Origin of the sequence: Acetobacterium malicum subsp. dehalogenans DSM 11527, from assembly GCF_000472665.1 — a bacterium.
GTDB classification, from domain to species: Bacteria; Bacillota; Clostridia; order Eubacteriales; family Eubacteriaceae; genus Acetobacterium; species Acetobacterium malicum.
In genome coordinates, this window is the sequence record NZ_AXAC01000029.1 from 1 (window position 1) to 57671 (window position 57671).

Consider the following 57671-nt stretch of genomic DNA (forward strand, 5'->3'; position numbering starts at 1 on the left):
TGGTTTAAAGAAGCTGATTTTTCCGGTGAAGAAGTCAGTGAGCTGCCAGAAAAATATCCGGTTGATGGGATTACCTATTATGCGAAATGGGAAGCTAAGCCATCGGTAATTAGCTTTGAAGAAAACCAGGGATCAGCAACACCGGATCTAAATGGTGTCACCGATCAGGAGATCACTGATCGAACCATGCCAGTGATCACTCGTGACGGGTACACACAAAAAGGCTGGTTTAAAAATGCTGATTTTTCCGGTGAAGAAGTCAGTGAGCTGCCAGAAAAATACCTGGTTGATGGGATTACCTATTATGCGAAATGGGAAGCTAACCCATCGGTGATTAGTTTTGAAGAAAATCAGGGATCAGCAACACCGGATCTAAATGGTGTCACCGATCAGAAGATCACTAATCGAGCCATGCCAGTGCTTACTCGTGACGGGTACACACAAAAAGGGTGGTTTAAAGAAGCTGATTTTTCCGGTGAAGAAGTCAGTGAGCTGCCAGAAAAATACCCGGTTGATGGGATTACCTATTATGCCAAATGGAGTATTAATCCCACTTCAGAACAAATCATAAATTTATTAGCCCGATCATATCCAACACAAACACATTCTATTACAATAAGTGATTTATATGAATTTAAAAACGTTACTTCCAATCAAGGTGTAGTTACTGTCAATAGTGTTATTGGTAATACCATTAATGTTACTTTATCAGGTGGTATATCTGATACAACGGGTGTAGTAAGCGGTTCATATACACCAGCACAAACGAAAACCGAATCAACAACAAAATCATCGATAGGATCAGATACAACACCATCAAGTGTTTCCTATAATTCTGGTGGTTATAGTGGTACTTTGAATAAGTATAAGACAACAAACGTAACTGTACAAACAGGTGGAGAGTATATACCCGCTGATAGTCGCTATCAGACTTTTGAATCACATTTTCCACAGGCGGAAATCGATGCCGGAACAACACACGTAACTGGCGTAGTCAGATATACTGAGGGCGGCTATACCGGACTTTTATACTCAAAGTCGATAACCTATTTTCCAACATATGTAAGAGTAATTTACGGTGGTACAGTAACTAAGGCGGGGATCGATACAAGAACGTATCGCACAGATTATACAGCATACTATAGTGGAACAGTGACTAAACCAGCGGTTGATACAAGGGTTTATGGCCCTTATTATAGATATCAACTAAATGTATCGTACATTAAAGATTAACTGAGTTATTCCTTATATTCAATTGGGATAATTCTTATATAAAGAATACATTAATGAGTACAATAGGAGGATTTATGAAAAATGTAAAACGTAACAGATTAATAATGGCAGCGGGCGTATTAGTTTTGATTGTATTGTCAACAACTGCTTTTAAAACAAATGACTATACAGAACAATTAGGAGTTGAATATCGAGGTCATGTTCAAAATAAAGGGGACTTTCCAAAACCACAAGGAAGCTACATCCCGGGACCAGAAGCATTAGGAACACGTGGAGAAGGATTGCGGATAGAAGGTCTGTGGATTAATTTAACAGGCGATGTTCCTAAAAATGCGGGAATTACTTATCAAGTCCACGTACAAAATGAAGGATGGATGACACCAGTTACAACAAATGAGTTTGCTGGAACAGAAGGACTTGGGCAACGTATTGAATCAATTAAAATTGATCTCGTTAATTTACCAGATTATGATGTTTATTATCGGGGGCATGTTCAAGATAAAGGAAATATACCAGTTGTAAATGCCAATCAATGGGGATGGGTTAAAAATGGAGATGAACTTGGAACAACCGGTTCATCCCTCAGATTAGAAGAAATTCAAATAAAAATTGTTAAGAAAAATGATGACGGTGTAGTATTTGATCAACCAGGAGTCTATGATCATAAAACAGGACATGAAAAAATTCAAGGCAATGCTATGGTTAAATCAAAAGATGTTATTTTGCAAAATGTTAGTATAGATGGTGATTTGATAATTGATAAAGCCGTTGGCGAAGGAGATGTTACACTTGATAATGTTACAGTTTCAGGCGAAACGCATATACGTGGTGGTGGCCACGATAGTATTCATCTAAACGGTGGTAGTTATAATAAATTCACGATTGAAAAAACAGCAAACAATATTGGTATTGAAGCTAATGCTGTTAATGATTTGGAAATACTAATTTCTGAAGATGCCAACGATAAATCCTTTGCGTTTGAAGGTGCATTTAAACTTATTACGGTCGAAGCAGCGAAAGCCACAGTAAACATTAAAGATAATACAACGGTGGAAACTATCCTAGTTAATAAAAACGCTAGTGATTGTAAAATGTATTTAAGTCATAATGCTGAAATCAATCAAGCAGTTTTAAATGCCAATGCTGTAATTACAGGTGAGGGAAACATTATCAATGCTGAAATTAAAGCGGATGATATCATCCTTGTAAAAGAACCTCAAAATATGAGTGTAGATCCGAATATTAAAGAACCACAAATTGATCCTGACTATGGTTCTTCTGCACCGGAAACAAAAGAAACAATAATAAAATTAACTAGCACCGCAGAAGCTAGTATAGTTTTTACTATATATGACTTAGTGAATGGGAGAGATCAAGTTAGTATTCCGTCTTTAACAATAAATGATTTTGAATTAAAGAAGGATAATATTTTTAACAAAGACACCGTTAATGATCTTGTGCTTGTAAAAGTGGATGCTAATACGTATATGATAAGATACACAAAGTGGATAAACAGTTTTGAACCAGGGCGGTATAACTTAAACTTTAACAAAGAAGGGTATGCTAAAAAATCCGTTGATTTTGAAATTGCGAGATTTGACTTTAAGTACGTACTTAAATCAATGTTAAATCAAATTATGTATGTGCCAGTATCAAAAGATGGATCAGATATATCAATAAATGATAGATGGACCACTCAAGAAGCAAAGACAGCCATGGAAGAAGCAGAACAAACAGCAAAAAATGTTTTAGCAGACGGAAATGTGAGTGAAGATACAGTTATGGAAACAACAACAGCTACTCAAACAGCGATAAATAACTATAATAATGCAAAGCAAAAAGGTTTAAAAGGGCTATCCGATAAAGAAAAAGTCGCTAATGATGTTTTATTTCTTCAAATGAATCACTATTTTATTCCAATAGAATATAAAACAAGCATGGAAACGAGAATATCTTATTTACAGCAACGGATTGATCAATTAATACAAGAAAACATAAATGGTATCGATACTTATAATGGTTCAAATGTATTAGTTGGATTTGATGAAAACTTTGGATATTTCATAAAAGTAACTTATGGAAGTTACACAAGTGAATTAAAAAACATTACCGTAAAGGAAGAATACTAAAAAGTGTAAAAGACTAAGAGGGTTATCAATATCCAATATTTACAGATAATGCTTCACGAATCAAGAAATTGAAGTCAAGTAGTGCTTATTGGCGGTTGAGATCACCTTATTATAATTCAGAGTATGGTGCATATGATGCAGCAGGAACGACAAAATAATAAACCATAAGAAGTGATCGAGATAAAGTTAATACTTGATCACTTCTTTTTTCGGAAGGAGACATTTATGATTAAAAAGCGAACCATCCTTATAGCATTAGTGCTTTTATTGGCTCTGTCGATTATTTCTCCCAGCGTCCAAGCTGAAGGTGCCAAGGCTTTTATCGGTACATCTGGAACATCAGAGGACAATATCACAATTACAATCACCTCCAATAAAGATGTTGATCAGATTCTGATCAACTCAGGAACGGGTGAGTTTCTACTAACCCCGCAAACTGAATACAGTGATGAGCAGCTAAAAGGAAATAACCAGGTGATGGATATGAATGGGGATCTTCAGGTCAACAGTGAAGATTACGATATCTTAAAGGCCCATGTCGATGGTGGCTGTAAAGACTACACCGCAAGAGAGCGGTGTCCCCATTGCGGAGCAGCTGATGTGAATGATGATGGGGTCATCGATAATAAAGATCTGGAAATGCTGCAAAACCATCTGGATGGAAACTGCCAGCTGGCGGACTGTTACTTCCACGGTACCCGGATTAATCGTAAAAATGATCCGGATGATCCGACTCGGTATATTTGGTCATTTAGCTACACCCCGACGATCCGGGGAACGGATCATATGACCTTTAAACCCCAGTCAATTACATCAACCGGATTACGCACCGGGGAAGAAAAAGAATTATCGGTCAAGGCCGAGGAATTTAAAAACCCGGAAATCATTCGTGCCGGCACATGGCCCAATCAGAATAAATACCTGATCAATACAGCGGTTAAGGTCTATGCGGTTACACCCCTTGAAACTGATCAGGTGGTTTTTAAAACCAACAGTGCCACCTTTGTGGTCAATACTCCGGAATCCATTGATTATGTCAAAGCTGAAAAAACCTGGAGTAAAACCTATAACCCGGGGACAGCCGGCAATGAGAATATTAAAATTACCGGTCAGGGACAACAGTCAGGAGGTACCTATCTGGATAGTGCGGTGTCGGTTGACTTTACCGAGCGGATCGTCGATCCCCAGGTATTGAGTACATCCAACAGTGTCCAAACCCACTCCTATTCCTGGACAACCTCCAGTACCGATGCCGATGGGAAGGTGACAACCACCACCCATACCTATTACTGGTATACCATCACAGTCACTGCCACAGCAAACGCCGATACCGAGTATGTGGTATTTAATACCCCGGGGGGAGCGGTGACCGACAACAGTTATTCCGTATCCGGCAGCAACCGGATATTTTCAACCGCCTGGGATAGCACCAACAGCGGAGAGAGTGCATCAGCTTCGGCCTTTTGCTATATCAGCGAAAAACCGGTGATTAAAAACAAGTATCGGGTCACCTTCGATCCGCAAAGTGGGAGTCAGATCGCACCGATTACCACCGAGTATGATACCTTGATCACCAGGCCGGCGGATCCGGTCCGTTACGGCTATACCTTTTCCGGATGGTACAAGGAAGCCAGATATATCAATGCCTTTGATTTCAATAATGACAAGATCCGGGGAACAACCACCTTGTTTGCCAAGTGGACGATTAATGATTATCAGATCAGCTTTGACTCCCAGGGAGGCAGTGCATGCGCTTCGATTACGACGAAATACGACTCGACGATCAACCCGCCGACTCAGCCGGCCAGAAGCAATTACGTGTTTGGAGGATGGTTTAGGGATGCAGGCTACACAAGCCCCTGGAATTTCACCACTGACAAGGTTCAGGGTGATACAACACTCAAAGCAAAATGGATCCCGGTGGTTTATAAAGTCACCTTTAACACCAAAGGCGGAAATGAGATCCCGGCGATCGGGGTGAATTATGACAGCACCTTGCCAGCAATCACTCCGCCAGTTTTAACCGGTTACTCATTTTCAGGGTGGTTTAAAGACAGCGGGTGTACCCAGGAATGGAAAGTGGCCAGTGACCGGGTTACCGGGCCGGTGACGCTTTACGCCAAATGGTCTATCAATCAGTATCAGATCAGTTTTGATGCGATGGGGGGCAGTGCGGTGAACGCAATTAGCACCAACTACAAAACCCTGATCACCCCGCCTGATCCACCAATTCGTGACGGTTTTGCCTTTGTGGGTTGGTACAAGGATTTCGGGTGTAACAATCCCTGGCGGTTTGATGCCTATCCGGTATATGAAGATACGAAGCTGTATGCCAAATGGAAAGCGGATTGATTTCTTTTTCAATCACCAAGGAGGAAAAAATGAATAGAACGAAGCGGTTTAGCAGGGTTTTTACCCTGCTTTATTTATTGGGATGGTTTATATTGCCAACCCCGGTTTTTGCCCACGATACCATTACAACCGATCAGATCACGGCGATCCAGGACTCGGAAAAGACCTTTACCATCACGGTTGGCCATCTGAATGCTGCCAATGGCATTGCCGGTCTGACCTGTAAGGTCTGGAGTGCAGCCGGAAGCCAGGATGATGTGAAGACAGAACCAATGACACAAAATGCTGATGGCAGTTATTCCTATGTGGTTGACATGGAACGGGATCACAGTGTCGAAAATGTGGCCAAGGTCAAACATTATGATAAGGGCATGTATTACATTGAAATTTATGGAGTGGATAACGGTGGAGTGACCGGAATGGTGGATTCCACCTATCTTGTGATCCGATCCGATGCCAATGAATGGAAGCGTCACAGCTATGATGGCACCAACTTTCATGAAGATACCTATCGGGCAATCCTGACAGTGACGCCAGAGATTAAAAACGGAACCCAGGAAGCCAACAGCGGGGCCAGTTTTAAATCCGGTTATGGTTATGCCCTGAATTTAAGCACAACCGTAGCCAGTAACGCCGATGTGGTAGCGGATCGATGGTTAGCCGGGGCACAGAATGCCAGTACGGTTTTCCCGGAGTTTAATTTTAAAACCGGGGTCACGACAAACGGCAGTTTTGATCAGTTTAATCGCCTGTCCGACTGCATGGGGATTACAAATAACAGCAATCTATCAAACTCGATGCTGGAATTAAAAACAAATCCGTTCTCAGCCAGCAGTGCCCGGGTGCATTTTACCCCGCTCTGGTTTCCGGATAATACGGAGTACACGGTTTATTCAGAGGTGTTCGATGCCTGGACGCCTGGGGGGATGCTGGGGACAGCGACCACCAACAGCGTCAACATCAACGGAACCGTTTATGACGATTGGCAGGTTAATAATAAAAAATAAGGGGGTGCCGGTGAGAAGCAAAGATAATGTACTCCTGTCCATCAAACCGGAGTATGCAAATGAGATTATGGACGGAAATAAACACTATGAATACCGAAAACGGATTTTTAGAAAACCGGTCAATACCATTGTCATGTACGTGACCAGGCCGGTGGGACTCATTACTGGGGAGTTTACCATTAAACGAATTATGGTTGATACACCGGAAAATATCTGGTTGAAAACAGAAGCTTATGCAGGGATTAAAAAGAAGGATTTCGATGCCTATTTTAAGGGTCATGACAAAGCTTATGCCATTGAAATGGAGGATGTGATGGCGTATCATACCCCGATTAATCCATTTAGGGTATGGAACCATTTTGTACCACCGCAGTCATTTCGGTACATCTAAAAAAAGGGAATGTGATTAAAAAATAATTTATGGAGGGTGAGGATGAAGATAAGAACAGCAAACGACGGAAGTAAGGGGATATGTCATAGAAACCAGGTTTTTAAAGTAGGGCAAACAGTGAAAACAACCGGAACGGGACTTGACGGTGATAAATTTGATAAAAACAAAAAGGTGTCAAAGCCGGGAATTGTCCTGGACTGTTATGATTTCTTTGTCCTGGTGCAGTTGCAGCATTCTAAAAAATGCTTCTTTTATAATCAGCTGGAGGTCATTTCGACAAAAGAATACCAGGATATGAGCAGGAAGAAATTAAAAAATTCAATCAGGGTGCTGCACCATGGGGCGCATTAATGAAGAATCCCATCGTTTTATCGCATTACCTTTTGTGAATGACTCATTAAAAATGGAAGTGTGGGATAAAGAGCGATGGTTATTCTATCTGGATCGTGATAATCAGAGTGTACCCTATGTAGTGATTGAAAAAGAAAAGAAAGATGAGCGGGTTATTCGAACGACTCGGGATCTGATGGACGTGGAAGCGCATTTATTTTCAAATGAAAAGGATGCGCTTCTTTTTATGAATAATTTTAAAGGAGAATAAAAATGGCAAATGGACAAAATGCAAGTTTGAGTGTTGGTATGGATCAGATTTTACAGCTGGGTGAGGTAACGGCCCGGATACTATATGCCATCGTGGAATCGGAAAAAGCAAAAATGATGAAGCAGGCTGCCGGGGTGGGGCAAGCAGCTGGAAAAACGGCTCTGGATGATAATAAGGCTGAAGTCAGTCCCGCTAAATCTGAAAATCAGGCGGTTTTGGAACGTGTCGACCCCATTGATACAAATCTCCTTGATAAGCTGGATAGTACCTTTAAGGAGTTTCTATTGGTCAGTCGGGAAGTGATTAATCAAACCCGGGAACCGGTGATTGATTTAAAAAATATGGAACAGCTCATTGATCCCAACCCCATTACCCGGGAGGAAAAAGCCCTGGCTAAAGAGATCAATGCGCTGGATCAGGCGGTGGAACGCACCAATAAAAGTCTGGATCAGTTTTCCGAAGCTGCCCAGGACAGTCGGATTCCCCGGCGCACGGTGATTCGTTCCCTGGGTGAGAAGATGATCCAGGTCGATGATAAACGCATTGCGGTGGCTCGGGGAATCGAAAACTATTTTTCCAACGTGACCAACCGGGCCCGGATCGGGTTTGCCACCTGGATGGTCAATCAGTTCGATGCGATCAACAGCCGGTTTGAACAGATCAAAAATGTGGCCAACCAACAGATTGATGAAATCAATCGGGCTGAGAAAAATAACCCGGTACGGGAAGCAGCAAGCGAGACTGTGGCGAATATTCAAACGAATACCCCGTCAAGGGACTCCAATTCGCCAGAAATCGATAAAATCAGAGATTTGTTGCTTACCATGGAAAACACCATGTCGGATCTGATGCGGGCCATTCATGCGGTCAATCAAACGCCCACAGAAACCCGAACGGTCAGCAATGATGCCAATCCCATCATTACCAGCGAAGCGGCCAAAACCCCGGAAAACGATAAAGCAATAAAGGGGGATCAGGTATTGACTGATGCTTTGGTAACGGATCGGATCTATCACGTTGATGAGTATGGACTCATGCTTCTCGATCTTCATGACGGGTTTGATGCCGATCCCCAAAAACTGGCGGATTTCATTCAGTTTTCGACCCGGTTTCAGCAATATACCACCAAAAATCAGCAATTGATCTTTGCCCAAAACGCCAATGCCATCCAGGTAGCCAACATTCAGGATTTATTGGAAAAGGGGATGCAGGTTAAGGAAGGTGAAGATCCGATTCAAATCTTTGTTCCCAATGATGCAAAAGAAGGCCCCCGGTTTGTGATGGGGTCGATTTATGATCTTACTCAAACCGATTTATCCGAAAGTGAATATCCTGATATAAAATCCAGTGAACAAATGGTTGAAAATAAGAATTTAACGGCAGGGATATTGGAATATTGCCAGGCGACGATCAAACCCAATTATGATGGCTTGGAAGGTCAACTCGAAGCCCAGGGGGTGGCTCTGATGCTGTTGGCCCATAATAACCTCAAAGCACCCGCAGAATTAAACGAAAGACTCAAAAAAACCTATCAGGCATATCGTGAAGAACTTCAAGGCTCCCCAAGCGATCACCAGAAACGCCTGGATGCGACCTTTAAATCCATGAATAAAACATTTCAGGATCATGTGGCGGAGTTGGATCAGTATTTAAGTCATCAACCGGTAACACCGGAAGAAAGCAGCCTTAAACGGGAACTGGAGGAACGGCAGGAAGAAGTCTGGGAGCCGGAAATGTGATCCTGTTTCCCGAGGAAACAAAAAAATAGATGGAAGCCTGTTTCCCGAGGAAACAAAAATCGCAAAACGAATCCTGTTTCCCCGGGAAACAAAAATTGAAAGGAAAGCAAAATGGATAAAATCATCCCCCTTATTATTTGTTGTGTGGGCATTATCGCACTGGTTGTAATGAACATCTGGAATAAGAAAAACAAGACGGTTCAATTCAAAGGAAAAAAGAAGGAGCCGGAGCATAACAGCGTCCACGATTTTATTAATGTCAAAGACATCAAAGGAAATTTTCTTTATACCAAAGATAATAAAATCTGTGCCTATTACCGGGTGGATGCCATCTCTCTGGATTTACTGTCACAGAGTGAAAAACGGTCCTTATGTAAGCAGCTGTGTGTGCAGATGGCCCCGGAATCCTCCTGGCGCTTTCTTTCGGTGGAAAGGCCGGTTGATATTTTTCCCTTGGTGGAAGAATACTCCCGGATCTGGACCCAAACCACTGAGCCGGTGGTTAAGGATATTCTGGGTAAGGAAATGCTGGAGATGCATCACTTTGCCGAATCCGGTGAAATTGTTCAGCGTCAGTTTTATTTCATCGTCTGGGAAGAATACGAAGATGGCATTGAACGGGATTTCCTCAAGCGGATCACTGATATTGCAAGCCGGTTGGCTAGTGGAACAATCACCGGTGAGATTCTAAAACAGCAGGAAATTGTCAGACTGTGTAATCTGATTAATAACCCTGCCTATTGTCATCTGGAAGATATGGAATACGGCACCCAGATTACAACGATTATGGATTTATATAAGAACAGTCATGAAAGTCAATTCGTGGCAGCAGATCAAACACAGGAGGTCGCATATGCGTAAGCACGAGAAACCCAAAGAAAGTCGGAAAGAACGGACAGCAGCCGAAAAACCGGTGAAGGACAAAGGGCCTAAAAAGGAACGGCGGTCACTTTTTGGGAATAGTGAGGAAAGTCAACCGGAACAGCCCAAGCGGGGATCCAAATTTGGGCGATCAAAAAAAGCAGCAATTACTGAAAATAAATCCCTGATGAATATTATTTCGCCCATCAACATGGAAATCAAGCCCAATGAATTGTGGATTGGTGAATATCTGGCCCGGGTGTATGGCGTGATCCAATATCCGGCCCACCGGGATTATGGGTGGTTGGGGAAACTGTCCAATATCCCCGGAACAGTCTTCTCCATTGAGTTTGATAAAATTGAGAATGCCGATTTTATTAATAATCTCAATAAATCTGTTAATCAGCACCGTGAAAAAGCCCAGGAAGCCAGTGGAAAAGATGCTCTGGCCGAGATGAATGCAATCAAGCGGGAGGAAGACTCAATCAAAATGCTCAAAAACATTGAGTTTGAACAGGAAGTGGTTGGCAGTGTGGGGATATCGGTTATGCCCATGGCCAACGACCGGGAAGTGTTTAATAAGATGTGCCGAAAGGTGCAAAGTACCTTTTTGATGGAAAAAACGAAGATTCGATCCTTTCCTTATCTGCAAAAGGAAGGCTTTCGCAATCTTTTTCCAGCCTGCACCCAGGAAAAGAATGTTCAGCAGATCATCAAAACGGTCATGCCCATTTCATCTGTTCTGGGGGGCTTTCCTTTTGCCAGTTGTGGTTATAACGATCAGGAAGGGTTTTTGTATGGCAGGGATTCCACTGGTGGAAGGGTTTGTCTGAATCTCTGGAAGCGTGGTAAGGATCGCACCAACTCCAGTGTGGTGGTGCTGGGTGATGTGGGATCCGGAAAATCAACGGTTATCAAAAACATTGCTCTGATGGAGTACGCCCTGGGAACCCGGATCATTTTTATCGATCCCGAACGAGAATATCAGGACTTATGCCGAAACCTGGGTGGTGATTGGATCAATGCCGGCGGGGATGGTAAGCACCTGATCAATCCCCTTCAAATTTTACCATTGGAAGAAGATTTATATCTTGAGAAGGATGATGAACCGGAAAAAGGCACTGAAAAAGAAAAGGATGTCCGAAAATTTGGTGCCATGGCCCTTCATTTAAAGACGCTTGACGTCTTTTTTTCGTTGTACTTTAAAGATCTCACCGACATTCAACGGGCGTTGTTAAAGGATTCTGTCATTACCCTTTATAACCGTTTTAATATCGTTTGGGATACGGATGTGACTACTATGAAAAATACCGATTTTCCGACCTTCAAAGATTTATATGAGCTGTTGATCGAACGGGAAGAAGCCGAACAGGAACGGGGAATCAGTGAAAAAGCATATACGGATTATCGGGATCTGGCCATTATCTTTAAAGATCTGGCCATTGGTGGCGATTCCTTCCTGTGGTCGGGTTACACATCACTAAAATCGGATGCCCGCTGTGTGTGTCTGGATACCTTTGATCTGAACAACTCATCCGACACCATCAAATCGACCCAATATTTTAATCTATTGTCCTGGGCCTGGCAGGAAATGAGTCGGGATCGTCATGAGCGGATCCTTCTGGTTTGTGATGAATCCTATCTGATGATTGATGAACGGGTGCCGCAATCGCTGATATTTCTCAGAAATGCCATGAAGCGCTGCCGAAAATATGAGGCCGGCATTATGATTATTTCTCATGCGGTTGAGGATTTCTTAAACCCCAGTATTAAAATGTATGGCCAGGCGCTGCTGGATCAGCCCTGTTACAAGATTATGCTGGGAACCACCGGACAGAACCTTCAGGACTTGAAAAAGCTCTATTTCTTAACCGAAGCCGAGCAGGAAGTCTTAACTGCCAAGCTCAGAGGAAAGGGACTCTTTATCATCGGTCGGGATCGGATTAGCATGTCCTTTGATGTGGCCGATTACAAGTTTAAGTATTTTGGGGATCGGGGTGGTCGGTAGTCATGGCGATTCCAGTCATTGCCAAAGCAGCGACAGCGGTTGCATCGGACAAGAAATTAAGAAACATCGTTCTGGGAATACTGGCCGGAATGCTGGGGCTGATCTTAGGACTGGTCTTAATGCTTGTTTATATTTTATCTACACCGATAACCATGCTGACCAGTTTAATTACCAATCCGGATATCCTGGCAGTTGTGCTGCAATTAAAAACCGAGTATCAATACTTATTACCCGGAAAAGCCAATGGCAATGGCCAGTTTGCCTGGCCACTGGATGCCGAATACAAACTGGATCGATCCGATGAAACCAATCTGTTTGGTGAACGGATCCATCCGATTTATGGTGATGTGCGGATGCATACCGGGATTGATATTCAAGCCCCCGATGGCTCGAATTGCTATGCCATTGGTGACGGAACCGTTGTTTATGCCGGGATGAATGGCGGTTGGGGGAATACGATTATTATAAATGTCGGAAAGGCCAAGGACGGGAAAGAAATCACGGCGCATTATTGTCATCTGGAATCAGGATCCTGGTCGATTGGTGCTGGCGATATGGTTAAGCGTGGACAATTGATCGCCAGAACCGGCGCAACCGGTAGCACCCAGGGGGGACACATCCATTTTGAAATAAAAGCCGACGGTGAATATGTGGATCCGATGCTTTATATATCCGATAGTGACGCTGCCATTTCCGGGGAGATTGACTTAAGCACCGCCGAAATGGTGAATGCTCAGATCACGGCCTATTGCGATTATGGAACCACGTCTTCCGGGACGACCACTACTGCCAACCGGACTGTGGCAGGTTATCCCAGTCTGGAAGCCGGTACCCGAATTTATATTCCGGTCCGGGCCGATCAGCCAAACGGTGGGGTCTATGTGGTCGAAGATCGTGGGGGTGCTGTGGATGAAGAACGGAAGGTTATTGATATGTGGCTGCCGACCGAAGCGGAGTGTCTATCATGGGGCCGACAACATCTGCCGATTTATGTTATACAGGAGGATAGTGCCACTAAAAAGCAAAGGATTGTTGACTTAGGGGGCTATGATTTCAGGTAGAATTAATCAATTAAAGAAAGAAAGTAGGTAAAAGAATGAAAAAAGTGGAAACCAACAAGACAAAGGAAGCGAAAAGCTTCAGAGATGACATTCTCAAGTTTATGCAAACCCTCAATGGTGTGGATGATGAAAACTTAACCCCGGAAGAAGCCGAAATACTCCGGGAATCCGTCGAGGAATTTGCATCGCAGTTTATTTATTTCCGAGAGTCCTATACCCAGAAAAATTCCCATATCCGGCACATTTCGGTGCTGATGGAAGATATCCGGGAGCTGGTTGGGGAGTCCGGAGAAAAATACGAAGAAGCTGAGGATCTGGAAGAATCCAATACGATTCTCTTTAATGCGGTTAATGAGGTCATCGGTAAGCTCAGTGAGGTGGAAAAAAATCTGGAAGAAGCTGAAAAAGAAGAAAGTGAATTTAAACGGATCGAGAGCATTGAGCGGATGTTCGTGCAGGCAAACCTGAGTGTCCAGGGATCAGAAGAAACCATCAAAAAAATGGCAGAACAGATCAAGGATCAAATGGTGACTTTCCGGGAAGGAGTTGAGAGTAATGACCTTCAGCTGGCCATTATTGAAAAAAACACCATCGACTTTAAACAGCAGTGCGATAACATCATTAAAACCTTTGAGTCGTTCAGTCAGCATTTTGACGAATCCAGAGAAGTCTCCCAAAAGAAACTCGATGAGCTTTTTACAAATCTGGTCGAACAGGTTAATCAGACCAAAACGGATATCGTGGGGGAACGGGAAAAAGAACTGGATGAACTCACCGGTAAATATAGTGAAGCACTGAACAAAATCGAGAGTAAAAGTGACGAAGCCCTGGGAAAAATGGAAGGTCTAATGGAACGGGTCAATACGCTTCTATTTGCTGAAGGTTTTAAACAGCTCTTTATTATCATTGGTGGTGGGTTCTCCATCATCAATTTTATCATGTTAATTGTACTGATATTCACGAAATAGGAGGAAATGAATCATGCTTTTATATGTAACCAGTAACCAGAACAATGGAATTTTTGATTTTCTGAAAAAAGAAAACGGCATGCCGATTAAAAAATTCATCGGAGATTATGAACTGGCAGCCTTTGTGGAGAATGATCTCAGTAAATTTGCATCCTATCGCTATCTGGCGGTGGATCTGGAGTGTTTGCTTGATATTCCAGAGGGTCTATTTAAGGCAATTGACGCAGTTCAGGATTGGTTCGAACAGCGACTGATCATCTTTGCCCGGGAGATCACCCCGGAGCTGAAACAGGAGCTTCTGAATCGGGAAGTCTATAATATCATTACCGGCGATCCCAGGGAATTTGAAGCCCAGATTCTAAGGGCAGTCAGTCGGACCGGAATCACCTACCAGGATCAGCTGCTAAAAGATGAGATTCATGAAGCAGTGGCCATTGAGCAGCCGTCGATTGCAGAAATCATTAAAAGGCCGGTTGTTGTCGATGACCAACCGCTGACTGAAATGCCATTTATTGAGACCGTCATAGCGGATCCAATGGAACCGGAAGCACGAGCTGAACCGGAGGAACAGTTTATTATCGTCGCCGGTTCCCAGCGTCGGACCGGTACCACCACCACGGCCATCCAGCTGGCCAACTATCTGGCCAATCAGGGAAAAATGGTGGCTTACATGGAAGCCAATGATCACAATCATCTCAAACCGATTATTGAAGCTTACCGCATGAAAAAAGAAGAAATCGATGATGGGGAATGGCATCAGACCAAGGGGGTCGATTATTTCTATCAGGATGGTCTGGTCATGAAAACCTATGATTACATTATCTTTGATGTGGGGGTTTTGAATGAAGATGTGATTGAACCCTTTAGTCAGGGGCACATAAAAATTTTGTGCGGGGCCGGCAAGTGCTTTGAACGGGCAGCTTTAAATCAGGCATTGGCACACTATCAGAAGGATGAGCTGGAGGAAATCAACCTGTTATTAAATTTCATTGCCCCGGAAGAAGAAGCGACATTGAAAACTTTCTTCCCAACGGCGCAGTTTAGTCAGTATGCCCCCAATATCATGGGATGGCACGCTAATAAAGAATTGTTCAGACAGTTATTGAAAAGAAATGAGCAGGGGGTTTCGTAATGACAGCAGCAGCCGTTAAAAAAGGCGATGTCATCCGCACCGATGGAGCCGATCAGACAGTAGTCTTGGATGTGCAGGGCAGTGATGCTCTGCTTTTTACCGGGACCCAGTTTATCAAAGCCCAGGGCATCCAGATGTTTGAAGGCAAATTGATCTGGGATTTCGGGAATTATTATCAGTCGATTGATCAGATACCCAAAAACTATGAAAACCTGGGTTTCCAGGATCTCAAACAGGATTTAACCAGCATGAAGCAGACCAATGAAGCGGAAATGATTAAGGCGCTGCTGGTTGTGGAAAATCGTTTTGAGGGAACGGAGCTACTGAATCACATCCATGAGCGGTTTGAAAATGAGGGTTTTAATCTGCTAAATGACGGGTTTGATCGGGTTCATGCGGAGCTGACCCGGGAAGAAGATTATGAGCTTGACGATGACTGGGAGCCGGAAGCATAAAGGTAATCTGTTTCCCGAGGAAACAAGAAAATCAGGAAATAAAGGAGTAATTGACGGGAATGGACACTGTTACAAAGGAATTGTTTAACACTTTCGGGAAATATAATTTTTTTACCGAACCAGAATTGAATACTGAAGCCAGAGAAGCGCTTTGCCTATTTCTTAAAAAACTCAAAAAGACAAAAAGCAGGAAGTCGTATCAAAGCGGTTATAACTACATGTTCTATTTACGATATTTGATGATCATGCGAAGGGGATTAATTGATGAAAATTACCTGATTGTGTGCAATGAACTGGGAAGTTTGATTTATCGCTTTCCACCAACGGAAACCCGAATCAAGTTAGTCATCATTGAACTGCTTGAAGAATTTCTAAAGGAGTGAGCCGATGTTTGGAAAAAAGAAACCAAAACAGCCGAAAATTTACATCGGTGGATTTAAAGAAAATTTTGACGATGCGTTATTTGCCATTCAGAATGGCCTTGCCATGGAAAAGGATATTACCGGGAAAATTGCTTGTCTGGATTTTGCCCTGAAGGTTTTACAGACCGACCTGAAACATTCCATTCTTTCGGAATCGATTTATAAAAAAGATATCACAGACTTAAAAGACAGCTATATCCCGTCAGTCACGCCATTAAAAACAGATGGGCAGAACTGGATCAATCAACGAACCGGTGAAATAATCAAGCCGGTTTTAGATTTTCGTATCGCCGTTATGTTTGAAGTGGAAAAAATGAAATTTGAATTACAACACGAGCTTGAAACCGGTTATATAAAGCCGGGAAGGCGCTGTGCTATTCCAGCTGCATGGCGTTTTTTTATTTGTTCAAAATGGATCGATGTCTATTAATCGTTGAATATGGGAATACATATAATCCTGTTTCCCGAGGAAACAAAATGATGAAAAGACTAATCCTGTTTCCCGAGGAAACAAGATATTCGAAAAGGAGAAAAAATGCAGAAAATTAAAAACGGATCATTTGCAAAGTATTTAGTCACGTTAGAAGCGCATGAAAATGACTTGCTATTATTTAATGGGGATCAATTTATCTGGGCATTCGATGCGGAGATTGATGACGATACCCAAAAGCCCGTGTGGGCAGCTGCCTGTTACTTTGATGATTATCGGATAGTACCGCCATTGGCAGAAATAAAGAAGTATTACAACAATCCATTTTGTATCAGAGAAGGTTTATGTTTTGCCATTGATCAGGAAAATAACCGGGCAGTGTTGCAGGGTTCAAACTTCCACGATGATGAACGGCCGATTAATAGTCCGATTTCACCGGTTGAGCTGGTCGAGTACCAGGGGATTTCATACCCGGTTACAGCGGTAGCGGATTGGGGATTTTACAATAATACCAGTGTAACCGATCTGATTCTGCCGGATTCAATTACCCAAATCGGGAATTATGCCTTTGCCAATTCGATCATCCATGACGTGAAAATGCCGGCGGATTTCATTATGGGAAATAATATTTTTTATGGCTGTAACCATTTAAGTGAAAAAATGAAAAATTATCAGGACGGAATAAAAATTGATCAGCATCCGCAATGCAATGTATTAAGAAAAGGCGATGTTTTTCAAACCAATGCTTCCGATCAGACGGTGGTATTGGATGTAAACGGGAGCGACGCCCTGTTATTTAACGGCCGGCAATTCATTCAAGCCACCAATATTCGCCAGGACGAACAGGGCTTACAGTGGGACGAAAGCCAGATTTATGGGCAGTTTCGTGATATTTCAAAACAGCAACCGGAGCAATCGTGTGAGGATGAATGGGAGCCGGAAATGTAATCCTGTTTCCCGAGGAAACAAAATAAAAAAAACGAACGTCTTGTTTCCCGAGGAAACAGGAAGAAAGGAATAAAAAATGCAAGCTTTAGCAATTGAAAATGAAGTGATCGGTTATATGAATGGTAAAGCGATTGTTAAAAATGAGAATGGTGAATGGTTTTATGTCGAAGTTCCGGAGGAATTTATTATCGCCGGCGAACAGATTGCTGATGAGGATTTAGCACCACTGGAACTATTGCCAAAACAAGTGCGAACGGGTATTTTAAAAGAAATGGGTGATCGGTAAATGGCCAAGTATGAGAAGCGAAGTCCAGAAGAAGTTAAAAAGGAAATGGATCTCTATAACCAGAAAATAATTGATCTGGGTGAGTCGTTCAAGCGTGATCCGGTGGTTATTGCTGAATATTTAGAGTTTTCTTCAAAGTTTTATCGTTACAGCCCCCGAAATCAGCAGCTTATTTTTTCTCAGAATGATCGGGCATCCTTTGTGGGCAGTTATCAGTTTTATAAGGAAAAAGGTTATCAGGTGCAGAAGGGTCAAAAAAGCATGAAGATTCTGGTACCGGTTAAAGCGTCTTATTTTTATCGGGATGGCGAAAATACGTCCACTCCTTTAATTAATGCAACCAAAAGTGAGCGGGAGCGGATCAAGCGGGGAGAGATCGATGTAAAATCGGTCATGCGGTTTAAACTGGGATCGGTTTTTGATATTTCCCAAACCGACTGCCCGGTAGCCGAATACCCCCAGTTAGTGAGTTTTGGGGAAGTATCTCAGGATCATGCCACCTTATATGAGCAACTACGGAGTTATTGTGAAGACCAGGGATTCCCGGTTGAGGAAACGGCCTTACGTTCGATCAAATTACGGGGATCTTATACGCCAGCTACCAATGAAATCAGACTGAATGAAAAACTTCAGGATACTCAAAAGCTCGGGACGTTTCTGCATGAAATGTCTCATGCTTTTTTAGACCATACAGTCGAAGCATTTCGTTCCGAAATAAGTGAACATCAGCATGAATTTGAAGCCGACGGTTTGACCATTATGTTTTTGAGTCGCTTTGGCCTGGAAGTTACTGAAGGTACCAAAGATCATCTGGCATCCCATTACCAGAGTTTTCTGGAACAGATCGAAGCGCTGCCGGAAGAAGAACAAAAAAAACATAGCCTGAACCTGTCCATGGACAAGATCAACAATACCTATAAAGAACATATCGGGGCGATGGAAGAACATTTGAATCAACTTAATGCCGGGGCACAGACTGAAGACTATGAAGAAGAATGGGAGCAGGAAATGTGATTCTGTTTCCCGAGAAAACAGGAAATAGAAAATCATAATCTTGTTTCCCGAGGAAACAAAATCATGAGCATTTTGATGGCAGTGGATATCCTAAGTGTATTAACCGATTATAATTGTTCAATGTATAAAAATCGTCAAGTATTTACCAAGAACATGTTGTTGAAAGAATAAAATAAAAGGGATTGGTATTAAGGAGGAAAAAATGGAAAAAGTGACCAAGGAACTATTTGAAATTATTAAAAAGTATCATCTTCCTTGTTCGATGAAAGGGAATATAAACAATGATGCGAAGGAGGCGTTGTTGGAGTTTAGAGAAAAATTACGCTTAATCAAGCCTGAATCGTGTTATAATCAAAATAAAATGAAAAGAAATTTTGATTATTTGCATTATTTAATACCAATTCGATCGGCTTTAATCAATCAACAGTATATTGCTGCCTGTCATGAATTGGGGAGCTTGATTTATCGTTATACGGTAACAGAGCTTCATATGAAAATGCTGATTCTTCAATTATTGGATGAGTACGTATGAACATTTTTAAAAATTTCAAAAAAAAGGGTGTGTCGAAGATAATTCAAAATGAACAATCCTGTCAATTTAAGGAGGTTATGAGTTTTGCAGATTTTGGCCTTTCAGATTCGAAGAGTATCAAGAAGCTTAACGCAAGGTTGGAATTTTTGAATTATATTATTGCGGTTTTAAGAGAAGATTTGAAATACGCTCTGATTGCACAAGTGATGTACACCTATGATGTTATTGATTTAGACAAGAAATTCATTCCAATCTGTAAAGATATTGAAGGAAATGATGTAGATGTTCAAAAAAATCTTTCACATCAAGACAGGAATATGTGGCTTGCTGATGATTGTGTCATTGGGAATCCCTGGGTTCAACAAAGAATATGGAGTTTGGCAGTTGACCTTTTGAAAGCTCCGTTTATTCAGGATTCTAATCAGCAAGGAGTATATTTTCCTGAGCTGAATTTGTGTTTTGTTTATAGTGGCAATCATTCAATTGCGGTTGGATCTATTTATAAAACGGGGGTAATACGAGTTAAAGAATGCTCAATAGAGCCAGCGTTTGAACATTTGAAATCAGATGGGATCTCGTGGATTAATGTTCATACTAACGAAATTATTGAACCAGTTAAAGACTTTCGAATTGCAGCAATGTTTGAGATTGCCAAGAAAGTCTATTATCTAAAAAATGATATTGAGAGTCGGATTAACAGAACAAATTTCGAATGCAAGAAAAGATTTGAAAATAAATTTGAATTGTCATTAATTGAAAGTGTTTCTCTTGCCAGAAAGCAGCTGGTACCTAGTATTTATCTTGCAACTAAGCTGGAGGAGGCAAACATAACTTTATCTGAAGTGCAAACAATACTTAATGATGAAAATGTTGCGAATGTTACATTGGACGATATAAAACTTATTTTGAATCTAAATGAGGCCTGGGAGTATTTATTGTTTAGCATAAGTGATTTGGTTGATATAAATTATGTATGCAAGATTAACGACTTTGTTGTAAGAAATCAAAATAATAGGTGGGACATTCCAGAGGAATTAAAAGTAAATGTTTTGCGAACCAGATTTGATATCTTGAAGTTGTGTTTTGATGTTGTTGAAATGAAGATTGAAGAAATTTTAGATCCTTCCTTATCAGTCACAGAACAGGCATTGGAGTTCTTTATTTATTGTATCAACCATGAGCCATTTTGGAAATGGAATAAAAGCACCGGATTGTTGATTGCAAATAAAATTTTGATTAGTGACGGAGCTGGAATCTTACAGATTTCTGAGGAAAATATGACTTTATTCAATCAAGAATTGAAAAATTTAAAAAAAACAAAAGATAGTGCTCAATTAAAAACTTTTTTACATGAAAATTGTATAAAAGGACTGGAATAGTGAGATTCTGCTCAATAGTGAAAACACTGAAGATAAGTTCTTAAAAATAGATGATAAGGATGATATGAATTGTGCTATCATTAGCTAAACATTTTTCATTGCCAAAGAAAGTATGATAAGAAAGTGAGGGATGACCGATTGAAGATTGAACAGCTATTAAAAGAAATTGAAAATAAAAATAACGTCCTTCAATCCTGCCGGCCTTTAACTCAAGGTGAAATCGAACGACTTAATGAAACATTTATGGTTCAGTTTACCTATAACTCCAATGCGATTGAAGGCAATACCTTAACGCTTGGAGAAACTGCCATGGTTTTAGAAGGACTTACCATTGATCAAAAGCCCTTAAAAGATCATTTGGAAGCCATCGGTCATCGGGACGCCTTTGAATATATTAAAGACCTGGTAAGTGAAAAAGCCATTTTATCCGAAGCCGTTATTAAAAATATTCACTCCTTGGTTTTAATCAATCGACCCAAAGATAAGGGGATTTATCGACGAATACCGGTTTCAATTGCGGGAGCCTTTATCGAGCCGGTGCAGCCGGTTCAGATACAGCCATCCATGGAAGAATTGATTAAAAAGAATGAACAGTGGAAGTCAACACTTCATCCAATCGAGCGAGTCGCACGGTTTCATTTAGAATTTGAAGGGATTCACCCCTTCATCGACGGAAATGGTCGAACCGGTCGGTTAATCCTTAATCTTGATCTGATGCAGAATAATTATCTGCCCGTTAATGTGAAATTTTCAGATCGAAAAAAATATTATGAAGCATTCGACACGTATTTTAGAAATGATGATGTTTCAGCAATGGCGGAACTGATCGGAAACAACCTTTTAGAACGCATTAATGAATATATCAACATTCTGTCCGATTCGCAAACCCTTGAAAATGATGAAGAATGGGAACCGGAACAATAATCCTGTTTCCCGAGGAAACAAAATACAGGAAACACATCATAAGGAGATCCAAGCGGATCTCTTTTTTCTTTTCAATCTCAAAGACAAAACCATATTGACGAAAGGTGAATAGAATGAATTCAAGAGAAATACAACATTTTCCCCAAATAGCGCAAGAAAATTTTCAGACACCTGAAAACTGGATGACCTTTCTGGAACGGTCGGCCTGGCATTATAAGCATACCTTTTACAATCAGATGCTGATCGTCTTCCAACGGCCGGATGCAACCGCTGTAACCGGAATAGAGGCATGGAATAAAAAGCTCAATCGAACGGTCAACGTTGGTGCGAAGCGAATTCTGGTGCTGGATGATCAGCTGAAATATAAATTTAAAAATGTCTTTGACGTAAGTGATACTCACAAACGTAATCCGGATGGCCCGGATTTTAAATTGTGGAGCCGGGAAAAAGTGGATGAAGTAGAGATTATTAAACGAGCAACTGAACAGTACCAGGAAACACCCTCGAAGCATACGCTGCCATACTACATTATGACGGAAATGAAAGTGCGAAATAAAGATTTGTTTGAGTATTTTAAGGCTGAGATCATGGATTCAAACAGACGTTATCTCAGGAATCTGGATGTGAGTGACTTTGCCACTCTGTATGATAACAGTGTGATTTACCAGATTTTATCCCGATGTGGCTATAATCCCAGGGATTATTTTAATCCGGAAGATTTTGTACAAATAAAAAACATAAAAAACTTTAAATCGCTGATATTTTTGGGTAATAATGTAACGAGTACCACCAAACCCTTTCTCATTGAAATGGGAAAACTGGTGCAAACCATTGAAATGGAACAACTGAAAAATCAAATAGAAGGAGAACTAAAAAATGAGCAAGAACCAGGAAACATTCAAACCTATGGAATTGACCTATCACCAGGAAGGGGAGTTTCTGACCCCGGATATCAAACCCCTGACTCCACCCAGTCAGGAAATCGGGAGATACGGATACTTGAGGAACCAATACCTGAAGGAATTCAAGCCGGATCTGTTGATGGAACTGATCTTCGACGACAAGATCAACGAACATCTGGTGGAAGTGGATCAGGCAGCACAGCGTCGGCTGGAGCTGATCATGGCGGGGATGATGAAAAATCATCCGGCCCCGGACAAGAAAACCCAACCCCTGGAATGGGCGGGTTATATGAACAACCTTCAGAATCAGGCCAACGAGATCGTTCTTTCGGAACTCATTTACAACTAAGCCTGTTTAAGCCTGAACAGGAGCCAATAAAACCAAACCAACAAGCGGAGAGCCTTAAGCCCTCCGCTTTTTCTATGCCCCAGCATGATATTGACGTGATCCTTCGCAGCGCCGGCAATAACAAAAACAGTCAGTTACGCATTGTGGCCCAATACAAGAAGCAGCTGCCGGCAGAAGACAATGTGGTTTTCCTGCAAGCAGAATACCGCACCGGTGGCAAAGGCTTTTACATCGATGAAAAAGAAGTGGCGGTCTGGTTTGATAAAAACGGCATTCAGATCGCCAGGGGGAACACGGTACAAAGTAATTTTATGAAAACCACCCTATCCTGGGAACAGATTGAAAAGCGGATCGGGGAACTCCTGGAAAATGGCCTTTATATGGGCCAGGAACAGCTTGACCAGGTCGATGGCCACGAACGCAAAGAACTGGCTAATAAACTCTGGTATCTGCATCAGGATCGATCCGGGGAATTTTTTATGGATGAGGACATTTTTCGTGGGGGTCATCCGGATAGTTCAGCTCGGATTGCTGAACTTTACACTGATCCGGAAAAATTGGATGAAATTATTAATGGACTGGATGGATTTGCCCAAAAATATAAGGTTGATCGATCTATTTTGCGTTTTCACTTTCACAAGCCGGATGAATTATTAAACCGACTCCATGATCTCAAACGGGAGCGCCGGGAGTATCTGGCGAACGGGTTTGATTACCAGGAACCGGCGATGTTTATCACCCAGGATGAAGTGGATGCGGTTTTATGCAACGGTGGTAGTATGTCCGGAGGAAAACAGCGGATCATCAACTATTTCACAGAAAACCACTCATCCCAGGAGAAAGCGGATTTTCTCAAAAATGAATATGGCCAGGGTGGCCGATCTCATGCCATTTCTGGTGCCGACAACAGTTGGGAAGACCACAGTGCCAAAGGGATTCTGTTACGCCGGGAGGAAGCAGAAAAAAGCATCCTTTTGTCCTGGCCAAAGGTGGCAAAGCGTATCGAAGAATTGATGGCCCAGGGACGTTATGTGATTGATGAAGCAAAACGGATCGAAGCCCCTGAATTAAAACCGGAAAAGCCGGCAATTCCGCTGGCTGACATTCAGGATCTGCTAATCAACGTGACCCCGGACGACTACACCCGGCCGGTGATCTATGATTTATTGTCCGAAACCAAAAATAATATAGAGTTTGGCGAAGTAATTAAAAACACCTATTTATTCAGCGAAGTCCCGGTGCTCGGGAATCTCACGGATACCTACCGGCAACATCTTGATCAGACTGGGATTCGCTTTGAAAAGACTGCCGATCCGTCGATTGATTATTTCTTGTCCTGGTCAGAGATTGCCGGGGAAGTCAGACAACTCATTGAAGCCGGCCAATACGTCGTGCCGGGAGCCTATCAGGAAATGGATCCGGAACCCTATGTGGAAAGCTATGGAGAAACGAGGTCTTTTATAAGCTTTGATCGGGATCCGGGAGATGCTAAAGATCGGGAATTGATCGATGTTTCCGCAGCGGATCAGGATGAAGGGGATCATAGCGACCAGAAAAAAACGGAGATTAATACCCCTAAACCAGAAAACTATAAAATAACTGCTGATGTTTTGGGTGAAGGCTCACCACGACAAAAGTTCAAAGCCAATGTTTTGGCAATTCAAACCCTGCAAGCGATTGAAAAAGAAAAGCGGATGGCCACGCCGGATGAACAGGCGATTTTATCCCGATATGTGGGTTGGGGCGGACTGCCCCAGGCATTCGATCCGGATAACATCCATTGGAAACCGGAAGTTCAGGAGTTAAAAGAATTGTTATCCGAGGAAGAATACAGTTCGGCCAAGGGATCAACACTAAATGCCCATTATACAGCGCCGGTTATTATTAAAGCCATGTATGGCGCACTGGAGCAGATGGGCTACTACAAAGGGAATATCCTGGAACCCGGGATGGGTGTGGGTCATTTCTTTGGCTTATTGCCGGATGCCATGAAGGATTCGAAGCTTTATGGCGTGGAGCTGGATGAGATTACCGGTCGGATCGCCAAAGCCCTTTATCCGGAAACGAACATATCCGTATGCGGGTTTGAAAAAACCCAGTTCTCCAACAGCTTTTTTGATGTGGCCATCGGGAATGTCCCCTTTGGCGATTATCAGGTTTATGATAAAGCTTATGACAAATACAGTTTTATGATCCATGATTATTTCTTTGCCAAATCGCTGGATAAGGTACGGGATGGGGGCGTGTTAGCCTTTATCACCAGTAAGGGCACGATGGATAAGAAGTCGCCCATGGTCAGGCAGTATCTGGCTGAACGGGCGGAATTAATCGGCGCCGTGCGCCTGCCGAATAATGCCTTTAAAGCGAATGCCGGCACCGAAGTCACATCGGATATCATCTTCCTGAAGAAGCGGGATCGGAAGGTTCTAGCAGCGGATGAACCCTGGGTACATCTGGGAATGGATGAAAATGGGATCCCCATGAATCAGTATTTCATTGATCATCCGGAAATGATTTTGGGGGAGATGCAAATGGTATCTGGACGGTTCGGTGAGGAATCGGCCTGTCTGCCGATCCCCGGGAACGATCTGAAGCTTGCACTGGAAAAAGCCCTGGGCAATCTGGATTATCAATTTCCACAAGTGGAAATTGAAGCTGAAAACCTTATGGAAGATGACCGGGCTACCATCCCCGCCGATCCGGATGTGGCCAATTACAGTTATACCATCGTTGATGATGAACTTTTCTACCGGGAAAATTCTGTAATGAACCGGATGGATAAACCCGCAGCCACAACGAGCCGGATTATGGGATTGATCGGTCTCCGGGATTGCACCCGGGAACTGATTGACCTGCAACTGGAAAACGGCAGTAATTGGGAGATTGAAAAGAAACAGGAAGAACTGCATACCCTATACGATGCATTTTCTAAGAAACACGGTCTGATTAACGCCACCGGGAACCGCCGGGCTTTTGATGAGGATGGATCCTATTGGCTCTTATGCGCTCTGGAAGTTCTAAATGAAGACGGTACCTTTAAAGCGAAATCGGATATCTTCTATAAACGGACCATTCGCACCAATGAGGTGGTCACGGCGGTAGATACCTCCAATGAAGCGCTGCTGGTTTCCATCAACGAAAAAGCCAAGGTCGATCTAAACTATATGAGCAGTTTAACCGGAAAATCCCGGGAAGTTATCATTAACGATCTGGAGGGACTGATCTTCCGGGATTTTGGCAATCTGGATCCGGAGCAACTCCCCCAAAACCTATCCGATGCTACGGACATTCCCTTTGTCACCGCCGATGAATACCTGTCTGGAAATGTCCGAAAGAAGCTGGATCATGTCCGTCAGCTGTTTGAAAACCTCGCCAACGATCAGGCTCAAACCCTTTTACCAAACATCACTGCACTGGAAGCTGCCCAGCCCCGGGATCTGGAAGCATCGGAAATCGAAGTACGCTTGGGAGCAACCTGGATCGATCCTTGCTATATCCAGGACTTCATGGTTGACACCTTTAAGCCGGCAACCTATCTGATTAACAGCGGATCCATCAAGATCCATTATTCCCCCTATACCGGGGTCTGGAACGTACAAGGCAAGAATGCCGATACCTATGATAATGTCCTGGCAAATGTCACCTTTGGCACTAAACGGGCCAATGCTTATCGCATCCTGGAGGATTCCCTTAACCTGAAGGATATCCGGATTTATGACACAATCCAGAACGCTGATGGCAATGATGTCCGTGTTCTTAATAAAAACGAAACCATTCTGGCCAATCAGAAGCAGGAGCTGATCAAAGAAGCCTTCCGGGATTGGGTCTTTCAGGAACCGGAACGTCGGGAGGTTTTAACCAGGAAATATAATATCCTGTTTAATAGCATCAGGCCCCGGGAATACGAAGGAAGCCATGTGGTCCTTCACGGCATTTCGCCGGAGATCCGTTTGCGGGATTATCAGCTTAATGCCATTGCCCGGGGGCTGTACGGCGGAAATACCCTGCTTGGTCATTGCGTCGGTGCCGGCAAGACTTTTGAGATGACCGCCATTGCCATGGAAAGCAAGTACCTGGGTTTGTCAAGCAAAGCCCTGTTTGTGGTTCCCAATCATTTAATCGGACAATGGGGAGCCGAGTTTCTGGCACTCTATCCCGGGGCCAATGTCCTGGTGGCCCGGAAGAAGGATTTTGAACCGGATAACCGTAAAAAGTTCTGTTCCCGGATCGCAACCGGCGATTATGATGCCATTATTATTGGCCACTCTCAATTTGAAAAAATCCCCCTATCCAAAGAATTTCAGGAACAGGCCCTGGACAGTCAGATTGATGATGTGCTAATGGCCATCGATGATGCCAAACGCAATAATGAGGAACAGTTCACCATCAAACAGCTGGAAAGAACCCGAAAGTCACTGGAATTACGTCTGAACCGGCTCAATGATGACACCCGAAAAGATGGCGTTATTACCTTTGAGGAATTGGGGATTGACCGCCTGTTTGTGGATGAGGCGCATAGTTACAAAAATTTGTTTCTGTATACCAAAATGCGAAACGTTGCCGGTATTGGACAAAGTGAAGCCCTAAAAGCCACCGACATGTTTAACAAATGTCAGTATTTGGATCAGTTAACGAATAACAAAGGGGTGGTCTTTGCCACCGGCACACCAATTTCAAACAGCATTACCGAATTATATACGATGATGCGCTATCTCCAGTACGACACCTTGATGGACATGGATTTAGGTCACTTTGATGCCTGGGCGTCGACCTATGCCGAAGCCATTACCGCCATTGAATTATCTCCGGAAGGAACCGGATACCGATCAAAAACCCGTCTGGCCCGGTTCTATAATCTGCCGGAGCTGATGGCCGTCTTTAAGGAGGTAGCTGATATTCAAACCCCAGATATGCTAAAACTCCCGGTACCAAAAGCTATCTATGAGGATGTGGTGATTAAACCGTCCGATCATCAGAAGGAGATGCTCATGGAGCTGGTTGAACGAGCCGAGCGGGTCCGAAATAACCTGGTGGAACCTTATGAGGACAACATGCTGAAGATCACCAATGACGGACGCAAGCTGGCCCTGGATCAGCGACTGATTAATCCGCTGCTACCCGATCCGGAAGAATCAAAGGTGAATAAGAGTGTCGAAAATATTGTCAAAGTCTGGCAGGACAGCATGGATCAGCGTTCAGCTCAATTGGTATTTTGTGATTTATCCACGCCCAATAAGGATGGCCGGTTTAACGTCTATCAGGAGATTAAAAATAAAGCCATCGAAAAAGGAATCCCAGAAGATGAGATTGCCTTTATTCACGATGCCGATACCGATGTGAAGAAAACGACACTTTTTTCAAAGGTAAGAAGCGGATCCGTGCGGGTGCTGATTGGTTCAACGCCTAAAATGGGCGCTGGAACTAACGTCCAGGACAAGTTAATTGCCCTTCATCATCTGGATGTCCCGTGGCGACCAAGCGATATTGAGCAACAGGAGGGTCGCATCCTAAGACAGGGAAACGAGAATCCGGAAGTGAAAATCTTTCGTTATGTCACCGAGCAAACTTTTGACAGCTACTCGTGGCAGTTGATCGAGAATAAACAGAAATTTATCGGTCAGATCATGACCAGTAAACTCCCAGGGAGATCCTGTGAGGATGTCGATGAGCAGGCATTATCCTATGCCGAAGTCAAAGCCCTGGCCACCGGCAATCCGCTCATTAAGGAGAAGATGGATCTGGATGTAAAAGTCACCAAGCTGAAGCTGATCAAAGCCAATTTTGTCAGCCAACGGTACCGTTTGGAGGACAATATCTTAAAAGCCTATCCAAGAGATATCAGTATCCAAAACGAGCAGAAAAAAGCCTTAATTGAGGATCAGAAGCTCTTTGAATCGAAACGGCCATCCAAGGATCATTTTGAAATGACCATCGGCAATGTTTTTCATACCGATAAGAAGGAAGCCGGCACCGCCATTCTGGAGGTGATTAAAAAGCTGGAAGATTATAAACCACGATTAATTGGCCAGTATGCCGGTTTTAAAATGGCAGCTAAGTATGCCGGTTTTGATGGGGTCGAACTTTATCTAAAAAATCAGGCCACCCATACCGTCCATTTGGGTACCGATCCCCTTGGAAATATCACCCGCATCGGTCATGTCCTGGAAAGCATCCCGGATCAGATAAAAAAATGCGAAATGAATATCCAGGATACCATGGAACGGCTGGAAAACGCCAGGGATGAGGTTAAAAAGCCTTTTCCCCAGGAGCAGGAACTAAACGACTACTTGCTTCGTTTAAACGAGTTAAATACGATTCTCAGCGTCGAACAATCCGAGCATTCCCAGGGAACCCCAGAAAATGGCGCAAGTATGGCGGATCATCTGGAGTATATGGAAATGTGTGCCATCGACGAAGGAGAATGGGAGCCAGAGCAATAATTTAAATCAACCAATGATCTTAACAGAAAGGAATAAAAGAAAACGGATGGGAAAATCGACTAGTCAAGAAGTAGCAAAACCGTCAACCGGCTCCTGCATGAGCAAGCTGGTTGGATCCGATAGTAGAAGTAGAATCATTGAAATTTTTCGCAAGCTGAATATTTTTTTTCAATAACAAAGGGGTGTGTAGTAGTCGTGTGATTGCTGCAAACCCTTTTTGTTGTGCTTAAAATTTGATTTAAGAAGGATCGGACAGCTAAATAATGAGGGTGGGGACAACGTTAGACCACCGAAAACAGAAGCGTGGTGTGGTAGAGCCTAAATAATAAATCTATTCGGCCTTTTAATGTGCTGCTGCATTAAAATGTCGTCATTGGGGATGAGAACGTAAACCCAAGTAAAATAATCACGGTTCGGGGGAAACTTCGGGAGAGATTTTGGATTCGTTAAGGTGTTAGTCGCCTTTGTAGTTTGGACGAAGGATAATGAGAATCCAGTGGTCATGAAGAAACCACCTATCCAGCAGACTTTTTAATAAAAGACGTAGAAATGACAAGCTTGATGCTTTTTTGCATTCAGGATTTCTACGCCCTTTTTTAGTGATTGAAAAAGAAAAATAGTTTTAAATTTATAAATAATAAAATTGGACTATTATATTATCTTGAGTTGAGTAATGATAATTTAATTCCTTATTCACGTTTCAATAATATATATTAATTTTATAATTGTGCGTCTTAAACACGATGATTTTAGTCCTATTGGGTTTTATAAATTTTAAGTTAAAAAGTAATATTTTCGTAAATTTACGATATTGTGTTATATGCTGTTATGGATATAGATCAAATACTTTTAAAAAATCAATTTACATACTAGAATGCTCTATCTAAGTGCAAAATAATATTTGGATGATTCAAAAAAATGCCTTTAAATCGGGAAAAATAATATTGTTATTATTTTTTTGCATGGAAATTAATTTTGCGGTCTGTTGTGAAATGATCTGATGAAGATAAACAAACATAGCAAGTATTCGTAAAAATAGATGAAAAATATAGTATTGTAGTATTGAATTGTGTATGTTGATAAAATAATTGCCATGATATAGGTTGATAAATTGGCATAATTATTGCTTAGTAAATTATGCATAAGCGAAAAATATAATATCTTTTATATTGTATTTTAATCACTAATTTAGAAAGTGAGAGAGGTTATGTGATGGAAGTAAATATGCAATTAGTGAATTTTGAAGAGTTTTCATTTACTGGAACTCATGTTTTTGGCGAGCTATATGGTGTTTCATATGAAAATCTAGACAGCATTGATCAACTTGAAGAGATTTTGACTCGGGGAATTGAAGAGTCAAAAGCAAAATGTTTAGGAATAATGACAAAAAAATTTAAACCTAACGGTGTTACTTTGTTGGCATTGCTCAGTGAATCACATGTATCAGTACACACTTACCCGGAGCACAATGCACTTTTTATTGATGCTTTTACATGTGGCACACTATGTGACCCTAGAGTGATTATCAATACGTTTATTCAGAAGTTACATCCAGAAAAAAATGTTATTTCAGAAACACAACGAGGTTTACAAAATCATGAGATAGGTTTACCAAACATATTGCCAAATAGTATTTATGATTAATACAATTATCTGTATGTATTGAACTGGAATCGAGAGGAGTACTTATGAAGGTACTTGATATAAATCTAAATCTCCTTGAACAAGGGATACGAAAAAATCTTTTAGATGATGTATCGTTTTTTAAGAAAGAACATATATTAAGCGAAGAATTAAAAGATCGTATTCCTACGACAAATGAAATATTTATTGGGAAAGACATTTGGGAAATGTGTATCACAGCAATTTTAGAAGGTGAAAATATTCTATTGATTGGTCAAAAAGCTTCTGGTAAAAATGTTCTGGCTGATAATATTTGTCAATTATTTGGAAGACCTCAATGGAATACTTCTTTTCATGTAAACACAGACAGCGCTAGTTTAATTGGCGCGGATACCTTTATTGAAAATGAGGTAAAGTTGCGAAGAGGTTCCGTTTATGAATGTGGAACAAATGGAGGGTTTGGAATTTTTGATGAGATTAATATGGCTAAAAATGATGCTATGGTTGTTCTACATTCAGCATTAGACTATCGAAAAGTAATTGATGTTCCTGGATATGACAAAATACATCTTCATACGGCAACACGTTTTATAGGAACTATGAATTATGACTATGCCGGAACGAAAGACTTAAATGAGGCTTTAGTATCACGATTTATGACTATCCAGATTCCGCAAATTCGAAAAGAAACGCTGCAAAAAATTCTCAATATGAATTTTCCGGATGCGAACACTGATTTATTAACACAGTTTGTTGGTGTATTTATGGATTTGCAAGAAAAAGCAATTAATTCTGAAATATCAACGAAATCTGTTGATTTAAGAGGAATAATTGCATGCCTAAAGACGATTAGGCGTGGTCTTAAACCCTTAAATGCAATTAATATGGGAATAGTTGGAAAAACTTTTGATCAGTACGAAAAAGAAATTGTAATGGATGTAGTTCGGACACGAATACCTGTTACATGGGACTCAAGTGATATATTCCCAAAAATCTGAATTGTGAAAAGATAATAAGTGAAAATTGGTGAGTACAAAGAAAGAAGGTCGATTATGGTTTATGAAATACCATTACGTTTTGATAAAAATACTGTTTTTAAGCGAATGCATATTTCGAAAGATTCTAATCACTATGACGAGTTTGAAAGGGTGTATGAGCAGCTAGAACAAGAAATACCGAGTTATTCAATCGCTAAAGGGTCTTTTGTTCTAAAAAAAGCAACTGATAGAGGTCGTATTCATAAAGGGTTGAGTGAAGTCAGCCATCTCGTTTATGTTGTGATTACTCTGGGCGCTGAAATTAGTTGTTTTAGTACAAGTTATTTTGAGCAAAAGAATTTTTTGAAAGGGATGATGATTGACCAAATAGCGGATCAACTTTTATTCAATGCTTCAGATGACTTTTATCATATTATTCGCGAAGAAATATACATTAAAAGGAAATTCTCTTTAACTGAACGGTATTGTCCGGATGATTATGTTATTCCAATACAGAATCAGGCAACCATTCTTAAAGTGATTACTGATAACGAGTTAAATATAGGGATTGGGTTAACCGAAGGTTATGTATACAAACCACTAAAAACGATGGGGTATGTTTACGGAGCAGATAAAAATATTGCTATTGCAGAGAAAGACCACGATTGTGAGTTTTGTAGTAATTTCAAATGTGAGTTTAGAAAGATTATTCTAACATCAAAAGTATGAAAGAGGCAAAGAAATGAAATCTATATCCTTTGTAAAAGAGAATTGCATTGACGAATATCGAACCATTTTAACACCTGAAAGGGTTAAAGATTATCTAAAAGAAGGTTTTACTGTATATGCTGAAAAAGGTATAGGTCAAGGAATCGGACTTGAAGATAAGGCGTATAAGGCAGCAGGTGCAAAAATGGTCAATCATGAACAATCGTGGACAATTTCCGATTTTGTTGTAAAATATAAGGCGCCAGAAAAAGAAGATTATAAATATTTTCGACCAGAATTGCATTTTGCTTCTTTTCTGCACGCCGAAGGTGATTATGCTTTGTCAATGGCACTTGTGAACAGTGGGATGACGGCATATGCATATGAATTTGTAACAACTCCAGATCATATGAGTCCTATTTCAATAGCTCCAGCAGAAGTTGCTGGCAAACTTGCAGTTTTTTTTGGCGCTTATTATTTATTAGCACATAAAGGGGGATGTGGCAAACTTCTAGCAAATATTCCTGGTGCTAGTCAATGTAAAATTGTGATTATTGGATATGGCGACGCTGGCAATGTTGCAGTTCGTACTGCAAGTTCACTAGGTGCAAAAGTCGTTGTTTTTGGACGTAACATGATTAAACTTCGTAAGTTTCAGGCTACTGTGTCACCAGAAGTCGAATGTTACGTAAACACATCAGAAAAATTAGCTAAAGAAATTAAGGATGCAGATTTGGTAATTGGCGCAATTCTTATTTCAACATTCGATACGGAACCTATTATAACAGAAAAAATGGTAAAATCAATGAAAAAGGGATCCGTTATCATAGATGTAACCGCAGGTTATGGTTCGGGCTACATTCAAACATTCGATCAGAATACGAGTCTCGAAGAACCTGTTTTTGAAAAATTTGGTGTTCTTCATTGCAAAATAGATAATATTTGCGCTGCGTCCGCAATAACCTCAAGTGAATCAACTGAAAAGTTGGTTATGCCAATTTTAATTGAACATGCAAAAAAGTTATATGGGGTTATCGAAAACAAAAGTATGCTAGAAACCGGATTAATTTGTAGAAATGGAAAATTTGAGCATCCTGAATTAATCAGACATATGGCGATGTATGAAAGAAAGAGTAGGTGGACACCATGTCGAATAGAACAAGAGAATTAATATATGTTATATGTTTAACTGGATTTATCACCATAACATTTGCTTTTGGACGTTATATTTTTTCGATGATTACTCCGGATATCGTCAGTAGCTTAAACATTGACTATGAATTTATTGGGTTAATAAATGCCTGCCACCAAGGTGCTTACCTTCTATTTTCTTTACTTGGTGGTATTTTGTGTGGTTATTTAAGTATTAGATTCTTGATATCTTCGTCAGTAATTTTATGTGGGCTCAGTGTTTTTGTGCTAGCATTCGTTAATAATCCATGGCTCTTGCTAGTTATTGTAACCCTTCAGGGTATATTTGCGGCAACATCATGGATACCGATGGTAGAGTTTGTGGCTAAGAACATCCAAGAAGATAATCGTGGAAAAAGTCTTGGCATCATTTCAAGTGGGACATCTTTTGGACTAATTCTAAATGGTTTCTTGATTCCTTATATACTGACTAATGATACCTGGCAAACTGTTTGGTTTGTATTTGGAATTATCAGTCTGATTCTCGGGGCGATTGGTGTTTATTGGATCTACAAATTAAAGAGCACACCCGATTTACAGATAGAAAAAGCAAATCAAAAAAATGAATATAAAACGGAAAAATTGGTGTTAAGGAATGATAAGTCGGGGAATTATCTCAAACACTATGTTTTATTAGTTGGATTATTGATCCTATCTGGGCTCTATTTGATTCCATTCCAAAGTTACATCGTACCTTTAATGCAAGAAGACTTGGGCTTAAATGAACAAATATCAGGAATTGCATGGAGTATTTTTGGCTTTATTGGTATTTTTAGTGGTTTTGTTGCAGGGGTTTTAGCCGACAAATACACAGCCAAACGGGCAATGATTATCTCATACAGTATTTCGATTCTATCAATTGCGACCGTAGTGTTTGTCCATAATGCAGCAGCGGCGCTATTTGCTTGTGCTATTTTTGGATTAACTTACAATGGCATCTTTGGATTGCACCCAACATATGTAACTAGAGTCTTACCACCAGAAAAAACTGCAAAATTATTTGGGCTGCTAAACTTGTCATTAGGAGTAGGTTCGATGATAGGTAATTATGCTGGCGGGTACATAAAAAAAATGACTGGAAGTTTTTCATTAGCCTATCAATTAATGCTTGTGATGTCTATACTAACTGTTTTGATTTGTATATTAATAAAATCTGATCAGAACAAAGAGGAGGTGGTTTTATATGGAAAGAATCGTATTGAATCCAGTCAAGATATCATATAATATAGACAAAATGGAAGTTTTTAAAGGATTTAAAACTGATTCAAAAACTTTTGATTTAATTGTTGAAATAATTGAGAATACTGGAGAAATAATAAGACCGCGGGCTATTTTAAAATGGTGTAACGTTGAAAAAGTGGAACAAGGATGCATTACATTGATGGGGCAAGCTTTTGCAAGCAAATTACTATTTGATAAATTATGTCATTTGGAAAAAGTGTTTTTAAGCATTGTTACAGCAGGGGATGAACTAGATGTTTTAATAGGAAAATATCCAGCATCAATTGTTGATATTATAAAATATGCAATTTTAATTGAAACACGAAATGAAATTAAAAAGTACATTTCTGATATCTTTGGTTACAATGATATCGCTGAATTATGTCCAGGTTCCCTTCCGGACTGGCCGGTTGAAAACAATTATTTTCTATTTGAAATGATAAATAATGCATGTGAAATCGGTGTTATATTAAAAAACGACTATTTCATGAAACCATTAAATACCGTCTCAAGCATTCTTTATAATGGAGACAAAGACTATGTTAACTGTAGTCTTTGTAAAAAAAAATGTATTAAAAGAAGATGTAAATTTAACAAAAATGAGTATAAAAGAATTTTTGACTGAGAAAGTATGAGGAAATAGAATGAAAGAAGTAATAGGTTATAAAGATCGAAGTGAATTTTATCAATTTGAATTGGTCGATACAGTAGATGTCCCATTTATAAAATCCATGATTAATGAAAATACTAATAAAATTATGGAGATTCCGTGTGGTACAGGGCGAATTGCATTTGAAATAGCTAATGCGAATCATTTAGTAACGGCTGCTGATATTGAACCGGAGATGGTAGAGCAATTTACAGAGCGACTAAAGAATCATCGAAAAAAGGATTATATTACTGCGATAGTTGCAGATATGTGCTTTTTTGATTTTGAGGATAAATTTGATTTGATTGTTGTTCCCAGAGAGGCTTTTCAGCTAATAACTGGCTATGAAAATGCTATAAAAGCATTGAAAAACATGCACAAGCACTTGAATTATGGTGGAAAAATCATCATTGACTTATTTCCCTTTGGTGCGAAAATTAAACCATTAACAGATATAGCATTACGCCCAGATTATTATGATTATGAAATTCCGGATGGAAAATTTGTCGTGGATTGGTCAAAAGAAATAGAACCTTGGATCGTCTTAACAAGACTTCATGGACAGTTACATCGAAGCGATTGTATTACTGAAGTAACGTATCGTTTTCAAAAAAATGATCAACGAAATAATACAATATTTGATGATCAGATAATGACAATTGAATTACAAAACTATACCACTGAATCCTTTGAAAAAATCTGTGATCAAGCAGACGTTATTGTAAATAAGCTGTATGGAAATTATGAAAGAAAAGCTTATGAGCCAGGAGATCCAAGGATGTTATATGTTTTGACTTGATATTTTTAATTTTAAGAATGGAACCTTTTGGTATTTTATTAAAAGGCTTTTGAGGCTACTCATATTCCATTTGCAAGGAGGGACGAGTCATAGCTAAATATTGCAGGGAATCCGAAGATTTTGAATTTGACAATCGCGTTAATAATTTGATGTGGACCATCTGTGGCAATTATGGGGACGAAATGCCCGAAAATGAAAAGGCAAATCGCTCAAAATTTAATGCGCTATATTTTGGAATCATCTCAGGTGCCCGTCGAAAGTATGTGGACTGGCATCTAATCAACCAATACATTGAGTGGCGGAGTTGTTCAGGGTTTTCCAGAGAAAAGCTGCAGGCAATTCTTTTGCCAGCAATTGATGCGATGGCGATTAATTTGTTAACAGTCGAGAGACCAGGAATTCCCGATATACAAAAAAAAGCCTGTTTAGAGATTATTGATAAACTAAAGTCACCGGTTTCTGATTGTTTAACCGATGAAATCGAGTTTTCAATGTTTTCAGTTCTTGCGGGCATCAGTGTAAGCGTAAGACCGATCATGCGTGAATTAGCATTGGAACTAATCAGTATAGCCAAAACAAACGAACTTCAAAATTTAATCGAAGAAATAGATGAAGTATATATCAGATTTTTTAGGATAAATGACCATGTTCAATTTGATATGCAAAGTATTTTAGAGAATCATCCCCGACCGTTGGTTAAAACAAAAAATTTATCTGAAAGTGTTTTAAATTCAGAGTTGTTAAATAAAAAATCCAGTAAAGTAGCAGAACTTGAAAAGACAATGAGCGGAGAACGACAGACAGAATACAGAAGCGAGGATAATGAATTTGTTGAGGCTCTGAATCGTCAAGCTGAATTGAATTGTGGGGAATCCTATCTTAAAGGAGTGCTTGTCAGAAGAATCGAAAGTCGATTATGTAAAGGGCCTCATCGAGATTGCCAGCTTCATTTCACAGAGGGGTTAATACGTAGTAAAAATAATAACCAAATGCAGTTAAAACGGGCCCAAAAATGTTTGGAACAGAACCGGTCTGCTTATGAAAAGAAACAACAGATTTATGAAGCAACAATAAATCGATTAAAAAAATCATTGATACAAACGTTAAGAGCAGAACAATCAACATACCCTATTTCCAGTGATTCAGGGAGAATTAATGCCCAAAAGCTGTGGCGGTTGGGCCGTGTTCCGGCAACAAGACTATTTAAAAAAATGGAAAGCAATGATAATGGGAAGTATGTTGTTGATTTGATGATTGATAGTAGTCATTCTCAGTTTTTCAAACAAGCAACAGTAGCAATCCAGGCGTATATTATTGTACGGGCAATTGTTGGCGCTGGAATTCCTTGTCGCGTTAATGGATTTTACAGTTTTTTTGATTATACGATCCTTAAACGGTACCGCGATTATGATGATGATTTAAAACAGACTGAAAATATTTTCGAATATAGCTGTGAGGGATGCAATCGAGATGGTCTTGCGATAAAGAGTGTTTGTGATACTCTTTATACACGGGCTGAGGAGAATAAGATTTTAATTGTTTTAAGTGATGGAAAACCAAATGACATTCATTTGCCAACCAGGAATAGTGGTAAAGAATTTCGCGGTGCAGTTTCCTATTCTGGAGGGATTGGTATCGATGATACAGCCAAAGAAGTCAGAATTGCCCGGCAAAGAGGGATAATGGTGTTGGGTATTTTTACAGGTGATGAAAAAGACCTGAAAGCCGAGAAGCTTATTTATGGCAAAGATTTTATCTTTACCAGAGAAATGAAGCATTTTGGCGATATTATTGCAGCCTATTTAAAAAGAATAATCACCAGTTGAATTTTTAGGAAGTGTTTAAAATATTGAATCGTCTCAAGTTTTGTGTATTTTCAAAAATGGAAGTAGTGCAATGAAAAGAATGAAGGGGTAAGGGATCGATTGAGAGAATGGCGCTTGCTCAGTGAGAGAGACTACGAAGTGATTGTAGAGCAGCACTGCTAAAATAAGATCTCTTGATCTTTGCCGCTTGCGACGTAATAGTATTTCCCATAAGTGGTTGCGGCTAATATGTATCATTATATATACGACCGATTCCATTGAGGGATTCACCCGGCAGCTCAGGAAAGTGACGAAAAGAAAAACAATATTTCAATCCGAGATGGTTTCTTTAAAATGCTGTATCTGGCAACCATGGAAATCACCCAAAAGTGGACGGGTCGGAGAAAAGATTGGGGCCAGATTCACTCCCAGCTGGAAATATTTTTTTCTGAGCGCCTGGATTAATCCCCTATAATCACATCAGGGCATTTCGGAGTTAGATCCAGACTTGCTTTTTATTGACATGCAATCAATACGGATTATAATACAGGTAAGGGGCAAGCGTCATTTCAATGCCCTTGCCCCTTAATTAAATACTCTATTCTATATCAATTTTCGCAAATACACAAAACTTGAAACGCTCCCATTTAATGATATAAAATCAATTCCGATTATAATACAGATAAGGGGGCAAAGAGTCATTTTTAATGGCCTTGCCCCTTAATTAAATTGTCTATTCTATATCAATTTTAGCAAATACACAAAACTTGAAACGCTCCCAATTCGGATTATAATACAGGTAAGGGGCAAGCGTCATTTTAATACCCTTGCCCCTTAATTAAATTGTCTATTCTACATCAATTTTCGCAAATACACAAAACTTGAAACACTCCCTTTTATTGACATGCAATCAATTCCGATTATAATACAGATAAGGGGGCAAAGAGTCATTTTTAATGGCCTTGCCCCTTAATTAAATTGTCTATTCTATATCAATTTTNTGCAATCAATTCCGATTATAATACAGATAAGGGGGCAAAGAGTCATTTTTAATGGCCTTGCCCCTTAATTAAATTGTCTATTCTATATCAATTTTAGCAAATACACGAAACTTGAAACGCTCCCGTTTATAACAATATTGAGTTATTTTCGAAACATATCTTCTGTAATATAACCTTCCGGCGGGATAATTAGATAACTATCATCAATTACACCATCTAACATATTTAAGAGCAGATGGATATCACCATGAGTTTCTCGTAGTTGTAAACCTAAACGTTCAGCAACGTTAGAACAATCATGGCGAACACGACTTTCTTCAATTCCAGTATTGACATACAATAGATAACGATAGTTTTTGTACATGGCTTTTACTACACGTAAAGCACGTTTTTCTCCGTGCTTTTCTTTTATTCGGTCATATTCATAACCAAGGTTTTCATTACCCCATAGCCAGCCCTGCGAAATAAAATAGGAGGTACGTCGCATTTCGTTAACTTCTGGATTATGATAAAGTAAAACTTCAATACAGTCCTCAACTTTAGGAATAACAATGGGACATTGTCGTGCTTGAATATCGCATAATGCTTGCCCGCAATGGCCATATAAAAGATAAATTATATCAGCGTCACGATGTTCATCAATGGCAGACTGGACTTTTTTATGAAGTGTTTCAGGAATGTTATGAAGATGATCTTCTAACCAATCAAACTCAAAATCTGCTGAGTTTTCATAATACTTTTCGATTTCTTTGCGAATCACGCTACACCCGATTACTATTTTTTTCACTCAATATTACCTGCCTTCTTATTATGATAGAATTATATTAAGGAAGTATACGCGTGTCAATCTGCAAAAAAATCGACATTAATCATTTATTATAACTGAAATTAACCATGGCTTTAGTCGATACCAGCTTTTATTTTTAAAACGTGATGATTAGAGTTTGAAGTGAGTAACATTATAATTACAAATAAGCCGGAAGTTTGATTAAAATGAACAGTATTTTCGTATTCATTTAATTCAATAGTGGCCAGCTATATCCTATATCCTATATTTTTATTATTTTTTAGAAATAAATTTACGTTATTAAAGTCAATGGTTATCTAGTTCTAAAATTTCCGATAAAATCATTGCAAATACCGTACTTAAATTATTTTTTCAATGACAGTATCAAAGTAAAATTTATCCTCTTGCCTTATACTATCGGGCTATTTTGTTGATATGGTAACATATTTCCTCGGGATGGATGGATCTCATACGAAATTTGGTTGTCAGAAATAATTCACGAAAAACATCTTGACGAAAGAGCATAATAGGGTATATCATGAAAAGAACAAGCGTTCTGTTTTGGGGTTGCGTTTTAATGGGTGGCAAAAGTTGGATCGTGTTATTTTACATAGCGACATGAATTCGTTCTATGCAGCAGTGGAGTGTTTATATAATCCAGAAATCAGAGATAAACCGGTGGCCGTTGGTGGTAATCCGGAAAAACGTCACGGGATAATCCTGGCCAAGAATGAGAAAGCCAAAAAAGCAGGTGTTAAGACCGGAGAAGCCTTATGGCAAGCGATGGGGAAATGTCCTGGGCTTATCATTGTACCGCCGAATTATGAACGGTATCTCCGATATTCAAAGTTATCCAGGCAGATTTATAACCGCTACTCGGATCAGGTGGAGCCTTATGGTTTGGACGAATCCTGGGTCGATTGTACGAACAGTGTGAAAATCCACGGATCAGGCGAAGAAATTGCCCGAAAGATCAGTACGGAAATTAAAGATGAGCTGGGAGTGACGGTATCAATCGGAGTATCATGGAACAAGATTTTTGCAAAGTATGGATCGGATTACAAGAAGCCGGATGCGATCACAGTAATCACCCGAGATAATTATTGAAGAATTGTCTGGGAGCAGGAGGCTGGGGATCTGCTTTATGTGGGGCGATCTACCAAAAAGAAATTACTGAAATATGGTATTTATAACATCGGCCAATTAGCAGAAAGTAATCTTGATTTTCTGGTTCATGTGTTTGGTAAGATGGGGGTGGTTCTATGGCGGTTTGCCAATGGTCTGGACGATAGCCCGGTTAAAAGCTTTGATGAGCATTATAATGGCAATGAACGGCTGATTAAAAGCATTGGCAACAGCATTACCACACCCAGGGACTTAACCAATCTGAAGGACGTCAAGATCATAATTTATATGCTGACCGAAAGCGTGGCCATGCGTTTAAGAGAAACCGGCTGTTATTGTCAAACTGTGGCCATTCATGTTCGAAATAAAGAGCTTCACAGCTTTACCAGGCAAATGAAGCTCCAGAAGCCATCGGATCTGACCAATGAAATTGCCAGAGCTGCTATTGATCTCTTTGTAAAAAACTATGATTTCAGTTCAGACATCCGCTCAATGGGCGTGAGGGTTACCGATCTGGTACCGGATTCAACACCCATTCAACTGGATTTATTTGGCAATGAGGAATTACGGGTACGACAGGCAAGATTGGATGATACCGTGGATGGCTTGAAAAAACGCTTTGGTAATCTGGTGGTGCGACGGGCTGTGACGATTGATGATCCGATGGGGTGCCTGGATGCTAAGAAAGATCATGTTATCTATCCCATTTCATATTTTTAAAAGGAGTTATTTATGGCGATGAAGAAATTTGTGCCGGTGATTGCAAAATTTGAAAAAGATGGAAAGATCATTCCGATGAAGATATTGTGGGAAGATGGTCGAGAGTTTGACATTGACTTTATCTTTGATATCCGGCCTAGATCGTCTTTAAAGGTCGGCGGACAGGGAATCCGGTATCTTTGTCGAATTAAAAACAAGGACGTTTATGTCTATTATGAAAAGCCAAAATGGTTTGTTGAAGGGAAGGAGCATTAGTTGCAGAATATATTTCATAATTTGACAAAACAGTGCATTAATCTTACAATGAAAACAATACCACAAAGGGGAGGTTCATTTGAAAAAGCTGATTATCAAAAAAGAACGGAATTTGTTATTGTTCAGCGATGTGATAAACGACTATCCTTTACTCAAAAAAAGACTTAAAAAACATACAACCATTGATGAGCAGATATTGAAAAAAGAAAAAGCGACCGAAGAAGAACTGAATACCTACCGGATGCGAAACGATATCGTGACCCAGGCCAAGAATGAATGGCAAATCGATACAAGCCGTAGTGTGGATCTGCTCCCGGATGATAAAAAAGTCACCTGTGAAGTGTGCGGAAGGCCCATTAAAAATGTATTTTATATCAAAAATTCAATCAATCAGAATTGTCTGAGAACTGGATCCGAGTGTATCAGACATTTTGCAATTACAGATAAGCAACATCTAGATAGTCTTTTGAAGAATGCTAAGCGTTTGAAGCGCCGGGAAGAAATCGAACACATTTTTCCAGGGATCGATTTACGAATCTACCAGTGGCCAAATTTTATCGATGAACAGCCGATTATTATCAATGATACCCTGTCTAAGAAATATTTTGAGTTAGGGGATTCACTAAGTAGTATCTATGGTGCATTCCTGAAGCAAGAGAACAATAGTGATAAGGAATCAGAGGATGAGATCCGGCGAATTTTAAATGAATCAGATGAGCTAATAGAGGAAATTTTGAAATATGTTAAAAGTCATAAAGATGATGTTCTCTATCCACCAAGTCGGATATTCCGGCAGATGGAGCCACAGGCAGTTGCCTGGCTGAAACAGGATGGTTATATCACGCCAAGAACGCTGTTTCGGATCCGGGATGATGAGGTTGCTCAAAATATTTTTGAAAAATATGATACTTTTTTTAAGACAAATAGAATCACAATCCTTAATGTCAGTCCCAAGCATGGCGTAGATTTTCGGATCAAGCGTCAGGCAAATATCATCCTGACAGCGCCGTATGGCATCTTTTGTAAAAAGTATGGGGCCGAGATTCTAAGAGTAAATGATATAGAAACCATTGCTTCAGAACGGGAACTGGTGGGAGTAGGAAAGGTCATTGAGTACCGATCACTGGAATCGCTGATTTATATCATGCAGGATCTATACCTGAAGGAAAGCCCATACGCCATTGCGGAACTTTATTATGAATACAATGAAGTATATTTCTTGGTAAATAACGGTTTAACTCGTGAATACTTAAAGGTAGAGCTGCCAGGACTGGAAGCTATCGCAAGAGAAACGGTTTATTTCAAAGGGACTGAAAATAAAAAGAAGATTCATGTGTTCCTGAACGAGTGTCGCAAGAAACCAGGTAATGTCACGAGTAGGGCAGATTATCTGTTTATGAAAGAGCAGCGTGAAGCAAATAGTCGAAGATCCGGATTTTAAAAACCTGGTTCTTTCTTAATTTGTTTCCTCGGGAAACAAGATTAATAATATTTGTATGACAAGATTGTTTTAAAGAGTATTGACAATCCATTTATTCAGGAGTACAATTTATATGTAGATAGATTATCTATCTCAAATATTTGTCGCTACTCGACATGCGACTCATAAGAGATCGAGTTCAAATAGCTGTCGCTTCTCGATATGCGACTCATAAAAGGTCGAGTTCAAATGTTTTAAAGCTCTATCCTGAATCGGGTAGAGCTTTATTTTTTAAGGAGATAGCTATGGAACATGGACGGTTCTATTTTTTAGTTGATGAATATTTTACCAAATTCAACGATGCTAATTTAATGAATAATAGAGAAATGGTTGGTGGAATATTTCATGACAGACCTTCTTTTTACGCATATTATGATGAGAAGTCAAAAATATTTTGGTTAGTTCCAATTTCCTCAAAATTAGAAAAATTCAAGAATCTTTATGATCAAAAGATTCAAAAATATGGTCGGTGTGATACGATAGTGTTTGGAAATGTTCTAGGTCATGAAAAAGCATTTTTGATTCAAAACATGAGTCCAGTTATTCCCAAATATATAAAAAATCAATACATTGAAAGAGAAACCGAGAATCCCGTGCAAATTGATGGTATTTTAGAAAAAGAACTTCAAAAAAAAGTAAAGAGGGTTTTGAGCTTATTGAGACAAGGAAAAAAGCTTGTTTTCCCAAATGTTCTTGAAATGGAAAGAATCTTAAAAGAAGAGATGAAAAATAAAATCTAAAAGTCAAAAGAAAATCATACCAAATTGGTTTTCTTTTTTTATACAAGGAGAGTCAAAAACGGCCGTTTTTGATTCATTCACTATTGGGTTTTACTAATAAAATTTATGACGATATAAGGGTGTCATAATAAGTGTCATTTTCTATGCATCATTAGTAATACGCAAATACGTTTTTGGTGCTCTCAAACTCATCTAAATCCCTGGAAAGCCATTGAAAAAAATACGCCAAATTGTTTTCAAACAAAATAGGAAATGAGGACAAACCATTGTGGCTTGCACTGGGTGCCTGTATCATTCAAGCTCAGTATGGGTAATCCGATGTAGAAACGGCCCTACAGCTTTAGGAAGGACCGTATCTTCAGTTTTTTATTCCGGAAATGATCGGGAATAGATATTATCAAAAATTTGTAATTATTCAGTGAGTATTAACTAACATGTAAGATTTATCTGGTTTTTTATGTTTGGATATTTCGGTTGGAAATCACGACCGAAATACTCATTATGTTTAAATCTAAGTGTTTATTCAGAATAAAGATTGCCTGATTGTTTTGAGATAATGAGAGCAGAATAATCATCAACCTTATTTAATTCATTTATTATAATAGTACCGTGACAGCCATTTCCAGTTGCTAACAGGCAGTAATCGTTTCTGACGAAAAACTGCAATGCACTAAATAATGGGTAGTAGGTATTATAAAAATAGAAAGTTTCTAATAAGGTTATAATATTGGTTATATTGCAGCGGGTTATCTCTATATCATTTGGGGGCCAAATTACGTCTGGATGATCTCGGAGTTGCTCTTCACGAAAATTTCTCCAAGTAAGTAACTTTGACTCCGAAAAATGGTGTGCATAGTTACGGGATTTTAGGCAATCGTAGAGGGATTTATCGATTAAATGATTTTCCGTTAGATGTGGTAATTTAAGTTCTTTGAATTTTTTTTTATATTCTGATCTTAACCGAAAATAAGATACACCTGAGGAATCACCAAAAGTGTTTAATAAAATGCCGTGATTATAAGACAAACGCTCCTCATAGTCCTTAAAATTTTTATAATTTAAATTTAGTTTATGGCTTGCAGAGAGGACAATATCTTTATAACCATCTTTTTTTAGTTCTACTAACAAAGTCTTAAAATCTCCTTCAATACAGCAATTTGATTCTATTAATAAGTCAAAAAGAATTTTCTTAGCATCACCGATGAGATTTTTTTGAGAATCAGTTAATAGATCACGATATCTATAAAAATATCTAGTTGCATGTTCAGCTATAAGATAAAATCCTTTTATAAAATCCTCTTGAGTATTGAATTGATATTTTTTATGATTTTTCATTTTTGATCTCCATATTTTTTTCTGAAATTTAACATATCCATCCAAATTATAAAGTAATCTATTCGGTCTTTCAATATAAATCTAGTCGATGTGTTGTATAATTGCATAAAAAAAGAGCCGAAAGTTTAATAATGGATTGTTAACAGTAAACTAGACAACTTTTTTAAGGTTATTGTTGAAAGGCAACAACTTTTTTTCTGTGCTTTCTAGTTTTACCGGGTTAATGTAAAATATCAACTTGGTACATTCTAATGAAAAATAAAGCACTAAAAAATTGAATCTATTTCGCACATGAATCAAAGGCTGTCAATAAAAATGGGCAGCCTTTTTTAACAAGGGTTATTAGACGTCTGAAAGGCTGATTCTTCCTCCGAAACAAAACAATTAAAAGCCGTTCCAAAATTTTGACCATTCCTTTGGACGGCTGTTCCATTTTTTGTGATATATTATAATTTCTTATGAGTCGAAATACTCATTAAATCTTGCTCCTTAATTTTTACAGATTAAGAAAAACTTTGTCGTCAAGTTCCCATTTCCGACAATGATGTACCCATTGATTTGGATTTTTTTTCATGTTCGTTCATAAAGATGCGGCCGGCTTTTAAAAATAGTAGCAGTCATGCCAGTATGTCACTGATTGGGCGCCAGGGAATTAAGTCCGCTGTGATGGATTTGGAAATGGGGAATTAAGAGTAAGGCAAGCCAGGTTAGATGATACCGTTAATGATCTAAAAAAACGCTTTGGCAATCTAGCATTGCGTCGAGCCATTACCATTAATGATCAGATGGGTAGCCTAGATGCTAAAACAGATCATGTCATTTATCCTATTTAATATTTTTGGAGGATATGTTTTTATGACTATAAAAAAATTGTACCGGTGATTGCAAAATTTGAAGAAGACGGAAAAATTACACCACTAAAAATATTTTGGGAAGAAGGACGAGCTTTTGACGTTGACTTTGTCTTTGATATCCGGCGAAGATCGTCTTTGAAGGTAGGTAGTCAGGGTATCCGTTATCTTTGTCGAATTAAGAATAATGACGTTTAAGTTTATTATGAAAAACCGAGATGGTATGTTGAGGGTTAGAGCTTTTTTGCAGGAGTCAAGTCTTGTTTGATAAATTAATTTATTTAAATTACATTGAATTCAATACATTGAGAAGGAGATTTAATGTGTCTTTTGAAGGTGAGACATTCTAAGCAAAAAATATAGAGTTCTTACCCATGAAATATAGACAGTGCTATATAGCGTATGCTACAATGAATTTTATGTGAGGTGTAAAATGAATATTAGTTTAATTTTGAGAAAAATACGCACTACACTTGGCTTATCACAAACTGCTTTTGCAAAAAAAATTCATGTAAGTTTTTCAACTGTAAACCGCTGGGAGAATGATCGAGCGAGGCCAAATCGACTAGCTGTAATCACTGTCATTGACATCGCGAGACAATATGGAGTAGATGAATCAATTATTTCCGAATTGGAAAATGAATTGCGTTCTTCAGAAGAACAAGTAAAGGAGTAAATTGTATGGGTGCAATTATTTCGACGATTGAAAAGCAGACAAATGGTAAAAGTTACAAATCATACAGATATTGTCATAGTACAACGGATAGAGCTGGTATTGAGTATGATGATAATGCAAACGTTGAATGGAAAGATTTTGGAGAGACTGAACAGCATAAGAAATCTGTTGATTTAAGAACTGAGGCAGATAAAAGAAAATTTTTACCATCTGTGTTTACATACTTTTTAGATGGGTCAAGGCATACGTATAAAATAGATGATATATCCTATAATAAAAATGTCTATCCAATTATAGCAGGTCAGATTGGCATTGGCTGTTGTAAGCGAATTCAAAAAGAGCTTATTAAGGAAAAATTTAATCGAAAGATGGTGATGGTTCTTCCAGATATTGCTTTTAGAGATCCTTGGGATAGGACAGTATTGGCCAGGGATTTACTTAAACAAATAAACGAAACCGTTAAACTTAAAAGATTTGGTATTTCATTTGATAGCATTAAATTGTACGATCGTAGTGGCGATGTCAAACTTGAAGATAAAGCAGTGTCAAAAATTCAAGATTTTATGGTTGAACTTGAAAAAAATATGGTTGCAGATTTGGTAACAGCAGGAAAATTAAATCAAGATAATTACTTAATAAAAGATGGCTCACTTGAATATCAAAAAGTTTCGCCAAAGAATAACCAGGGAGTGAAAAATCTAAGTGATAAAAAGGTTGCAAAGAATTATCATTATGTAATTGGAGTATCAAAGTCCTTTGATCCAACAAAATGCTTTATTAAAGGCGGGGGTTCTAACTCAGATATTATTGCAAATTTAAAACCCTTTCATAGAACGCCGGCGTATATGTTTGAGTCTACTCGTTCTGGAAATGACGTTAAATTTTGCGTTTGGTATATTAGACTTTGTGAAGCAAAATATACTAAGAGTGTATTTGATGGTGTGATAAAAGTTGAAAAACTAATTGTCAAAGATAGTGAGAAGGAGAATGGTGTTCCATCTGAGGAAATTGATAATTTATCAGCATTTCTATTAAATGAAAGGAATCCGGTTTGCTATGGTGCAGACGGGCGTTGGGCGAATCATATATACCCTGTTTATTTAACAGAATCTTTTGTGAAAAGCAAATATTTAAGTAATGATCTATTCATGCAATTATTTTAGGAGGAAAGAAAAATGAGCTTAATTGGCAAAGTCATTGCAACCGAAAAGGTTCCTACGACGATAGATGATTTTTGTTTTTGGACTAATAAGAATTTAATACTCAATCCATTTGATGTAATAAAAGTTGAACATATTAGGAATAGCAGTACTTTTGCTGTTGTTGAAGAAATTTCGCACATCACAGATTCCGCGAGTTTTTTGTCAAATTTTATTAGCAATGATTTTGGCGACGTTGATGCTGAAGAAGCTACAATGAGAATAGGAATGAATTATGTTAAAGCAAAAGTTGTTGGTAATACACATAATATTTTTATTCCCGTCCAAAGTAATGCCAAAGTGCATTTGGCGACAAAAGAAGAAATTATAATTGCATTAGGTTTAGATAGTATTAAGAACCCACTTGTTTGCGGGTACTTAGAAATGTATGAAGGTACAGATGATACGGCAAAAATCACGTTGCCTGTACATATAGATTCAAAATTTTTAATTGGCCCTGAAGGAGCACATTTAAATATTTCCGGTATATCTGGATTGGCTGCAAAAACATCATATGGGATGTTTTTAATGAAAGCAATTCAAGACAAGTGCTTGGAAGATGAGGAAGCTGAGGATGTTGCTTTTGTAGTATTTAATGTTAAAGGCCGTGATATGCTAGCGCTTGACGAACCGAATGACTTTGAAGGTGATCAAGATGAAAAGGATCGAACAATGGCTTTTTATTCTATGTTGGGACTCGAGACTAATCCTTTTAAACAAGTTACCTATCTATACCCTTATTCCAATAAAAAGAGGTCGAACACTTACGCAGAAAAAGATCTATTTGAAAAGCAAACTAAACATAATAAAGCATTTGAATATAAATTTGAGTATGACCTTGATAAGGACAATCTTGATTTGATGTTTTCAAATATTGATGATTCAAACCAGACAATGGAATCGATTATTAATTATATTATTGATAATCAAGGTGGATTTGGCGCTGTTCATGACTGGAAAGCATTTATAGAAAAATTAGAAGAACGCTGTCAACCTGGTAATACTAATGATAAAAGCAAAGAAATATCTGTTTTAAGTTGGCGTAAATTTACTCGGATGGTAAAAAAATCAATAAATAATAATTATTTATTTTCAATTGTAGATGATTCGAAAAAAGAAGTGCGTATTGCTCAAAAGATAAAAGATATTCAGAAAAATGATGTGTATGTAATTGACGTTGCAAAACTCGACTCCGACATGCAAGCTTTTGTTTTTGGGCACACAATACGCGAATTATATAACCTGCAACTGGATGAAAAAGATACAACAGATGGAAAAAAGCCACCATCAAAAATTATTATTTTTATAGATGAACTAAATAAATTTGCTTCTTCTGATACACCAAAGAATTCTCCTATTTTGAAGCAAATTTTGGATATTGCTGAAAGAGGCCGTTCTTTAGGTATTGTTTTATTTGGTGCAGAGCAATTTAAGAGTGCAATACATAGCCGAGTAACAGGAAATTCTTCAACTTTTGCTTATGGAAGGACGAATGCAATTGAATTATCCAAAGGCGATTACAAATATATACCTAGTGTATACAAAAATATGATGACCCGATTGAAGCAAGGTGAGTATATCATTCAAAACCCAATTTTTAGGTCATTGCTAAATGTAAAGTTTCCTAAACCATTATACAAACAATTCAAATAGGGAGTCAGAGATTAGATATGATTAGAATAGGAAAATACATAATAGAAAATCTCACAGTGGGAATGTATTCTGAGTCAAAAATAATTTTTCGAGAATATATTCAAAATGCAGCGGACCAAATAGATCTTGCAAGAAAAAACAATATGTTTCCGAATGAAAAATTATCAATTGACATTACAATTGATAACAACACCCGCAGCATAATCATTAAAGATAATGCTACGGGAATTCCAAGTGGTGATGTTTCAAAAAAACTTGGAGATGTGGCTGATTCAAATAAAGAAGTGGGTATTGATAAGGGCTTCCGCGGTATAGGACGCCTTGGTGGGCTTGCTTATTGCGATACATTACGTTTTGTCACAACTTATAAAGGCGAGAAATTAAAAACTATCATGAATTGGGATGCAAAGGCATTATTGGAATTAATACAAGACAAAGATGCAAAGGATAGCGCTCAGGAAATATTAAACCAAGTGATTTCATATAAAACAGAACAATGTGATGAGGAGGAACATTTTTTTATAGTTGAAATGATAAATATACGTAAGGATAACCATGAATTACTAAATGTTGATGAAGTGAGAAAGTACGTGGCATCCAACGCACCTGTGCCATATTCAAACAAATTCATATACAGAAACGAAATTTATAATTTTATGAGAGAAAATTCCATACTTCTTAATGAATATGAGATTTATGTAAATGATGAAGTTATTCACAAAAACTACGGTACATATCTTTATGAAAATATATCAGGACAAGCGAAAAAATATGATGAAATTTTTAACATTCGAATCACGAAAATTGAACGGGATAATGGCGAAGTATTAGCCTGGATGTGGTATGGAATTAGCAGATATGAGAAGGCTATACCTGAATCGGTAAATGAAATGCGGGGTTTACGATTAAGACAGTCAAATATTCAACTTGGTGATGACAGGACACTCACAAAGTTTTTCAAAGAATCACGAGGGAACTCCTATTTTGTTGGCGAAATTCACGTAATTCATAAGGAATTGATTCCAAATGCTAGAAGAGATTATTTCAATGAAAATATAATAAGGTATGAATTTGAAGTTATATTGCAGGAATATTTTGAAACGCTTCATAAGCTTTATCATGGCGCAAATAAAGCCAAAATTGCATATAGAAAAAATATTAATTTGAAGTTGAAAGAACAAGAATATCAGGATAAACAATCAAATGGATTTGTTAACGAAAAAGAACGAGAAACGATCGAGCGCGAATTAAAAACTAAGGATGAAGAAAATTGCAAAGCAGAACGTGATTTGAAAAACTTGATTGAAAAAACATCTGAGTCAGATCCATTAGTTGAGGTGATTAAAAAAATCAAGGAAAAATTCAAATCTGAAATCAAAGAAATTAATAGACCGGATGTAGATATAAAGAAGAGAACTAAGAAAGCTGTTAAGCCGCCTAACACTCCAGGATATGTAACACAATGTTTATCTAAACTAGATAAAAAACAGCAGAAGCTAGTATCACGAATATACGGAGTTATAAAAGATGAATTGCAAGAAGATTTAAGTAATGAATTAATTAATAAAATACAGAATGAGTTGAATAAATAGAATGAGCAGAAAAATATTATTAATAGAACCTAACTATAAAAACAAATATCCACCGATGGGCCTTATGAAAATTTCGACATATCATAAAATGTTAGGAGATGAAGTCACCTTTTTCAAAGGTGATTTTAAGCAATTTGTTATCGAACAAATTTACGAAGAACTTTTACAAAAACTGATGATAAATGATAGTACTTTGGATTGGACAGAGTATAGAACATGTATTATAGGATATATTCAAAAGGGGTTATCTAAAAACCTTATAGAATTGCAATTATTAACAGAAAGTGTGATTGCAATTGAAAATATTAAGTATTATCGCGAATATTATTACAAAAAGAAATATCTCGTAAATCCTAAATGGGATAGGATTTGCATAACTACATTATTTACATTTTATTGGGAAAAAACAATAGAAACCATTAATTCATTTAAACTTCTCTGCAAAGATATAAATGAAGTTAAAGTTGGAGGTATAGCGGCTTCTATGGTGCCAGATGAAATTGAAAATGAAACTGGTATTAAACCTTTTGTTGGATTGCTAGATAAAGGTGGGGAATATGAACCAAATAAAATTATTATTGATCATTTAGAGTTGGACTATTCTATTCTAGAGGAAATTGACTATGTTTATCCAGAGCATAGTGGATATTATGGTTACATGACAAGAGGATGCGTTAATAAATGTTCTTTTTGTGGAGTACCGAAAATTGAGCCAAATTACTGTAGTTATATTAATCTTTCCGATCAAATAACATCAGTTAAAGCTACATTTGGTGAAAAAAGAAACTTATTATTATTGGATAACAATGTGTTGGCATCAAAGGACTTTAATAAAATCATTGATGAAATAAAAGCATGTGGTTTTGACAAAAAAACAATGTTTGTTGAACCAAATAAGTATATGCTCACGATTCATGGTTTAAAGTCAGGCTATAATGATAGAGGATATATCCGGAGCATGATAAAGCAATACCAATTGTTGCTTGAAAAACTAAATGATGATGAAATAAAAGATGAATTATATCAATTGTTAAAAGACAATAAGCTAAATAGTGTTTATACAGCTCAAAAATCAAAAATTTTATTACATGAAGAATACTTTGCACCTTTTTTTGAAAAAATTTACCGGAATGTTCCAAAGAACAGATACGTTGACTTTAATCAAGGTGTAGATGCAAGAATCCTTAGTGCATGTCCTGATAAAGCAAAAAAACTAGCTGAAATACCAATTCGACCATTAAGAATAGCGTTTGATAGTTGGAATTTGCGCGAGCCATATGAGAAAGCAATCCGGCTGTCTACTGAAAATGGAATTACGCATATGTCCAATTATTTATTATATAACTACGATGATCATCCTGTAGATCTGTATAGAAGAATGAAACTAAATATTGAATTGTGTGAAGAACTTAAGGTAAGTATATTTTCATTTCCTATGAAATTTCATCCAATTGATGATCCTGAATTTTTCCGCAATAGATTTTATATTGGGAAGCACTGGAATAGAAAATTTATTCGTGCAATTCAAGCAGTACTGAATGCTACAAAAGGAAAAATTGGCAAGGGGAAGTCTTATTTCGAAGAAGCCTTTGGTAAAGATGAGACTGAGTTCAATAAACTTTTATATATGCCGGAAGCAATGATTGTGTATCGCTTTTTTTATAAAGGAAATGGGTTGAAAGACGAATGGGAAAAAGCTTTTTACAGTCTACCAAAAGAAAAATTTGAATTGATTAAGCAAATAATTCACAAGAATATATTTGAGAACATTAATTCGTTAACTGATGATGAAGAAATCCGTGAAGTACTTTATTTTTACACCATTCAAAGAAAAGATGCTGAGAAAATTTTAATGCCTAAATTATGATTCAGAGATAGTCCAAATGACATAAAGTATTTAGATATTTTATTGAGAATGATTCAAGTATTATTTGAACTATAAAATCTATCAATTTAAGTAAGAGGTGAAGTTTGGATTGGAATTTAAAAAATTGTTAATAGTTTTATCGTTTTTTTTTACACTAGTAATTTACTGCATAGTGATTTATTTAATAAAATATAAAGAAAATATTTTATTGGAAATTGCAAAAATGGCTAAACGTAAAGTATTAGTTTTTGTGTATTTTTTGATTAGTCTGCCTATTATGGTGCTTTATATAGATATGTGTTTATATTCAAATAATTATGAAATGGCTCCAATACTATTGCCTATACTTTTAATCATTTCATTCTTTATTGTGGGATTACTATTTAAATTAATATTTAAAAAGGATAGTATTTTGCTTAAAAAAACCGATAAAAATAATATTGTTTTATCAATTTTGATTTGTATTAGTGAATTGGGTTTATTTAACTATTTAAAATATGATAACAATGATTATTTAATTATAAGCTATATTGCTTTTAGTATTCTCATTGGGACGTTCATTCCATTAACAGAAATTTTAGACCAAGAAAAATCATCAAAAGAAAAATTTTTAAATGTAATTAATCAGTTTGTTTATGCAAACAAAAGAATTCGCGAGAACATAATTTTATTCATTACAAATATCGTTTTCATTCAGCTCTTTATTTTTTTTCCAAGTGACCTATTGAATAATATTAGTATAGGATCTTTTATAGCAACGTTATTAATAATATTTATAACAGTAATTTATAATAAATGTTCGGGATTGGACTAAGTGTATACAGAAAGTTAGACACAAATTCAGAAGAATTAACGTTAATGTCAAAGTGTATACTGAAAGACTTAGGTTAATAAAAGGAGGATGTCTATATAGATTAGCGGAAAAATCCGCTGATAGCACTGGGCTGTGGCATTTCGTAAATGCCTATAGAATATTTTAGACGAGGAGAGATAAATATGCCAGAGATTAATATGCCAGAGATTAATGATAACAAAATAAGAATAAGCAAGAATATAAAGAACTTATTTTTAGACCCTAATAATTATAGGTTTGTAGATAATAAAGAATACAAAAAAATTAGTGACGAGGATGTTACAGATGAACGTGTCCAATTAAGAACAAAAAATTTTATCGAAGGAAATAAGATTGAAAAGATTAAAGATCTTGTTGAGAGCTTTAAAGCAAATGGTTTTTTGAAAGTCGACGTAATTCAAGCGAAAGATCTTGGTAACAATAGTTACCTTGTTATTGAGGGGAATAGAAGAGTTGCAACTCTTAAATATTTACATGATCAGTATAAGCGTGGGTTTAATATAGGTAAATTAGATGCACAGATTTTTGCAAGTGTGCCATTCGAAATTCATGACAAAGATGAGACTGATAATCATTTGATTATTATGGGTTTAAAGCATATTAGTGGAAATAAAAAATGGGCAACTATTAATCAGGCGCAATTAATTTATGATTATCTAAAACCTTTTGAGAAGGATAGGGAATTATATTCTGAAAAAGAATTAGAATTATGTAATTCATTAGCGATTACGAAACAAAAAATCAGAACATCTCAAAGAACTTTCAATTTGATTTTGACATATAAAAATAGTGATTTTGGTGATCAATTTGAGAGTGATATGTATTCAATGTTCGAAGAAATTGTTAAAAGACCAACTATCAAAGACTGGTTGTCCTGGGATGATACCTGCTATAAAGCTATGAATGATAAAAATTTAGAACGTCTTTTTTCATGGATGTCAAATTACGAAGAAACAACAGAAGAAGATCAGGAGCTTAGCGAAGAGGAAAGAAATAGAGAACCGATAATAACAAAAGCATTTGAAATAAGGGAGTTAGGATCAATAATTTATGATAATCATGCGCTTGATATTTTGGAGGAAAGGAAAAGTATAGCAAAAGCATTGCAAGTAACAGGAGTTGAAGACCGAAATTCAATTGATAAATCAATTGGTTTAGTAAAAAACAATGTTAAAACTATACATAGGTATACAGATATCCTTGAAGATGAGGATAAAAATGAACTTGCGAAGATTTATGAAGAAATCGAGAATATTTTGCCAAAAAGGGTTAGTTTAGATATATTTGGGTCAAATCCAACAAATTGCTTTCAACATGGAAAAGTTGAGCATTTTACATCGATATTAGTTAACGAGTATAAATTGTTTAAGGAATTTAAATTGAATAATCTGAAGAAAATTAATATATTTGTAGGTACAAACAATTGTGGAAAAACAACGTTGCTAGAAAGTATATTCTTGCTTTGCAATCAGAATGATATGGGTAGTTTATTTAGCCTTACTAAATTAAGAAGTAAGTTATTGAAGATGGATCCGAATTATCTTGAAAGTTCATTGAATAAACATATCAAGATAAGTGGAGTATTTTTTAAACTTCCGGTTAGTGTTGAGGTAAAAAAGTACGAAGATTCAAAAGTTGAGAAATACGATGATTATGTTACATCTGTTAGTATATGCGGAAAGATTGATGACGAAACAAACACAACCAAGATACATACATATGAATTTAATCCAATGAAAAGGGAATACAACCAAATAAAGCATATATGCAGTTCATTTTTCAGTAGTCCTTACATGTATGATATTGAGAAGTTAGTAATTATTTATAATAGATCTCTAGATGTGAAAATAGATGAAGAGTTCGCTTACGATAAAGTTATTAAGTTTATACAAAAAATTGACCCAACTATCAGAAGAATTTTTTATACTGAAAATAATGGAGAAAAAAAATTTTTAGTTGATTCTACTCAATTTAGTGAAAGTTCTGTAGATTTAACGAGTTATGGTGAAGGAATTTTTAGAGTGTTTGAATTAGCTTTAAGTTTTGCAAGTTGTAGGAATGGAGTTCTACTTATTGACGAATTTGAAACAGCAATTCATTATTCTTTACTTAAAGAATTCACAAAATTTGTTCAAGAACTTTCAATAGAGTTTAATGTGCAAGTTTTTCTTTCAACTCATTCAAAAGAGTGTGTTGATGCTTTTGTAAAAAACGACTATAAAAATGAAGATATTTCAGGTTACCTTATTCATAATAAAGGTGGAATAATTGAAGCTAATAATATTGATGGAGAAGAATTAAAATATCTTGTCGATAGCATTAACCTTGATATCAGAGGAGGTATTATCAATGAAGATTAGTATAGCGCTTTGTGAGGGAACCCACGATATTGCTTTTATTTCTAAGATTCTTTATTCTTTTGGATTTGAAAGTTATGAAAATAGTATATCAGGCTTTCCGAAACCATTAAATCAATTATTTCTCACAATTTTTAACAATGAAAAAATTTCAGATAGAAAACTAGGATTTCATGAGGATAGTTACCTAATCCCGAGAGCATCATTAATCAAAGATAATCATTTGATTTTGTTTCATAATATGAATAGTGACACAACCACCAAACCAAGATATGATGTAATTGACCAATATAATAAGTTATTTGGTAGTAAAGCAAACCTTTTTATACAAGGAGCTGTAGAGATTGAAACAGAATATATTTTGTTTTATGATGCCGATGAGTTAGGTATTGAGGGCAGAGTAGATTTTATTAAGGACAATTTCTGTTCTAAGTATTCTATTGATGAAAAAAAAGTTGAACATGGGGTAAAGATGGATTGTAGTGGATTTAAGTTCGGTTGTTATGTTTTTCATGATGAAGTTAGTAAAAAAGGAACTTTAGAGAGACAATTAAACAACATGTTTAAATGTGGTTGCATAGAAAATACAAATTTAATCAATAATGCCGAAGAGTTTGTTGATAACAATATTTTGAATAAAGAAC

General features: G+C 38.1%; 46 protein-coding genes and 1 pseudogene (1 of these 47 running past the window's edge). 45 read left to right on the top strand and 2 right to left on the bottom strand.

Annotated features, from left to right (window positions below; all coding sequences use genetic code 11):
• From A3KS_RS21050 to A3KS_RS24290, 32 genes and pseudogenes are all read left to right on the top strand, one after another.
• The coding region (locus A3KS_RS21050; RefSeq protein WP_035356133.1) for an InlB B-repeat-containing protein at positions 1–1233 on the top strand (1233 nt) is incomplete at its 5' end.
• A 74-nt stretch (positions 1234–1307) separates the two neighbouring features.
• Positions 1308–3362, top strand: coding sequence for an Ig domain-containing protein (locus A3KS_RS22635; protein WP_051355835.1), 2055 nt, complete (start codon positions 1308–1310; stop codon positions 3360–3362).
• A 225-nt stretch (positions 3363–3587) separates the two neighbouring features.
• Positions 3588–5714 (top strand): InlB B-repeat-containing protein, encoded by a 2127-nt coding sequence (locus tag A3KS_RS0111845; protein ID WP_026395106.1) that lies wholly within the window; start codon positions 3588–3590, stop codon positions 5712–5714.
• Positions 5715–5743: 29 nt separating this feature from the next.
• Positions 5744–6721 carry a DUF8195 domain-containing protein gene (locus A3KS_RS0111850; RefSeq protein WP_026395107.1) on the top strand — a complete coding sequence of 326 codons (978 nt, stop codon included), beginning with the start codon at positions 5744–5746 and terminating at the stop codon, positions 6719–6721.
• Positions 6722–6731: 10 nt separating this feature from the next.
• Positions 6732–7112 (top strand): ASCH domain-containing protein, encoded by a 381-nt coding sequence (locus A3KS_RS0111855; protein ID WP_035356136.1) that lies wholly within the window; start codon positions 6732–6734, stop codon positions 7110–7112.
• Between the two features lie 42 nt (positions 7113–7154).
• Positions 7155–7463 carry a hypothetical protein gene (locus A3KS_RS0111860; protein ID WP_026395109.1) on the top strand — a complete coding sequence of 103 codons (309 nt, stop codon included), beginning with the start codon at positions 7155–7157 and terminating at the stop codon, positions 7461–7463.
• Positions 7450–7713 (top strand): hypothetical protein, encoded by a 264-nt coding sequence (locus tag A3KS_RS0111865; RefSeq protein ID WP_026395110.1) that lies wholly within the window; start codon positions 7450–7452, stop codon positions 7711–7713. The genes A3KS_RS0111860 and A3KS_RS0111865 overlap by 14 nt, the downstream gene beginning before the upstream one ends.
• Positions 7714–7715: 2 nt before the next feature.
• Entirely contained in the window at positions 7716–9452 is a 1737-nt protein-coding gene (locus A3KS_RS0111870; protein ID WP_026395111.1) for a hypothetical protein, read from the top strand.
• Positions 9453–9563: 111 nt separating this feature from the next.
• Positions 9564–10313: a TraC-like domain-containing protein gene (locus tag A3KS_RS21060; RefSeq protein WP_051355837.1), complete on the top strand. Its 750-nt coding sequence runs from the start codon at positions 9564–9566 to the stop codon at positions 10311–10313.
• Entirely contained in the window at positions 10306–12321 is a 2016-nt protein-coding gene (locus tag A3KS_RS0111880; protein WP_242834763.1) for a VirB4 family type IV secretion system protein, read from the top strand. Before A3KS_RS21060 ends, A3KS_RS0111880 begins: the two co-directional genes overlap by 8 nt.
• A gap of 2 nt (positions 12322–12323) precedes the next feature.
• A complete protein-coding gene (locus A3KS_RS0111885; RefSeq protein WP_026395113.1) occupies positions 12324–13382 on the top strand; it encodes a peptidoglycan DD-metalloendopeptidase family protein in 1059 nt (352 codons plus the stop codon).
• Positions 13383–13417: 35 nt separating this feature from the next.
• Positions 13418–14350 (top strand): hypothetical protein, encoded by a 933-nt coding sequence (locus A3KS_RS0111890; protein WP_026395114.1) that lies wholly within the window; start codon positions 13418–13420, stop codon positions 14348–14350.
• Between the two features lie 13 nt (positions 14351–14363).
• Positions 14364–15482: a hypothetical protein gene (locus A3KS_RS0111895; protein WP_026395115.1), complete on the top strand. Its 1119-nt coding sequence runs from the start codon at positions 14364–14366 to the stop codon at positions 15480–15482.
• Entirely contained in the window at positions 15482–15937 is a 456-nt protein-coding gene (locus A3KS_RS0111900; protein WP_026395116.1) for a hypothetical protein, read from the top strand. Before A3KS_RS0111895 ends, A3KS_RS0111900 begins: the two co-directional genes overlap by 1 nt.
• A gap of 59 nt (positions 15938–15996) precedes the next feature.
• Entirely contained in the window at positions 15997–16320 is a 324-nt protein-coding gene (locus A3KS_RS0111905; RefSeq protein WP_026395117.1) for a hypothetical protein, read from the top strand.
• 4 nt (positions 16321–16324) lie between these two features.
• On the top strand, positions 16325–16789 hold the full coding sequence (locus A3KS_RS22640) for a DUF6710 family protein (RefSeq protein WP_026395118.1): 465 nt from the start codon (positions 16325–16327) through the stop codon (positions 16787–16789).
• Positions 16790–16894: 105 nt separating this feature from the next.
• The gene (locus tag A3KS_RS0111915) at positions 16895–17737 is read left to right on the top strand and encodes a leucine-rich repeat protein (RefSeq protein ID WP_026395119.1); all 843 of its coding nucleotides are present in this window, start codon (positions 16895–16897) and stop codon (positions 17735–17737) included.
• 76 nt (positions 17738–17813) lie between these two features.
• Positions 17814–18023: a hypothetical protein gene (locus A3KS_RS0111920; RefSeq protein WP_026395120.1), complete on the top strand. Its 210-nt coding sequence runs from the start codon at positions 17814–17816 to the stop codon at positions 18021–18023.
• The gene (locus A3KS_RS0111925) at positions 18024–19037 is read left to right on the top strand and encodes an ArdC-like ssDNA-binding domain-containing protein (RefSeq protein WP_026395121.1); all 1014 of its coding nucleotides are present in this window, start codon (positions 18024–18026) and stop codon (positions 19035–19037) included. It abuts the gene before it with no gap.
• Positions 19038–19239: 202 nt separating this feature from the next.
• Positions 19240–19569, top strand: a complete 330-nt coding sequence (locus A3KS_RS0111930; RefSeq protein WP_026395122.1) for a hypothetical protein — start codon at positions 19240–19242, stop codon at positions 19567–19569.
• A complete protein-coding gene (locus tag A3KS_RS22645; RefSeq protein WP_051355838.1) occupies positions 19566–20948 on the top strand; it encodes a DUF6710 family protein in 1383 nt (460 codons plus the stop codon). Before A3KS_RS0111930 ends, A3KS_RS22645 begins: the two co-directional genes overlap by 4 nt.
• 138 nt (positions 20949–21086) lie before the next feature.
• Positions 21087–21872, top strand: coding sequence for a Fic family protein (locus tag A3KS_RS21075; RefSeq protein WP_242834764.1), 786 nt, complete (start codon positions 21087–21089; stop codon positions 21870–21872).
• A gap of 113 nt (positions 21873–21985) precedes the next feature.
• On the top strand, positions 21986–29563 hold the full coding sequence (locus A3KS_RS21080) for a DEAD/DEAH box helicase family protein (RefSeq protein ID WP_051355840.1): 7578 nt from the start codon (positions 21986–21988) through the stop codon (positions 29561–29563).
• Positions 29564–30775: 1212 nt separating this feature from the next.
• Positions 30776–31207 carry an adenosylmethionine decarboxylase gene (gene speD / locus A3KS_RS21085; protein WP_051355841.1) on the top strand — a complete coding sequence of 144 codons (432 nt, stop codon included), beginning with the start codon at positions 30776–30778 and terminating at the stop codon, positions 31205–31207.
• Positions 31208–31251: 44 nt separating this feature from the next.
• Complete coding sequence (locus A3KS_RS0111970) at positions 31252–32184, top strand: AAA family ATPase (protein WP_026395124.1); 933 nt, start codon at positions 31252–31254, stop codon at positions 32182–32184.
• Between the two features lie 54 nt (positions 32185–32238).
• Positions 32239–32892: a 5-methyltetrahydrofolate--homocysteine methyltransferase gene (locus tag A3KS_RS0111975; protein ID WP_035356140.1), complete on the top strand. Its 654-nt coding sequence runs from the start codon at positions 32239–32241 to the stop codon at positions 32890–32892.
• A 13-nt stretch (positions 32893–32905) separates the two neighbouring features.
• Positions 32906–34042: an NAD(P)-dependent oxidoreductase gene (locus A3KS_RS0111980; protein ID WP_026395126.1), complete on the top strand. Its 1137-nt coding sequence runs from the start codon at positions 32906–32908 to the stop codon at positions 34040–34042.
• Entirely contained in the window at positions 34018–35286 is a 1269-nt protein-coding gene (locus A3KS_RS0111985) for an MFS transporter (RefSeq protein WP_026395127.1), read from the top strand. Before A3KS_RS0111980 ends, A3KS_RS0111985 begins: the two co-directional genes overlap by 25 nt.
• Positions 35246–35908 (top strand): hypothetical protein, encoded by a 663-nt coding sequence (locus A3KS_RS0111990; RefSeq protein ID WP_026395128.1) that lies wholly within the window; start codon positions 35246–35248, stop codon positions 35906–35908. The genes A3KS_RS0111985 and A3KS_RS0111990 overlap by 41 nt, the downstream gene beginning before the upstream one ends.
• Positions 35909–35927: 19 nt before the next feature.
• Positions 35928–36731: a class I SAM-dependent methyltransferase gene (locus tag A3KS_RS0111995; RefSeq protein ID WP_026395129.1), complete on the top strand. Its 804-nt coding sequence runs from the start codon at positions 35928–35930 to the stop codon at positions 36729–36731.
• 182 nt (positions 36732–36913) lie between these two features.
• On the top strand, positions 36914–38557 hold the full coding sequence (locus A3KS_RS22650; RefSeq protein WP_026395130.1) for a vWA domain-containing protein: 1644 nt from the start codon (positions 36914–36916) through the stop codon (positions 38555–38557).
• Between the two features lie 235 nt (positions 38558–38792).
• Positions 38793–39001 (top strand): annotated as a pseudogene (locus tag A3KS_RS24290) (IS256 family transposase); the annotation flags it as partial.
• Between the two features lie 678 nt (positions 39002–39679).
• Here the strand turns inward: A3KS_RS24290 and A3KS_RS0112010 are convergent.
• Positions 39680–40324, bottom strand: a complete 645-nt coding sequence (locus tag A3KS_RS0112010; protein ID WP_026395131.1) for a DUF1638 domain-containing protein — start codon at positions 40322–40324, stop codon at positions 39680–39682.
• 591 nt (positions 40325–40915) lie between these two features.
• Between A3KS_RS0112010 and A3KS_RS24225 the strand changes: the two genes are divergently transcribed.
• The 5 genes from A3KS_RS24225 (at position 40916) to cptIN (ending at position 44644) form a co-directional block, all read left to right on the top strand.
• On the top strand, positions 40916–41431 hold the full coding sequence (locus A3KS_RS24225) for a DNA polymerase Y family protein (RefSeq protein WP_341349844.1): 516 nt from the start codon (positions 40916–40918) through the stop codon (positions 41429–41431).
• 39 nt (positions 41432–41470) lie between these two features.
• Positions 41471–42169 (top strand): DinB/UmuC family translesion DNA polymerase, encoded by a 699-nt coding sequence (locus tag A3KS_RS24230; RefSeq protein WP_341349845.1) that lies wholly within the window; start codon positions 41471–41473, stop codon positions 42167–42169.
• Positions 42170–42181: 12 nt separating this feature from the next.
• A complete protein-coding gene (locus A3KS_RS0112020) occupies positions 42182–42424 on the top strand; it encodes a hypothetical protein (RefSeq protein WP_207637756.1) in 243 nt (80 codons plus the stop codon).
• A 79-nt stretch (positions 42425–42503) separates the two neighbouring features.
• On the top strand, positions 42504–43865 hold the full coding sequence (locus A3KS_RS0112025) for a hypothetical protein (RefSeq protein ID WP_026395133.1): 1362 nt from the start codon (positions 42504–42506) through the stop codon (positions 43863–43865).
• Positions 43866–44149: 284 nt separating this feature from the next.
• On the top strand, positions 44150–44644 hold the full coding sequence (gene cptIN / locus A3KS_RS0112030; protein WP_026395134.1) for a type III toxin-antitoxin system CptIN family toxin: 495 nt from the start codon (positions 44150–44152) through the stop codon (positions 44642–44644).
• Between the two features lie 519 nt (positions 44645–45163).
• On the opposite strand, the gene A3KS_RS0112035 is transcribed toward cptIN, so the two are convergent.
• Positions 45164–45979: a hypothetical protein gene (locus A3KS_RS0112035; RefSeq protein WP_026395135.1), complete on the bottom strand. Its 816-nt coding sequence runs from the start codon at positions 45977–45979 to the stop codon at positions 45164–45166.
• Positions 45980–47263: 1284 nt separating this feature from the next.
• Between A3KS_RS0112035 and A3KS_RS23215 the strand changes: the two genes are divergently transcribed.
• From A3KS_RS23215 to A3KS_RS0112075, 8 genes are all read left to right on the top strand, one after another.
• On the top strand, positions 47264–47506 hold the full coding sequence (locus A3KS_RS23215; RefSeq protein WP_026395136.1) for a helix-turn-helix domain-containing protein: 243 nt from the start codon (positions 47264–47266) through the stop codon (positions 47504–47506).
• Between the two features lie 5 nt (positions 47507–47511).
• Positions 47512–48669: a hypothetical protein gene (locus tag A3KS_RS0112045; protein ID WP_026395137.1), complete on the top strand. Its 1158-nt coding sequence runs from the start codon at positions 47512–47514 to the stop codon at positions 48667–48669.
• A 12-nt stretch (positions 48670–48681) separates the two neighbouring features.
• A complete protein-coding gene (locus tag A3KS_RS0112050) occupies positions 48682–50358 on the top strand; it encodes an ATP-binding protein (protein ID WP_026395138.1) in 1677 nt (558 codons plus the stop codon).
• Positions 50359–50375: 17 nt separating this feature from the next.
• Positions 50376–51950 (top strand): ATP-binding protein, encoded by a 1575-nt coding sequence (locus tag A3KS_RS0112055; RefSeq protein WP_026395139.1) that lies wholly within the window; start codon positions 50376–50378, stop codon positions 51948–51950.
• A gap of 1 nt (position 51951) precedes the next feature.
• Complete coding sequence (locus A3KS_RS21100; protein WP_035356143.1) at positions 51952–53817, top strand: radical SAM protein; 1866 nt, start codon at positions 51952–51954, stop codon at positions 53815–53817.
• A gap of 109 nt (positions 53818–53926) precedes the next feature.
• On the top strand, positions 53927–54631 hold the full coding sequence (locus tag A3KS_RS0112065) for a hypothetical protein (protein ID WP_026395140.1): 705 nt from the start codon (positions 53927–53929) through the stop codon (positions 54629–54631).
• Between the two features lie 182 nt (positions 54632–54813).
• Positions 54814–57030 (top strand): AAA family ATPase, encoded by a 2217-nt coding sequence (locus tag A3KS_RS0112070; protein ID WP_026395141.1) that lies wholly within the window; start codon positions 54814–54816, stop codon positions 57028–57030.
• Positions 57020–57671: the 5' portion of a DUF3226 domain-containing protein gene (locus A3KS_RS0112075; protein WP_026395142.1), read on the top strand. Its footprint extends 203 nt past the window's final position; the window shows 652 of its 855 coding nt (coding positions 1–652); its start codon is at positions 57020–57022; its stop codon lies beyond the right edge, outside the window. The genes A3KS_RS0112070 and A3KS_RS0112075 overlap by 11 nt, the downstream gene beginning before the upstream one ends.

Excerpts from the sequence above, each read along its gene's own strand:
- A3KS_RS22635 (WP_051355835.1), top strand. The coding sequence starts at position 1,308 with ATGAAAAATGTAAAACGTAACAGATTAATAATGGCAGCGGGCGTATTA.
- A3KS_RS0111845 (WP_026395106.1), top strand. The coding sequence starts at position 3,588 with ATGATTAAAAAGCGAACCATCCTTATAGCATTAGTGCTTTTATTGGCT.
- A3KS_RS0111850 (WP_026395107.1), top strand. The coding sequence starts at position 5,744 with ATGAATAGAACGAAGCGGTTTAGCAGGGTTTTTACCCTGCTTTATTTA.
- A3KS_RS0111860 (WP_026395109.1), top strand. The coding sequence starts at position 7,155 with ATGAAGATAAGAACAGCAAACGACGGAAGTAAGGGGATATGTCATAGA.
- A3KS_RS0111865 (WP_026395110.1), top strand. The coding sequence starts at position 7,450 with ATGGGGCGCATTAATGAAGAATCCCATCGTTTTATCGCATTACCTTTT.
- A3KS_RS0111870 (WP_026395111.1), top strand. The coding sequence starts at position 7,716 with ATGGCAAATGGACAAAATGCAAGTTTGAGTGTTGGTATGGATCAGATT.
- A3KS_RS21060 (WP_051355837.1), top strand. The coding sequence starts at position 9,564 with ATGGATAAAATCATCCCCCTTATTATTTGTTGTGTGGGCATTATCGCA.
- A3KS_RS0111880 (WP_242834763.1), top strand. The coding sequence starts at position 10,306 with ATGCGTAAGCACGAGAAACCCAAAGAAAGTCGGAAAGAACGGACAGCA.
- A3KS_RS0111885 (WP_026395113.1), top strand. The coding sequence starts at position 12,324 with ATGGCGATTCCAGTCATTGCCAAAGCAGCGACAGCGGTTGCATCGGAC.
- A3KS_RS0111890 (WP_026395114.1), top strand. The coding sequence starts at position 13,418 with ATGAAAAAAGTGGAAACCAACAAGACAAAGGAAGCGAAAAGCTTCAGA.
- A3KS_RS0111895 (WP_026395115.1), top strand. The coding sequence starts at position 14,364 with ATGCTTTTATATGTAACCAGTAACCAGAACAATGGAATTTTTGATTTT.
- A3KS_RS0111900 (WP_026395116.1), top strand. The coding sequence starts at position 15,482 with ATGACAGCAGCAGCCGTTAAAAAAGGCGATGTCATCCGCACCGATGGA.
- A3KS_RS0111905 (WP_026395117.1), top strand. The coding sequence starts at position 15,997 with ATGGACACTGTTACAAAGGAATTGTTTAACACTTTCGGGAAATATAAT.
- A3KS_RS22640 (WP_026395118.1), top strand. The coding sequence starts at position 16,325 with ATGTTTGGAAAAAAGAAACCAAAACAGCCGAAAATTTACATCGGTGGA.
- A3KS_RS0111915 (WP_026395119.1), top strand. The coding sequence starts at position 16,895 with ATGCAGAAAATTAAAAACGGATCATTTGCAAAGTATTTAGTCACGTTA.
- A3KS_RS0111920 (WP_026395120.1), top strand. The coding sequence starts at position 17,814 with ATGCAAGCTTTAGCAATTGAAAATGAAGTGATCGGTTATATGAATGGT.
- A3KS_RS0111925 (WP_026395121.1), top strand. The coding sequence starts at position 18,024 with ATGGCCAAGTATGAGAAGCGAAGTCCAGAAGAAGTTAAAAAGGAAATG.
- A3KS_RS0111930 (WP_026395122.1), top strand. The coding sequence starts at position 19,240 with ATGGAAAAAGTGACCAAGGAACTATTTGAAATTATTAAAAAGTATCAT.
- A3KS_RS22645 (WP_051355838.1), top strand. The coding sequence starts at position 19,566 with ATGAACATTTTTAAAAATTTCAAAAAAAAGGGTGTGTCGAAGATAATT.
- A3KS_RS21080 (WP_051355840.1), top strand. The coding sequence starts at position 21,986 with ATGAATTCAAGAGAAATACAACATTTTCCCCAAATAGCGCAAGAAAAT.
- speD (WP_051355841.1), top strand. The coding sequence starts at position 30,776 with ATGGAAGTAAATATGCAATTAGTGAATTTTGAAGAGTTTTCATTTACT.
- A3KS_RS0111970 (WP_026395124.1), top strand. The coding sequence starts at position 31,252 with ATGAAGGTACTTGATATAAATCTAAATCTCCTTGAACAAGGGATACGA.
- A3KS_RS0111975 (WP_035356140.1), top strand. The coding sequence starts at position 32,239 with ATGGTTTATGAAATACCATTACGTTTTGATAAAAATACTGTTTTTAAG.
- A3KS_RS0111980 (WP_026395126.1), top strand. The coding sequence starts at position 32,906 with ATGAAATCTATATCCTTTGTAAAAGAGAATTGCATTGACGAATATCGA.
- A3KS_RS0111985 (WP_026395127.1), top strand. The coding sequence starts at position 34,018 with ATGTCGAATAGAACAAGAGAATTAATATATGTTATATGTTTAACTGGA.
- A3KS_RS0111990 (WP_026395128.1), top strand. The coding sequence starts at position 35,246 with ATGGAAAGAATCGTATTGAATCCAGTCAAGATATCATATAATATAGAC.
- A3KS_RS0111995 (WP_026395129.1), top strand. The coding sequence starts at position 35,928 with ATGAAAGAAGTAATAGGTTATAAAGATCGAAGTGAATTTTATCAATTT.
- A3KS_RS22650 (WP_026395130.1), top strand. The coding sequence starts at position 36,914 with ATGCCCGAAAATGAAAAGGCAAATCGCTCAAAATTTAATGCGCTATAT.
- A3KS_RS0112020 (WP_207637756.1), top strand. The coding sequence starts at position 42,182 with ATGGCGATGAAGAAATTTGTGCCGGTGATTGCAAAATTTGAAAAAGAT.
- cptIN (WP_026395134.1), top strand. The coding sequence starts at position 44,150 with ATGGAACATGGACGGTTCTATTTTTTAGTTGATGAATATTTTACCAAA.
- A3KS_RS0112035 (WP_026395135.1), bottom strand. The coding sequence starts at position 45,979 with ATGAAAAATCATAAAAAATATCAATTCAATACTCAAGAGGATTTTATA.
- A3KS_RS23215 (WP_026395136.1), top strand. The coding sequence starts at position 47,264 with ATGAATATTAGTTTAATTTTGAGAAAAATACGCACTACACTTGGCTTA.
- A3KS_RS0112045 (WP_026395137.1), top strand. The coding sequence starts at position 47,512 with ATGGGTGCAATTATTTCGACGATTGAAAAGCAGACAAATGGTAAAAGT.
- A3KS_RS0112050 (WP_026395138.1), top strand. The coding sequence starts at position 48,682 with ATGAGCTTAATTGGCAAAGTCATTGCAACCGAAAAGGTTCCTACGACG.
- A3KS_RS0112055 (WP_026395139.1), top strand. The coding sequence starts at position 50,376 with ATGATTAGAATAGGAAAATACATAATAGAAAATCTCACAGTGGGAATG.
- A3KS_RS21100 (WP_035356143.1), top strand. The coding sequence starts at position 51,952 with ATGAGCAGAAAAATATTATTAATAGAACCTAACTATAAAAACAAATAT.
- A3KS_RS0112070 (WP_026395141.1), top strand. The coding sequence starts at position 54,814 with ATGCCAGAGATTAATATGCCAGAGATTAATGATAACAAAATAAGAATA.